Raw genomic sequence first — 57,671 nt, forward strand, 5'->3', positions numbered from 1 at the left:
CCTTCGAAATCTCCACCAAAATCCCCAGATGTGTAAGTACGGGATGACCCCCCAAATGGGTTTCCAGCGCCTTGATAGCTATGTTGGCCTTGAGATTGTTTTTGCTTCTCAAATTGATCCGCATTTTTCCAATGCTCGCCATACTCATCGTATTTCTTGCGCTTTTCAGGATCACTCAAAGCTTCATTTGCCTCGTTAATCTGTTGAAATTGCTTATTGGCTTCTTTGTCGTTCGGGTTTAGATCAGGGTGGTACTTCCTTGCCAGTTTTCTATAGGCTTTTTTGATATCGTCCTGGGAAGCTGTTTTATCAATTCCCAAAGTTTTATAATAATCTATAAATGCCATGTATGTTGTTTTTAGCTATTACAATTTAATAACAAAAAATAACATAAAATGATTGCCTTACTTTGATTTTCCGCTTTTCTTAATACAAATGTCTAAAAAATGATTGATACCTGTTGTGGCATAACCCAAAAGCCTCGAATTTTCACCAAGCTCAGACGAGATAATTGTCGTCCGCTCTCTGATCTGGGTCATGCAGTAAGTATTGATTGCCTGTTGCATCGGTAGGGTGATGTATTGCTTTGCTTCTGCAATTTTTCCACTTAAAATGATCAGTTCCGGGTTAAACAGCTGAATCAACATTGCAATCCCTTTTCCCATATAAGTACCAATATTGGAGAGCAGCTGAATGGCATATTGGTCACCTTTATTTGCTGCCTCGATGATTACAGCTGGATCAATTCTTTGTAGCTCTTCTTTGCTGAGTTTGTTCAACATCGAATTCTTGCCAGAGAGAATCCCTTCTTTTGCCATTTCTGATAATGCATTGCCAGAAGCAATGGTTTCCAGACAACCGTGTTTACCGCAATAACACAAGGCGCCGTTTTCTACAAATGGGATGTGTCCAAGCTCTCCGGAAAAACCACAAGCACCTTTTCTTAATTTACCATCCATGATAATTCCCAGTCCGACACCCATGTCCATCAATAGGATCAGGACATTTTGTTTGCCTTTTGCCATCCCATGCGTAAATTCTGCCATAGACGATCCATTTACATCATTTTGGATCACAACAGGAAGTTTTAGCATTTTTTCAAATTCAGATGTTAAGCAAGTGTCTTCTGTATCGCTAAGAAAATAACTATAGCTCCTGCCTTTTTCAGAATCAATTAAACCAGGCATACCGACGCTGCAGCCGATTAGTTGTTCGACACTTATGTTATGGTGTTTTAAAATGTCGTCAATATGACTACTTAAAACATTGAAGAAATCTGATCCCGTACTTTTTGAGATCGGCAAGGAGATAGTTTGGGCCTCAACAACATAATTATAATTATTATCTATTATAGCTATTTTGGTGTGAAATAATGCAATATCAATGCAAATGATCAGGATCTTTTTATCCATTAAACTATACAAATCTGGTTTCCTGCCACCAATAGATACTCCATAACCTTTCTTTTCTATCCAGCCTTCATCCATTAAACTGGTGATCAGTTTTAAAATACTGGGTGTACTCATGTTCATGGTGTGACATAAAGTAGAAATTGAGCATGGGCCTGAGTTAAAAAGATGTTTGATTAACTGATATTTGTGGGCCAGCTGTTTGTTATGCGTTTCTTTTATTATGTTATTTAATAGATGAAGGTTCATTGGTTTAATTGCTCTATTTTGTTAAATGTAGGAAACTTATATTAAAAAATTATGAAAGTATTTTTAATACGTAAATAATTAAAGTATGTTTTGTGATTTTGACAATTTCTACCTAATATTAACCATGCAAATTTCCGATGTGATGATGTTGGAGAGTGCATGATTGATGAATTTCAACACAAGCTGATATGAAACCTGAAGAACCAAAACAACCGAGCTCTAGAAGAGAGTTTATTAAGAAAACCGCGATAGGATTGGCCGCATTTACTATTGTTCCCCGACATGTATTGGGCGGACAAGGATTTCTTGCGCCAAGCGATAAGTTGACCAAAGCTGTAATTGGCGTTGGTGGAATGGGCAGAGGCCATTTTCCTTATGAGGGAACACAAGTAGTTGCTATTTGTGATGTTGATAAAAGACATATTGCCAAATCATTACCAATGTTAGATAAAGGCGTTAAAACCTTTAGTGATTACAGGGAAATGATTAAACTTCCTGAAGTGGATATTGTGCACATTGCGACGCCACCGCATTGGCATGGTATTATGGCTGTTGATGCTGCAAATGCCGGAAAAGATATTTGGTGTGAAAAACCAATGACCCACACCATTGGTGAAGGAAAAAGAGTAATGGAAGCAGTTAAAGCGAATGGACGTATGTTCAGACTCAATACCTGGTTCAGATTTAAAGATAATTTTTATGGTTTAGGTACTACAGTTAAACCTGTTAAGAAATTAGTTGATAGTGGTTTGTTAGGGTGGCCTTTAAAGGTGACTGTAAGCAGACACACAGGTTATGATTGGAAGTTTTTCTGGGTAGGAAAAGACAATTTACCTCCTGAGCCAGTGCCAGCTGAACTAGATTACGATATGTGGTTAGGTCCGGCACCTTACAAACCTTATAGCACTCACCGTGTACACCAGACTTTCCGTGGATATTGGGATTATGATGGTGGTGGATTAAGTGATATGGGACAACATTACCTGGATCCGATTCAGTATTTCCTTGGTAAAGATGATACTAACCCAATCTCAGTAGAAATTGATGCACCTCAGCAACATACTGATGCAGTAGGTATATGGAGAAGAATAACTTATACTTATGCTGATGGTTGCCAGATTATTTTAGATGGAGAGGCTAAAGATGCTAATGTTCCTTACATTGAAGGACCAAAAGGAAAACTTTATCCGGGCTTTAAATCGGATATTCCTGATTTGGAACGTAAACTAGCTGCTTTCCCAGATCCGGCGCCACAAATGACAAATTTCTCTGAGTCTGTTAGAACCAGACAAACTTTTGCATTAAATGAGCAGAACGGACACCGTTCATGTAATATCATCAACATTGGACTAGCTGCTTTACGTTTAGGTCGTAACCTGAAATTTGATCCGGTTAAACAAGAGTTTATCGATGATGAAGGCGCGAACAGATTGATTAATCCGGTTATGCGTGCACCTTTCACCATTTAATTTTCATTCTTAAAATAATTTTAATAAAACATTTTATCCACACGATAATGATAAAAAAGATATTATTTATTCTGCTTGCAGTTGTTCTGTTACAAGGCAACGTTTTTGCACAGGATAAAACAGACCAGCGTACCGTAACTACACGTATAGCAGATTTGTTGGCTACTTTGCCTGCTGCAGATGCTAAACAGTTAAAACGAAGCATGCAGGAAATTGCGCTCTTAGGGGAAGATGGTTACATCACTTTGATTAGTGGTTTAACGGCTCCTGGAAAAGGAAACAATGCATTGTTAGAATATGCAATTGGTGGCTTTTCGGGTTATGTTACTCAACCGGGACAAGATGCCTGGAGAAAAATGAGCATAGGTGCTTATACTAAAGCATTGAGTAAATTGTCTGATCCGAATAACAAATCATTTATCCTTGCTCAGTTAGAGCTTGTAGGTAATAATGATGCAGTTGCAGCGATTCAGCCTTATTTAACAAATGCTCAGTTAGCAGATCCTGCGGTAAGAGCATTAGTGAAAATCAATACTCCTGCAGCTAATGCTGCAATGCTAAGTGCCTTAAGTAAAGCTAATGGTGCTGCAAAACTTTCTATAGTAGAAGGATTAGGCGATACTCGTCATAAACCGGCTGCAAGCGCTATTGCTGCATTAACTACTGGTAATAATGACCTCGCTAAAATGGCTATGTATGCACTGGCAAAGATAGCTGACCCAGCTTCAGAAAGTGCTTTTGCTACTGCAGTAGAAAAAAGCGGTTATAAATATGAAAAAACAGATGCTGTTGCTTCATATTTGCGTTATGCAGATCAACTGATGCTAAATGGCCAAAAAGATGCTGCAAATAACATCGCAAAGAAATTGTTAGCTAAAGTAACAGCTGATGATCAGGTGCATATTCGTACTGCTGCATTGAAATTGGTTGCAGAATTTAGTCAGGCTCAAAGTAATGAGTATTTACTTGGTGCGTTAAATGATAAGCAATTTGAATACCGTGCTGCGGCAATGAAATTGGCATTAGTAAACATTACTCCAGAAACAGCAGCTCAATGGGCTAAGAAAGTTGGTAAAGCTGAGCCAGCAACACAGGTTGCTATATTGGGTATGCTTGGAGATAGCAAAATGAAATCGGTACTTCCTACTATTACCAAATTATTTAAAAGTAAAGATGCTGGAGTGAAAGCTGCTGCAATTGATGCTGCTGGTAAGTTAGGTGGCGAAGAGATACTTCCTAGTTTACTTAAAACAATGAGCAAAGGTACTGCTGCAGATATTGAAGCTACTTCAGGAACAATCTCAAGAATGAATGGTGCTGGAATTCCAGCTACTGTTGCTGCTTTTATTCCTAAAGCAAAACCTGAAGTTCAGGTAGCTTTGATCAATGTATTAGCTGCAAGAGCTGCAAATGCTCAGTTAAGTACAATTACTACTCAGTTGAAGAGCAAAAATCCTGAGGTTAAAAAAGCAGCATTTTCTGCACTGAAAGAAACTGTAACAAGTGAAAACCTTCCTCAGTTATTTACTTTGTTAAATGAAACTACAGATCAGGCAGAATTGGTAAAAGTTCAGGATGCAATTATTGCAGCTATAAAAGGAACTAAAAACAATAGTCAACAAGTAGATATGGTGCTACAACAAATGGCGTCTTCATCTGCTGATAAAAAAGATCTGTATTATAAAATATTAGCTAGTTTAGGTGGTAATAAGTCACTAAAAGCAGTTTCTGAAGCATTTGCTACTGGTAATGAAACGACTAAAAAGGCGGCTATTACTGCACTTTCTTCATGGAGTAATGCTGGTGCTAAAGATGAGTTGATTAAAATTGCTCGTCAACCTGCCAGTGCTGCTTATGTAAATCAGGCAGTTGATGGTTACTTACGTTTAGTAAGAGCTTCTAAATATCAGCCAGAGCAAAGGTTATTGTTATTGCGTGAAGCAATGGCAGTAGCAAAAACTCCTGCTCAGCAAAAACAGATATTAAAGGATATGGAATCTGCAAAGTGCTTAAATTCATTATTATTTGCAGGCAAATATCTTGACAATCCGGCTTTACAACAAGCTGCTGCTAATACCGTAATGAATATTGCGCTTGCAGATAAGTCATACAATGGTGATATCGTTAAAGGCTTGATCAATAAAACCATCTCCACTATTAAAGGTGCAGATAGTGAATATCAAATTGAAGCTATGCGTAAGTATTTAGCTGAGATGCCAGCAGGTGAGGGTTTTGTGTCTATGTACAATGGTAAAGATCTTACCGGTTGGAAAGGTTTAGTGGGCGATCCACTAAAAAGAGCCAAGATGGATGCTAAAACATTGGCTGAAGCGCAAGCAAAAGCTGATGCTGAAGCACTTAAAAGCTGGGTTCCTGTAAATGGTGAACTTCAGTTTATGAGTCATGGCAATAACCTGGCTACTGTTAAAAAGTATGGCGATTTCGAAATGCTGGTAGACTGGAAAATCATTGATGACAAAAAAGGTGAAGGTGATGCAGGTATTTATCTTCGTGGTACTCCTCAGGTACAGATCTGGGATCTTGCACGTACAAAAGTAGGCGCACAGGTAGGTTCTGGTGGTTTGTATAACAATAAGGTACATCCAAGCAAACCTTTAAAAGTTGCTGATAACAAACTTGATGAGTGGAATACATTCCGTATTAAAATGATCGGTGACCGTGTAACTGTTTATTTGAATGGTGTATTGGTTACTGATAATGTAATCCTTGAGAACTTCTGGGACAGAACTTTACCAATTTTTGCTGAAGAGCAGATTGAGTTACAGGCACATGGTTCTCCAGTTGCTTACCGCGATATCTTCATCAGAGAAATTCCTCGTCCAAAGCCATTTGAGCTAAGTGCTCAGGAAAAGAAAGAAGGTTATAAAGTATTGTTTGATGGTACCAATATGCACAATTGGACCGGTAACACGACTGATTATGTTATTGAAAATGGAAACATTTCAATCCGTCCGAAACCAGGTAAAGGATCAGGTGGTAATTTGTTCACGAAAGAAGAATATAGCGATTTTATATTCCGTTTCGAGTTTCAATTAACACCAGGTGCAAATAATGGTTTAGGTATTAGAGCTCCTTTAACAGGTGATGCTGCTTATCAAGGTACTGAATTACAGATTTTAGATAATGATGCACCAATTTATAGTAAACTGCATGTTTATCAGTACCATGGCTCTGCTTATGGAATTGCTGCTGCAAAGAGAGGCTTCCTTAAACCTGTTGGTGAGTGGAATTATCAGGAAGTAATTGTAAAAGGTCCAAAAATTAAGGTAATCCTTAATGGAACAACTATTTTAGATACTGACATTACTGAGGCTAGGGAAAAAGGTACTTTAGATGGTAAAAACCACCCAGGGTTAAAACGTGATAGCGGTCATATTGGCTTCCTGGGACATGGTTCTCCTGTACAATTCAAAAACATCAGGATTAAAGACCTTAGCAAAAAGAAGTAATTTATATATTGGATTTAAAGGAATAGGATAACAAATGGATAAAAATAAAGATTCAACGGTAAGTAATTCGAGAAGAAGCTTTATTAAAACCAGTGCACTTGCTGCTGCAGGATTTATGATTGTTCCACGCCATGTATTGGGCGGCAAAGGTTTTTTAGCACCTAGCGACCGTCTAATGGTGGCTGGTGTAGGTGTTGGTGGAAAGGGTGAAAGTAATCTTGCCAAAATTTATAATGGTGGTAAATCTGAGATTGCATTTTTATGTGATGTAGATGAGAGAAGAGCTGCCAACTCTGTAAAAAACTTCCCTAAAGCGAAGTTCTATAAAGATTACAGGGAAATGCTGGAAAAGGATGGCAAAAACATTGATGGGGTAGTAGTTTCTACCCCTGATCATAACCATGCTATGATTGCGATGGCAGCCATGCAGCTTGGGAAACATGTTTATGTAGAAAAACCATTGTCGCATGATATTTATGAGGCCCGCAAACTAACTGAAGCGGCAAGCCGGTATCAGGTGGTTACACAGATGGGAAACCAGGGATCTTCTGGTGATGGTGTACGACAGTTACAGGAATGGTATGATGCTGGTGTGATTGGCAAAGTACATACTGTATATTGCTGGACTGACCGCCCTTCCTGGCCACAAGGTATTTTATGGCCTTCAACTAATGGGGAAGTGCCTAAAGAACTGGACTGGGATCTTTGGTTGGGCAGTGCTCCTTATAAACCTTATATAGAAAAACTAGTTCCTTTTAACTGGAGGGGATGGTGGGATTACGGCACAGGTGCAATAGGCGATATGGGCTGTCATCTGGTTGAGCCACCTTTCAAAGTTTTAGGCCTTGATACACCTATTGATGTACAATGCAGCGTGGGTAGTATTTATGTCGACGAGTTTAAAAGAGGCTATTTCCCTGATAGTTGTCCGCCATCAAGTCATGTGATTATGACCTTTGCGAAAACTAAAAAGACTAAAAGTGATGTACAGATCCACTGGATGGATGGTGGGATTAAACCTGCTCGTCCGGAGGAACTTGGTCCTAACGAGCCTTTTGGTACAAATGGAGTAATCTTTGAAGGTACAAAAGGAAAGATGATGTGTGGTGTTTATGGTGCTAATCCTAAATTGCTTCCATTGTCTCGCAATAATAAGGTACATACCAAACAAAGAATTGAACGCGTAAAAGGTGGTGTTGACGGCCATTACTGGCAATGGGCTGAGGCTGCTATTGCCGGATATGGCAAAATGGAGTTGAGCTCACCTTTTGAAATTGCCGGACCACTTACAGAAACACTATTGATTGCCAACCTGGCAATTAGAGGAACAGATGTACAGCGTCCTAAAGCAAATGGAAAAGGATTCGATTATCCAGGTAGAGATATTAAGTTACTGTGGGATAAAGAAAACCTCCGGGTAACAAACTTTGATGACGTGAATCAATTTGTGAAGCGTGAATACCGTAGTGGCTGGAGTTTAGGCGTATAACAGATTAAACTTTATTGTTTTAAGAAAGAGCTGATCATTATGGTCAGCTTTTTTTGTTGGAACATTATTCTTAATGTGTGTAATAAAAATGAGATGAAAAAAATTATATATGGAGAATTAACCAGAATACTGCGTTAAACGCAGTATTTTTTTTAAGCAAGATGAATACCATTTATCCTCTTGAACTTTGGCTCATATCATTGAATTTATATATGCAGCAATTTAGAGTGTCACCTTCAATTACCCGAAGAGATTCGAATTCTATTGAGAGATATTTGAATGAAATTGGTAAAATAAGAATTTTGACTATTGAAGAGGAAGTCGCATTGGTTTTACGGATCAAAGCGGGTGAGGAATCAGCTATGCAGGAGTTAATCCGACGTAATTTACGCTTTGTGGTATCTGTAGCTAAAAAATATCAGGACCGGGGTCTGAAGTTGGCAGATTTGATAAGTGAAGGAAATATTGGTTTGATAAAAGCTGCCAAACGGTTTGATGGTAGCAGAGGATTCAAGTTTATTTCATTTGCAGTATGGTGGATCAGGCAAACGATTTTGATGGCAATTGCAGATCAAAAACGACTGGTCCGTTTGCCGGGTAACCAGGTTGTTCAAATCAATAGAATCAATAAGGCTTTCATAACTCTAGAGCAACATCTGGAACGTACGCCTACTTACCAGGAAGTAGCGGAGCAGACTTCGATGGAAGCAAAGCAGGTAGCTCATTTTATGGATAACTCGCTCTTAGCTTTTTCTCTGGATAGTATTGTTCATGAAGGTTCGAGTTTTACATTAATGGATACGTTAAATGATGAGAATATGCCAGGTAGTGATCATCTTACAAGCAAGACTTCATTGGCTGTAGATTTGAACCGGGCATTAGGCATTTTACCAGAAAGAGAACAATTAATTCTGATGATGTTTTACGGCATAAACGGATATGAAAAAACAAGTTTAGATGATATGGTACCTTTTCTTAATATAGGTAGAGAAAGGATCAGGCAATTGAAAGATAAAGCTCAGCGCACACTTAGTGAAAAATGCAACCATTTTTTAGGAGAATATTACTTCAATGAAGTGCAAAAATGAGCTCTGGGTGATAGCACGAATGATTAGGCCCAAAATAAAAAGTAGTTTGTTGTTAAAAAATCATTTGGTGAAAATCCAATAATTATTAACTTTAGAGCGTTATATCATATATTTAAAAATCTTAAACGAAAGAAAAACATGGAAAAATTTTCAAAATTAAAAGAGCTAATCGCTGGTGTTGAGGCTGATGCAGACAAATTTTATAATTCAGGTAACGGTGCAGCTGGTACAAGAGTACGTAAAGCAATGCAGGATTTAAAAGGCCTTGCTCAGGAAATCCGTACTGAAGTAACAGAGAAAAAGAACGCAAAGTAATATTCTTTGATTATTTTTAAGAAGGTCCCGGTAGTATCGGGACCTTTCTTGTTTATAGGAAATGGATAAGACAGATAAAAAGCAGCACCGTAAGATCATCCATATCGATATGGACTCATTTTATGCTTCCGTAGAGCAGCGGGATCGTCCTGAATTATTTGGGAAAGCTATTGCTGTGGGCGGTTCTCCGGAAGGAAGGGGAGGTGTTGTAGCTAAAGCGAGTTACGAAGCCCGTAAGTACGGTGTACGCTCTGCAATGCCGTCTAAGCAAGCATTGAAGTTATGTCCACACATCATCTTTGTTGCACCAAGATTTGCTGCCTATAAAGATGTATCCCGAAAGATAAGAGAAATCTTTAGCAGGTATACAGATATTATACAACCATTATCACTAGATGAGGCCTATCTGGATGTAACCAACGATAAGCTTGGTATTGGTTCTGCAATAGATATTGCCCGAGAAATTAAGCAAGCTATAAAGGATGAATTGAACCTTACTGCCTCTGCCGGAGTGTCTGTAAATAAGTTTGTTGCTAAAATAGCTTCAGATATGAACAAGCCTGATGGCTTGACTTTTATTGGCCCCTCTAAAATTGAAAAGTTTATTGAACAGCTGCCGGTTGAAAAGTTTTATGGAGTGGGAAAGGTGACAGCGGAAAAGATGAAAGTCAGGGGGCTACATTTTGGTGCAGATTTAAAAAAGTTATCTGAAACGGAATTGGCCAATTTATTTGGAAAGAGCGGCCGCTTCTTTTATAAAATTGTACGTGGAATAGACAATAGACCAGTTGAACCCAATCAGGAAACCAAATCTATAGGTGCAGAAGATACGTTTTCGTATGACTTAACGGATCAAGATGAAATGAAAAGTGAGATTGAAAAACTTTCGATAGTGGTGTTTAATAGAATGAAATCCTATCATTTGTCCGGTCGTACAATAACATTGAAGGTAAAGTTTAGTGATTTTAAACAAATTACCCGAAGTAAATCATATCCAGAAGGGCTTGTATTGCAAGAGCACATCATAGATATAGCTAAAATGTTATTGGATGGGATTGATTTTCATGATAAAAGTGTGAGGTTGTTTGGTGTTTCAGTATCGAATTTCGACAAATCGTCGGGAAATGAGGGGGAAGTTCATCAACCAAGATTATTTCCCTGACCAAATATGGTTTTTTAATTTACCTTTGTCGGTCAGAGATAAGATTATGGGGTTGCCAATGCGTATTACATATAAAGATTCAGATTACATTTATGAGATTTTAAATGATTCTGCAATCAATAAAGAAACAACAGAACTTCGCATTAGTTTTGATGGACAGGAGATTGTTTTAATAAAGAATGACAAAGGTGTTTGGGTTCAGAATGATGGAGGAGTAAAAGTTGACCCGGAACTTGCTCAGGCCCTTGGTAGATCTGTTTCCCTGAGATTCAGAATGTAGTCGCTGATCAGACTATAAATATTAACAATATTTTTTTCATAAAATGGTTAGAATACACTAAATTGTATAGTGTTATCCTGTGGGTAACATTTAACAATTAAGGAACCTGATTATTTAAAAGACTATGAAAAAATTATTGTCACTCATTGCTATTCTGGGTTTATGTGTAAACCTGAGTATGGCACAAACTGCGACTGTTTCTACTGCTAAAAAAGAAACGGCTAAAGTCAAAGCAGACGCTAAGAAGGACGCGGCCAAAGTTAAAGCCGATGCAAAGAAAGCTGAGGATAAAGCTAAGGCAACGGGCGTAAAACTTAAAAAGGACGGTACTCCTGATAAGCGCTACACTAATACACAAGAAGCAGCAAAATCGAGTGCTAAAGAAGTAAAAACAACTACTAAAAAAATAGTAAGCAAAGAAGCTGCTACAGTTCCTGGACTTAAAAAAGATGGTACTCCTGATAAGCGCTATACAGCGAATAAGGAAAAAGTTGAAGCACCTGTAAAGGCTGCTAAAAAGGAAGTAACCACAGTTAAGACACAAACTAAAGCTACAACAGCTGCTGTTAAGGATTACAAGCCTACTGTTGATAGAAGTTTAAAAGGGCCTAATGGTGAGCAAATCTTAACAGGTCCTCGTGGCGGTAAGTATTACATCAATAAAAATGGTAATAAAACTTATATAAAAAGAGAAGCTGAATAGCTAATTTTACTGATAATTATAATGGGGCTGGAAGATTTTTCGGCCCTTTTGTATTTTAATCGTATTTTACGAAATAAAACACATTATTATGTCGAACAACCAGATTACCGCAATTACAGAACTAGATAGATCCCATTATAAGACAAAAGTATATTCCGGGGGGCATTTTATTTATGCTGACGAACCCACTGATGTTGGAGGGACAGATGAAGGAATGCCTCCTGCAGCACTTTTATTAGCAAGTTTGGGTAGTTGTACTGCTATCACTATTAGAATGTACGCGGACAGAAAGAATTATAATCTGGATAGCATTAAAATAGAGCTGGCGATTTGTAAGGAAGAGGAGATGAGCAAGGATACGACAATAACAAGGAAGATTGAGTTTGTTGGAGAACTGACAGATGACGAACGTCAGCGTTTATTTGTGATCGCAGATAAATGCCCGATACATAAAATGCTAAGTAATCCTATAAAGATTGTAACCAATTAATAATTATTGGATTAAACAGAAAATATATATACAATTTAGTACTCTATATACTCAAATTAGTACAATTAACGACCTATATAAAGTTGTTTTTTAACTTTAAATAACAGGTTTTCAATATCGAACGGCTTTGAGAGGAAGTCGTTCGGTGAGTCTGGTAATTTCAATAAGCTTTGCAAATTATGCGTTGCTGATATCATCACAATAGGAATATATTTGAAAATGGCATGCGATTTAATTGATTTGCAAATTTCACGTCCATCCATTCCACCTAGCATTACATCCAGCAGAATAAGATCAGGCCTGATTGACGATATTACATTCAATATGTTTTTCCCGCTTGTAAGAGTCGAAACCTCATAACCTTCATCTTCCAATATAATTTTAATTACGTCTACTATATCAGGATCATCATCTACCGCTAGGATTCTTTTTGACATAAGTTCTATTTTAATATTAACAATTATAGTTATACCATTAACATGCCATAGATCAAAATGGTTAGAAAAATATTTATAAATTAAATATTTACGCATCACTGTGCTAAAATTATTAGCATATTTGTATGTTCAATTTGTAGATTAGATGTTATATGCTGTTGTAGATATAGAGACCACTGGGGGATTTGCTTCGGGAAATGGAATTACGGAGATTTCTATCCTGGTGCATAATGGGGTGGAAGTGGTTAGTGTTTATGACACATTGATAAATCCCGAGCAGGATATACCAACGTATATTGAGTCGCTTACCGGTATTAGTAATGATATGGTTATTGATGCCCCTGTATTTAGTGATGTTGCTGCGGAAATTTATGAATTATTGCATGACAAGGTATTTGTTGCTCACAATGTGAATTTTGATTTTTCATTTATCAAGCATCAATTAAGCAGTTGCGGGTATGAGCTGAATTGTAAAAAATTATGTACAGTAAGATTAAGCCGTAAGCTCTTGCCTGGCCATAGTTCATATAGTCTAGGAAAGCTCTGTGCGGCCTTAAATATATCTATTCATAACAGACACAGGGCTGGTGGAGATGCTACCGCCACAGCAGAGCTTTTGACCATGTTGTTGACTTCCGATGTTGAGGGTGTTATTGCTCAAACTTTGAATCGCGCTTCAAAGGAACAGTTATTACCACCAAATTTGCCTAAATCCCAAATCGACCGTTTACCACGTGTTCCTGGAGTTTATTATTTCAAGGACCAGAAGGGTACGGTAATCTACGTAGGGAAAGCTAAGAGCATTTATCAACGGGTTTGTTCTCACTTTACCGGTAATAATGCTGGAAAACAACGACAAGATTTTCTAAAGAATATTCATACTGTAGATTTTGAGGTTTGTGGAACCGAGTTGATGGCTTTTATATTAGAAGCTGCGGAAATTAAGCGCTTATGGCCTGAAAATAATCGTGCCCTGAAGCGATTTGAGCAGAAGTATGCTTTGTATGTATTCGAGGACCAGAATGGTTACATGCGTCTTGGGATTGATAAATACAAAAAACAAGCTGCAGGATTGTATAGTTTTAATACTCTGCTTGAGGGTTATGATTTACTTAGGGTACTGATTAAGGAACACCTGCTTTGTGAGAAGTTATGTTTTATTCAAAAGAACCGTGTATGTTGTACAGGACATGAAGATGGTAGGTGCAGTGGTGCATGTGTAGGGAAGGAGTCTGCGGCAGCGTATAATGTAAGAGTTAAGTATGCAATTGCCCATTTAAAAACAATGCTTCCTACCTTTGCTGTGATTGGTGAGGGACGTACTGATGATGAACAAAGTTGTCTTTTAGTAGAAGAAGGCAAGTTCTATGGTATGGGGTATATTTCTCATCATGTAGATATCAATGGATCTGAGATGCTTAAATCAGTTTTACAACCATATCCTTCTGATGATTACATCCTTAATTTGATCATTAATCATGTTGAAAAGTTTCCCCAAAGAAAAATAACAGTCTGATTTATACGTTTATTAGAAGAAATGTAGCAAATAGATTTGCGTGTTTACTTCTTATAATCTATCTTTGCCGCTCCTAACAGGGAGATGCCTTGGTAGCTCAGTTGGATAGAGCAACGGTTTTCTAAACCGTGGGTCAGGGGTTCGAATCCCTTCCAGGGTACTTCACCGGAGTGAAAATTTTCAGAAATTTTTACTCCGGTTTTTTTATGCCTTAATCTTTTGTTAATGTGGTAGATAAGGAGCGCTGCTTCATTTACTTCAGGGGTTCGATGAGTTTCACCGTCAAAAACCCATTTTTCTTGATAAATCGAACCAATAATTACCCGTTTTATATCGGAATCTGCTTTTGCATAGAAATCATTACGTATTTGTTAAAGATCATTCTTAAGCATAGTTGTTTTTTAGGTCATTAACAGTATGAATGAGTATGAGCAGCTTTTAAGGTTTTTGCGGTTCATCAATTCAAATTTCGATATTGATTCGGTGTTATACCTGTCTTCTGTTTAAATAATCTTGTAAAATGCTGTTGGTATTTAAAACCCAATTCGCTGGATATTTGATGGATTGTTTTGCCGGGATCAAAGATCTTTTCTTTAGCTGCATCAATCAGTTTAAACTGAATGTAGTCTAGGGCGGTGTTTCCGGTTTCTTTTTTGATCAGATCTCCAAAATAGTTGGGTGATAAGTGTAATTGATCTGCACACCAGGCTACGCTTGGCAAGCCTAGTTCTTGCGCTTTCTCTGATTTGAAATAATCATTCAGCAGGTTTTCAAAACGAACCAGAATATCCTTGTTAACGTTGGTGCGGGTAATGAACTGCCGGTCATAAAAGCGCATGCAATAATTCAGGAAAAGCTCGATGTTAGATACGATAAGGGTTTTGCTATGTTTATCGATATTGAGTTCAATTTCTGAGTAGATTTTTTCCAGGGAATCTACAATTGTTTTTCTTTCTTTTTTTGAGACATGTAGTGCTTCATTTACTTCGTAGGAGAAAAAAGAGTAATCTTTAATGGTTTTGCCCAAATGAGTGCCTGAAATCAGATCGGGATGGAAAATGAGCGCATATCCGGTTGGTTTTGTAGCAACTCCATTGCTGTCGATGCCGTAAATCTGACCGGGTGCTACGAATACTAGTGTACCATCTTCGTAATCATAGGGCTGGCAACCGTAGATCATATTGCCACATTTGATATCCTTTAGGAACACGGCATAGAAACCGATATAACGTTTGAAATATTGGATAGCGGGCACCTGGTTAAAATTGATAACGCTTACCAAAGGATGTAGGGTATCTACTCCTGCATAATCGTTATACTGCCTTATCGTATCTAATCGCTCTATCTGTTCCATAATTTAAGCTTTTATCATCCAAATTTAACAAACCTATAACTGATTGCTACACTATTAAAATCAAATCAGTAAAACTGGTAAATGAAACCGTAACCTGTATAAAACTGTTGTCAGTTGTACCTGCGAAATTTGCAATGTACTTCATGCAGGTAATAATATGAATGTAAAGGGAAGAATTCTATCATTGGTATGGTACATATCGCCATTACCAATTACAAAGGTGATGAAAATGTGACCTGGCTTAAAGCAGTAACAGATCAGGAGTTTAACGAAATAAATCCATAATGATTACGAAAATAAAAAGGTATAGCATTATTAAAGGGACGCTTTGTTTGCTCTTGATAATTAGCTCTAATACAATGAACGCACAAATTGAAACCAATAGCTGTGCTCCGTTAACTCAGGCGCAACAGAGTTTGGTAGCCATTTCGTCACTTACAGCGACTGGTGATATGGCAAATCTCAAAATACAGCTAAACTTTGCACTTGATGCTGGACTTACCGTCAATGAAATCAAGGAGGTTTTGGTACAACTTTATGCCTATTGCGGTTTCCCAAGAAGTCTGAATGCAATCAATGTTTTTATGAAAGTGTTGGAAGAGCGGAAATCGAAAGGTGTTGACGACAAACAAGGAAATGAAATTATTCTAGACCGAGGTACGGGAGATAATTATGAAAGGGGAAGAAAGGTATTGGAAGCTTTGAGCGGCACACCACAGGCAAAGCCAGCGCCAGGGTTTGGTGATTTTGCCCCAAGAATAGACGCTTTTTTAAAAGAGCATTTATTTGCCGATGTTTTCCAGAGTGATGTGCTGAGCTATCCACAAAGAGAGCTGATAACCATTTCGGCTTTGGCTGCAATGCCAGGAGTAGAATCCCAATTACAATCACATGTGAAAATCGGAATGAATACTGGTATCACTCAAGTCCAGTTAATAGAAACTGCAAAATTGATAGAAAAATATGTTAGCAGAACACAGGCGAATTCTCTGAGAAATGTCTTATCAATTCCTACTGTCCCAATTATAGATGAGGATATGCTAGTGCGTATTTCTGAAATTGAAATCCTGCCAGAATATCTGAAGGAATATCATTCTATCTTAAAAGAAGAAGCATCGGCTTCTGTAAAGCTGGAGCCGGGAGTGATAGCCATTTTTCCTATGTTTCAAAAGGAAACTCCTACCCAGATAAGAATAATTGAAATGTATGCCACTAAGGCAGCCTATCAATCACATCTAAAAACTCCGCATTTTCTGCATTACAAAACAACTACCCTAAAAATGGTCAAAACACTAAAATTGGTGGATATGGGAAGTTTGGACAAGGAAACCATGCAACAGATATTCAAAAAATTAAACTAAATAGTTAAAAATGTATAATAATATAAATAGATCAGTATATGAGTAATCATAAAGTATGGTTCATTACAGGCGCAGGACGCGGTATGGGAGCTGATATTGCCAAAGCGGCGCTAGCCGCAGGTAATAAGGTCGTGGCTACAGGAAGAAATACAGACAGGGTCACAAAGGCCATCGGGGAATCAGAGAATTTGTTGGTTGTGAAACTGGATATTACCAGTTTTGAGCAGGCAGAGGTTGCTGTTCGCTCGGCAGTAGAAAAGTTTGGAAAGATAGATATACTTGTTAATAATGTGGCCAGTTGTAGTAGCAGTTATCATATAATGTTGGGGTTTCTTATCCTATTATAATGGTTTGCTGCAGTTACTATAATCGTAATCTATTAAAATTTTATACCATTTTTCTTCATTTAATTTTCAACGACTTCATCTAATTTATGCTTTTACTTTTTAATGTCATAGCTATTGAATTCATCAAAGTTTAGTTCCCGTTTACCATCATTAATGTGACTACTCAGCCACCAGGTTCTACGAAATGCGGAGTTGCTTTGTTTTTAGCCAGTAGGCTGTAAATTTTATATCTTACCGCTGTATGCAAGTAGGGGACAAGATCAATGATTTGTTTGCTTTTGCGCTTATCCCACAGATCAACAAAGATATCCTGAACAATGTCTTTGCTAGTGTTCTGGTCTTTTAACCGCTTATAGGCAACATCATATACCGAACGCCAGTGCCGCCCATACAGTTTATCAAACGCGGCATAGTCATTCTCTTTAATTAAAAGAAGTAACTCTTGATCCGTGATGTTGATGTCTGGACTTATTTTGATGTGCCGATTCAAGAGTAGTATCCTAGTAACTTAAAATATTACAAATTGAATGTAAAAAGCGATAAACAGAAAACTCTGCCGGTTTAAGTTATTGTAATTTTGTAAATTTTAATGCACACATTAATAGACTCGGAATATTTAGCTAAAGTAGATCATTTTCAGAGATTATCCGAGTTCAAATCTGAATGTTAACACATTTATTAAAAAAATAATAAAGGCTATTGCAAAAAAAATGATCGACACCTTACAGGAATATTGTACAAATATTAAAACACTTAAATAAATCTAAAAAAACGATGCAGATACGTCAATTAACAGAACAGGACAACCCCGATTTATTGAATGCTATTAACAGCGCTTTTGCCGACTATATTGTACCCTTTCAGCTTAATGTAGCACAATTGCAATTTAAAATGATGTCGGAAAATATCCTGCCGGAATGGTCCTTAGGAATTTTTGAAACAGACCGTATGATCGCTTTTATAATGCACGGCGTGCGGACAGTAGAAGGTAAAACAGTGGTGTACAATGCCGGAACGGGAGTACTGCCCGAATACCGCGGACAAGGACTGGTAGGGAAAATGTACGACTACATACAGCCTTTTTTCAAAGAAAATGGGGTACACCAGGTCATTTTGGAAGTTATTGAAAGCAACCAGTCTGCCATTCGTGCTTATGAAAAAGACGGATTCTCTATCCGTCGTAAATTATTGTGTTTTGGCGGTGAACTACAAACAAAACCTCGTTTATGTACATCAACTTCTGTTGAACGTTTGCAGGAGTTTTTGTGGGAAGCTTTTCAATCGTTCTGGGACATCTCGCCTAGCTGGCAGAGTGCTGTGCCAAGCATGGATGTTGTAAAGCCAGCTGCATTGGGAGCCTTTATTGATTCAGAGCTGGTAGGATATGTCCTTTTTAACCCGGTTAACAAGCGCATCTACCAGATAGCAGTAGCCCCTCCGTACCGACGAAAAGGCATTGGTACACAGCTGCTTGCAAAAGTGCAGCAGCAACTATCCAACGAAAAAGTACAGATCAACAACATGGACGAAGCCGCAGAAAGCCTGAAACTATTCCTTGAAAAACAGGGGCTGACCAACGATATCAACCAATTTGAAATGGTAAAGCACCTGTTATGATACGCATTGCAAAATATGAAGATTATGAAAAACTAATTGCCATTTGGCTAGAAGCATCCATTAATGCACATGATTTTATCGAACCAACTTACTGGATAAACCAAAAGCATGAAATGAAAAACATCTATTTGCCTTCTAGCGAAACATGGGTATTAGCAGATGAAACTATAGTAGCTTTTGTTTCAATGGTTGATCATCATATTGCAGCATTGTATCTAGCCCCTGCATATCAATTCAAAGGGTTGGGTTCTCAATTGATACAGTTTCTAAAAACTAAATATCAATTTCTAACCTTGAATGTGTACGCTTTAAATCAGCAAGGCGTTCATTTTTACAAGAAACATGATTTCCAAGTGGTTGAAGAAATGCTAGATGAAAATACTGGAGCAAAAGACTACCGAATGGAATGGAAGCTAAAGGACTCACGCAAGCATTAGGGATATGTATAACCAACTCAAAGAAACGCTTGTGGGCGAGGAACGGAAAGATTGCAATGAATATAACCAAGAGAAAGATACTTTTTTAAAGAGGTATAAGAGATTCGCTTTAGAATGGTATAAGGAAAAACAGAAATGATAAAAGAACATATCCAGATAAAGGACGGAAGATATACTTTGTATATAAAATACCAGCATGACCAGAAGCTGCGATTGGAATTTAATCGGATGACAGAGGAATTCTGGGGGTTTGATTTTGAGAACTATTATCAATCGGGTTTTTGGGACGATAATTGTATTTTATACTCCTTGTTCGACGGAGATAAAATTGTATCTCATACAACAGTAAGTTTGTTTGAAAATGAAGGGAAAATACTGATCCAACTTGGGACGGTAATGACAGATATCCATTATCAAAAACGAGGATTGAGCCGATTTCTTATGGAAAGAATCATGTGCGATTTTAATGGAAAACACGATGGCATATTTCTATTTGCAAATGAAACAGTTCTGGACTTCTATCCAAAGTTTGGTTTAATCCCCACTTCCGAATTTGAGTGTTTTTTTAGTGTGAAAAATGCTGATTTTGTGACCAAATTGGATAAACGCAGATTAGATCTGGATGACCCGGAAGATTTAAGGTTGTTTGAAACATCCGTAGAGAACGCATTTCCGAACAGTAAGTTTTCAACCAGGAACAAAGCGCTGGATTTTTTTTATTGCTATGCTTACCCCGAATTAGGATTTAAAAATTCTATTTTTTTTATTGATGAATTCAGCTGTGTGGTCGTTGTGCAAATAGAGGACGGAGTTTTATACCTAATAGACATTTTTGCACCTGATGAAATCAATTCGAGGGGGCTAATTGGCGCATTTTCAGATTTTTCTTTTGAAGTAGTAGTTTTCGGCTTTACACCAAAAGAAACAGCGGGGTTTCATTTCAGAAATTATAAAGAAGATGATTTACAATTATTTATATCACCTGAATTGCAACCGATCTTTGAAAAAGAGCGGCTAAGAGTCCACTTATTGTCGCATACATAGCTACTTGAATTCCATCCCTTACCACCACAAAAAAGAGTTGCACCTCATTTTTTGGCGCGATTAATTTAATTCATGCCTTATTAGGCACCGTTTCCCAATGGCTAAGAAAACATAAGTGTCACAGCAATACAATAGAATCCGATGGGCTATTTCTCTATTTTTTTCTCCCATGGATTTTTACTTTATCCATTCTTACTACTTGTCATCGGAATGACAACAAGTTATACCTTTTAGGATATGTGTCAGACATCTTTTGCGCTTTGAGCTATTGATTTAGATTTATACATTGTGGCCGCATAAGCAATTATAGGGGGCGTCAGGTTTTTGAAAGCTAATTAAACCTTGGTAACGACGAGGTGAAAAGTAGATTTACCATTTGTTGGTCTTTAGTGCTGGTTCTACTTTTGCCACTGATCGTAAAATCACAATCCCATATGCAGAATAGGGTATTCTTTTCCTTGTCCATCCAGCTCGGATCTGTTTAAGATCCGAAATCCAATATGTTTGTAAAAACCTACTGCTTGTTCATTTTGCTCGTTCACGTCTACCTTGTTCACCTTCAAATGATCTATTGCATAACCGGCTAATTTTTTGCCTATACCTTTGCCACGATAATCATGATGGATAAACAACATTTCGATATTTCCATCAGCAACCCCCAAAAATCCAATCAAGGTATCTGTATCTTCAAACCCCAAAAGCTTAACATGATCAAAATAAACCGGTAAATGTTCTTTGTAATACAAAAAATCTTCTTTTTTCAGAAAATGATGTGTGTTTGATACTGCACTTTCCCATATTTTTACCAGCTGTAGATAGTCTGTTTTATTAATTTCTCTAATCATAATTTTAAATTACAAAGGTCTTCTTTTATACATAAGAAGTACTGAACCTAAGTTAAAAAATTCGTTTTCGAATTCTGCTTAGCGCCTGTGGTGTGATTCCTAAATAAGAAGCAACATCTTTCAATGGTATATAATTTAACATAACACCAAATTCATCTATCATATTTAAATAATATTGTTTTGAATCATATTTTATTAAATCAATATTTCTTTTTAGGAATCTATCTAATAACCTGGCAGTAAGATTTTCGAAAACTGTTTTTAGATCAGGTATTGCTTCATATAATTCACTTGCTGTCTTATGATTTATTCTATAGACTTCACAATCCACAAGAGTTTGTACGTTAAAAGTCGATTTTTCTTTCAGCGTAAATGCAATATTTGATAAAGAAAATGAACCTTCCCTACAAAACCAAAAAGTCCGTTCGTTACCATTTTGATCTGGAACCCAACAGCGTAATATTCCTTTGTAAATAAAATAACTATACTTTTCTTGTTCACCTTCCCGAATAAGAAAAGTATTCCTTTTAATGAGTGTTTTTTCGAAATAATGGTCAAATAGTTGAGATTCTTTTTCACTGAAAGGAGACTCAGTCAAATCAAATTCATTAAATAATTTCTCTATAATCATCTGCTTCTTATTTAAATTGATTGGTCGGTGCACTTTTATAAAGGGAAAAGGGCTCAACTATAAACTGAATGAAATTACATTATTTTTTAGCTTTTATTTCAATAAAACCTATCTAGAATGAACCTAAAAACTATTTTTCCTCATTTTTTATTTTGTAGATTGATTCGATCCTAAGCAAATTTGGATGGAATAATCGTGAGAAAATGGAGTGAAATCTGGTAGATGGATTTGGACAGAGCTTACACAGCAGATTTTGAAATATTTGGAATAAAAGCTCAAAATCCTATGGACGCTGAGGTTGATTTTATGATATAGTCTGAGGTAAAGTTATAGCTTGTTTGTTGGATTACTTTCTATAAGCTGTTAGTGTTATTCCCGTTTGTCTCTTAAAGTAGCGAGCCAAATATGAGGTGTCCTCGAAATAAAGTCGATCAGCAATTTGTTTAATTGACAGCTCGGTCGTACTTAAAAGTGCTTTAATTTCTAATATAACTTGCCTGTCAATCAATCCTTTTGGCGAATCATTTAAAAAGTCTTTAGTGATCTGAGAAAGATAATAGGGTGTAATGTTTAGTTTATTTGCATAAAATGCGACATTCCGCTGTTCTGTACTATGCTGAGTGATCAGTTCCCAAAACTTCCAGCACAATATTTCTTTTCGGCCGTATTGATGTTCCAGATTAATTTCTGTCAGTGAAACAGTTTCAGCTATTTTGAGAAAAAACAATTGTAAACTATTGCGCAACATCGTATGCTGGTGTTTTGTGCATGTGTTTTTGATGTGTTTTATTTGCGTAATCCATCCATGTAAGAGGGCGATTTCCGGGCCATTAGGTCTGCATAGTGGGGCTTGATGTAAATACAAGAAAAGTTGATTGGGTAAATCAAACGCTACTTCTGCAGCCAAACTTCTATCTACAAGACAGTAGAATGCTTTGAAATCAGCGGAGACTCGTTGCACAACTGTAATATAATCCTCAGCCAGCACCAATACATCATTAGGCTTTAGCAGATAATTCTTAAAATTAACGCTAATTACTGCAGTACCTTCCAGACATACAATTAACGAAGTATAGCTGAGCTTTAAGGGATATCCTAGACTTTGATTTAGATCACTTTCCCCCAGCGCTAGTTTCTCTTTTCCTAACAGAATATCCGGAGTGTAATTCATAATTGCACTTTCTGTTTTTACCATAAATTTTGATTATTGATGGTGATTAAGTGTGATTTGTTTTCAAAAGTACCCATTTTACGAAACTTTTGGCTATATCTCTATAAAATAAAGACTGTAATTTTGCCCCGTACATTTAAAAATAGAATGTTATGATGTTAGAAACAGAAAGATTGATTTTGCGTCCATTCAGAGATGCTGACGCAGAAGCCTTATACGAATGTGCGAAGGACGAAAGAGTGGGACCAATAGCTGGTTGGCCACCGCATAAGAGTGTGGAACAAAGTAAAGAGATTATCGAAACCATATTTATGCAAGAAGGCGTATTTGCCATTACATTAAAAGAGGATGACATAGCTATAGGGATGATTAGTTTAATTTTGGGAGAGAAAAGTAATTTTCCAATCACCGAATCGGAAGGCGAAATTTCATATTGGCTAGGTGTCCCATTTTGGGGCAAGGGTATAATGCCTGAAGCAATTAAAGAAGTTGTACGCTATGGTTTCGAGGGTTTGAGATTAGTAAATATCTGGTCCGGCTATTACGATGGAAACGCCAAATCAAAGATCGCACAAGAAAAATGTGGGTTCCATCATCATCATGTGGAAGAAGCCTGCGTAAATGAGTTAATGAATGACATACGGATCGAACATATCAGTCGTATGACACGGGATGAATGGACGATGGCTGTTCATGGTAAAGTCTCATTCTAATCACGAGCACCTCTTTAGGGGTGCTTGTGAAATTTTGGATATACAGTAACAAATAATCGTTTGACGGTCAAGGAACAAATAGCTATTAAACATCAAGTTATGTGTTTTTATGAAAATAAAAAAGCAATAGAATATTACAAAATGCACATAGTTGAGCAAGATATGCTATTAGAAATGTAAGCTGGACTCGTAAATTTGAAAACCAAAGATAAAAGATATGATAATGGATGGACTCAATAAATCAACTAGAATACAGCGGCAAAAGAAGGTTTAAAAGATACAAGGAGTGAAAAGTTTTTTGCGGTAAAATGAAAACAAATAGAATAATTTATTCTGGATTGGAGGAACTAAAACCATATTTCCTAAGTTTTAACGAGCTGTATGATATCTGCCTGGACGGAGATTACGAGCCATGGTATGGCATGGGATATTGGGATAATACTTTTATACCATTTTTTATAGTTCAAGACAACAAGGTAATTGCAAATGTTTCTGTATCCCCCATGGTGATGGTTCTACAAGGGCAATCCCATAGTGTGCTACAGATTAGTGCAGTGATGACGCACCCTTCTTTTAGGAACCAGGGTCTGTCGCGTTATCTGATTGACCACGTTATGGACCATTTCCAGGGGCAATTTGAACTTCTATACCTATTCGCAAACGCTGAGGTGTTAGATTTTTATCCAAAGTTCGGATTTGTTAGGTTAGATGAAAGCAGATACAGTCTTAAGGATCTATCAGAGTTAGAACCTGTGAATTCCGATTGGAGAAAGCTTTCTACTCAAGTTAGTGGAGATAAAAAACTCCTGGAGAGATTTAGTAAAGCTCATAGACTGCTCTCCAAGACGTTATCTTTTGAACCTAACCCATGTTTGACGACCTACCATTTTATACTACAGTTTGAGAATTCTCTATATTATTCAGAAAAACGAGACTGTTTAATAATCATGGAATTTGATGAGGAAGAACTGAATATTTATGATGTTTTTTCAGATAGACTTTACAGGCTGGAGGAGTTAATCCCTTCTTTAGTTAATAAGCAGATGCAAGAGGTCAATTTCTTTTTTGTTCCGGATACAGATTTTGGCGGAAAACTTGAGGTCGAAAAATATCCGTTCGATGATGATGCGTTTTACATTTATCCTGAACACAAAAAGGATATATTTATGGAGAATTTTGTTTTTCCAATAACTTCTCATTATTAACTTTCTATTGGTTTGGAAGCCAAGGGATTTTTAAAAAGAAAACAAAATATATAGTTAAAATAATATGAACATTAGAAAAGCAGTCCAGGCAGATCTGTTAAAGATAAAAAACCTTTATTTTCAACTCTTTGAACAGATGGCACATCATGAACCCGACTATATGCAGCCAGCTTTTCAGGATGAAGCTTTTCTGCACAAAGTAATTGCAGGAGAAGATCAATTTACTGCCTTTGTTTATCAGTCAGACCAGGAGGTACAAGGAATTGCAATTACGCAATTACAGGAAAGCCCGCCTTATAACTGTTTCGTGCCCTTGAAATGTATGTATTTAATGGACATCGTGGTGGATGTGGAAATGCGTGGGAAGGGAGTTGGAAAAGCGTTGATTGATCGCGTTAAAACCTGGGCAAAGGAAAAGGAAGCTGATTATCTGGAGTTAAGTGTCTTGTCTAAAAATGCTTCCGCTGCGGCACTGTATCTGCACGAGGGCTTTGAGCCATACAGTTTATCTATGCGATTGAAAATTAAATAACCGATCAATCTCGGGGATCTTAAAGTAATTTGATGAAGACCTATGTCAGCTAATAGAAAATAAAAACGATTACTAAAATGAGAAATGTTGTTAAACGGTTGCAATAAGATCAATAGCTTTAAGCTGGACATGGTTTCTTAAAATCAATTAATTACAGATCGAATACATAATTCGATAAATTCCAAATTATAGTAGATATCTATCTTGTATTTTCATCCATGGTGGTAAAATAGATGTATTTAGCTTACTATTAATTATTTAGACAATCATAATGAAAGTAAATACAAACGCATCTCATACAAAATTTTCCTTTTCAAGGGTCTCACATCTGGTGAAACCATATAAGACCACATTAGCTGTTATACTAATATTGATCATAATAGGTGGTGCATTTGGCACGATAAGTCCATTCCTAATCCAAAAAATTGTTGACGACGCACTACCTGCCTCGGATATGGATTTACTATACAAGTTAGTGCTTGGACTAGCAGGTATTTCTATTTTTACCACCATTGTTTCTGTTGTACAATCTTATATCTCAACCAGCATTGGGCAAAAGATTATGCATGATCTCCGTGTGAATCTCTATGAACATCTTCAGTCCTTGTCTCTTTCATTTTTTTCATCCACCCGAACAGGAGAAATACAAGCGCGTATTACGAGTGACATCTCGAAAATGCAATCTTTGTTAACGAATACAGCAACTGACTTTGCTAGGCATGTAACCGCTATTATTACGACTACTATAGCCATGTTACTTTTAGATTGGCGTATAGCTATTGTTTCTATTTTGGTAGTTCCTCTACTCGTATTGGTCAACCAACGTGTGGCAAAAGTACGGGAAAGGATTATGCATGACCAACAAGAACGTGTAGCTGATCTCTCGTCTAATATTACTGAATCTTTATCAGCCGGAGGTTTCATTCTGGCCAGAACAATGGGCCGGACTAGGTATCTTGTACATATGTTCAGAAAAAATTCGGAAGATCTATCCAGGTTGGAAACCCGTTCAGACACGGCAGGTCAATGGGAATTTGCTATTATTTTTCTTTTCTTGGATATGTTGCCTGCCTTTACATTTTTCGGTGGAGGCATACTTTTGGGAATGGGTTATCAAGTGTCTATCGGGACTATGGTAGCTTTTGTAGCGCTGCAAGAACAACTTCTATGGCCTCTGCTAGAAGTGTTTGAAACCCGTATTGAATTTGGTAAAGTAAGAGCAATCCTTACCAGAGTGTTTTCCTATCTCGACATGCCTCCAGAAATAACGGAAAGAGAAAATCCTCTTACTCTACAAAAAAATGAATTCAAGAAAGGTATAACTTTCGAAAATGTATCTTTCTCTTATGACAGGGAATCATTGCCTTTACTGAAAAATATCTCCTTTTCAATCCCTGCAGGAAAATATACGGCTTTGGTCGGAGCGACAGGATCAGGAAAGAGTACAATAGGAAATCTTATTGCCAGGTTGTACGATACCGATGAGGGGCACGTACGATTTGATGGAATAGATGTGAAGGACTTAAGTTTTCACGCTATATCTGAATTACTGGGGATAGTAACACAAGACCCTTTTTTACTCAACGCATCTATTGAAGAAAATCTTCTTTTTGCTAAACCTGATGCTACAAAAGAAGAAATTGCAAATATTCTTCAGGTAGCACAGCTAAACAACCTCATCGACAGTCTTCCAGAAGGTCTGCAAACACAAGTAGGTGAACGTGGATATCAATTTTCCGGCGGAGAACGGCAGCGACTCTGTATTGCTAGGACTTTATTACGTCAACCGACAGTTTTACTTCTAGATGAGGCGACAAGCGCTTTGGATGCAGAAACGCAAAAGGCATTTACTGCTGCATTATCTTCTGTTAGTGAAGGAATGACTGTGATTGCTATTGCACACAGGCTTTCGACGGTTAGAAATGCAGATCAAATCATCGTTTTAGAAAATGGTAAAATTGAAGAGATCGGGACTCATGATAATCTTATCGCAAGTGGAGGTATATATGCCAAAATGGCCATGAATTAATAACTTAATCTATCTGTATTTCTAATAATGTATCTGTAATACGAACTTAAATTTGGAAAAGATCATATTACAAAATGAACTTAATTGTACAAAATATGATTATAGAAATTAAGATAGGCAAGGTAAATCTGAAATAGAGTTAAAAAAAGAAAAGTTGAATATACCAGAAGTCTTGGAGCAGGTTGTTGAGATCTTGAATAAAGAAATAGAAAATCCTATTCTCGGAATCTACCTTTATGGCTCAAGCGTCAGCGGAGGACTTAGACCTGATAGCGACATTGACCTATTAGTTATTGTTAAAGGTAGACTCGAAAAAAGAAACAAATTAGAGTTGATTAAGCAATTTCTGCAGGTATCTGGAGAAATCGGCAATCGGGAATTAATCCGTCCGCTTGAAATCACAATTGTAAACATAGATGAAATTTCGCCCTGGCTGCACCCGATCAAAAGTGAATTACAATATGGAGAATGGCTTAGAGATAAGTTCTCAAAAGGGCAAACAGGAGGTTCTGCTACTGATCCAGATCTGACTATTCTAATGAGGCAGGTAAGACAAAACAGTATTTCATTAGCTGGGCCTGAGGCACAAGAACTTGTCCCTACAATACCAGATGAGGATATCAAAAATGCAATATTTGATTCTTTTCCAGCGCTAGAGAATTCCGTAATAGGTGATGAAAGGAATGCTATTCTGACTTTTGCAAGAATGGTATTCACAATTGTTACAGGCGAAATCACATCGAAAGAAAAAGCTGCCGATTGGCTACTTCCTAAAGTTCCACAGCACTTTAATGGACTTTTACAAATGGCTAAGGATGGATATCTCGGAGAATGTAAAGATAATTGGGAAAGTAAAGATGAGGAAGTAAGAGAGTTCGTTCAATACTTAGTTCAGCTTGCTCATAAAAGGAATAAATAGGCGTTTTGATTTAAAATGGCAATAAAAGATGGCGAATTAAAAGTATGTGACCGTGTAGATCCTGTAGTTAAAATAATAAGACAGACAAAAAAAGGGAGATGTAAATCCTAAAATTAATACATGAAAATAAAGAATTTTGAATTTAAAGCAAGAGTAGAAGGATTTGGGAAGTATGAAAATCTCCTTCTTAAGTTAAATCCTGTTGATTATGGGACAGATCATCAGATTGATACCTATTTTAATGCACAAAAGGGACGATTGAAACTACGCGAGACTATTGGAAAAGAAAGTAAACTCATTGATTATAACCGTGAAAATGTTCATGGAAGTAAAAGATCTGATATTCTTCTCTATAAACACGAAATGAATGATACGCTGAAACATATCCTCTCCAATCAGTTGGGCTTAAAAGTGATTGTTGACAAAAAGAGAAAAATATACGGAATTGAAAACGTAAAGTTTCATTTTGATGCTGTTGAGGATCTTGGAACATTTATCGAAGTGGAAGCAATTGACGAAACCGAATCATTTACTCTGGAGCAACTGAAAAAACAATGCGATTTTTATTATGATTATTTTGGTATTCAGCAATCCCAGGTAGAAAAGTTGTCTTACAGCGACTTGCTTATTTGTAAAAAAAGAAGGTTTAGTTTAAATGCGGAATGAATGCTCACTTTTGGTGAATACTCAATATTAACCCTTGGGGAATACTTGATGTGAAAATAAAACATGTTTTTTAATGTTTATGTTTTTTTCTATACTGCAGGGGAGTGCAGCCGGTAATCTTTTTGAAAAACCGGCCAAAATAAGAATCATCTGTGAAATTGAGGTCAGTAGCAATCATGGAAACCGTCTGGTTGGTCTGCATCAAACGTGATTTTGCCTCCTGTACCAATTGTTTTTGAATAAAATAGCTTGCCGGAAAACCCGAAACTTCTTTTACCATATCATTCAGGTAATGCGGGTGCACACATAAAATTCCGGCATACTCATTTACCTGTTTTTTCTCCAGAAAGTGCTGATTTACCAGGAGTTGAAATTGTGCTACCAATTGCTCTTTCCGGCTGAGACTGAAACCTTGCTCAACAAACTTATGATTATAAATGCGCTCAGCTTCAAGCAGGATGATGTTGAGAAACATTCTGACGAGTAAGTCATCATTAAAAGTGCTCTTTTGGCATTTTTCACTGTTTAGCTTCCAGAATAGGTGCTGCATCATTTGCGTTTCTCTTTCTGATAAATTTACATAAGGTGCCTTATCCAACTGAAAAAATGGAAATTGATTGAGTTTGATCTGGTGTTTTAGGCAAAGTAAAAAATAATCTGCATCAAACATACACAGGATTCCTTTTATGTCCTCGCTACAGGATTCAATAGAATGAAGCTGATTTTTAGGTACAAAATACATGCTTTGTGGGCCGAAATGATACTTCTGATACCCAATAACTTCATCAACTTCTCCAGCAGTCAAAAGAATAATGCTGTAAAACTTTCTACGTGCCTGATGACCAATATGCCGGCTATATATTTTCTGTAAATCCTCCAAAGGAATGATTTCCAGAAAACCTGTTCCATTGGCGTATTCTAGATGATTACATTCGGTACAATAAGTATACTGAGCATCCTGAAGGTAAAACTCTTTGAATTCCTGTGCAGTATTTATTTCTTTAATCTTAGAAGAAGTACTCATTTTTGTTGAATTAGATCATATAGGTTTTATAGATGAAAGTTTTATAAGGTCCTTCCTAGTTCAAAATTAACCTCGATAGTTGCCCCTAAATTTCTTTTGACAGTTGACTGATCAATTCATAAAGCCTTATTATCGCACAGGTTCTTATATTTTCGAAGAATACAGGGTGGTTATAAATATTCTGTTTCATAGCTATAATTGATTATACCATTTGACAGCTTTTTGCTCTACTGTTTTTATAAATGAATCCTTTGCTTCATTGTATTCATTTCCATCTTTCCATTCCTGCGTGCTTAACTCTTCTTTCAGTTGCTGATATTCGGCCCTGATTTCAGGATGAGTACGAAGGTAATCCCGGAATGCTATATGACGCATCCAGTGTTCGGAATTCAATGGTAATATATGGATATGTGCTAACGGAAGCTATGGTTATGTAGTTCTTCAGGAATAATATCGTGGGGTTTGATATGAACAGGTAAGGATAAACTTTTTGGGGAATCCTTTAGTTTTACAAAAAACCTACGGTATGGCGTATCCAGATTGTAATTTTCATAATAGACGTAATCATTATCCATCAGCAAAGGCGGACATAGATCGAGATCAGCAGCGCTATTAAGACCGATCATGATGTCTATGGTTGGCTTAGAGGATAAACCACTTATTGATGTGCTGCCAATATGCTCAATTTGGGGACTAAGAAAACCAAGAGCTTTTACCAGTTCTTTTTCGATATGCCCAAAGGCTTTTTCCCATAGTGGAGTATATTTTTCAAATGTAATCTTCACATTAAAGTTTTTTTGGTATCAAAAGTTAATAATTCAGTGTTTTAAGCATCCTGCTCACCCGTCGGATCCCAATCTTCTGGGCAGTACCATGACTAAGAGTCGAAGAAGTCATTTCATGGAAACCTATGTTCTCATATGCGTTAATTGCCTGCTGATTGTCGACAGAAACATCCAGTTGTAAGTGTTTCACCCCATTTTCAAAAGCTACCTTTTCAAGTTCTTGAAACAGCAGTCGGCTGATTCCTTTCCCCCGGTATTCTGCCTTCACGGTTATGGCATCTACGTAAATATAGGTCAAAGGTACTTCGTTTGGAAAGTAGATACCCAACTGCAGAATCTTGTATAAGCCTTTGATTAGTCCGTATTTTTTCATCATGGCTTTCATATTTAGCACCACCATGTGTCTTTCCTTATAGCTATACCCGGCTATGCCTACCAGCTCGTTTTTACCTGAAACAACAGCGATCACCTGGTCTCTATTGATTAACGAGGGCATCATTTGTTGAATTGCAGATTTAGATCCAAAGAAATAACGGAATTTATCTTCAAAAGCATCTGAGAAGAGTTCGCTAGCCTCTATTATAAATTCTGCTGGTAGCGTTCTATGAATATTCATACTTTTAAATTATTTGATCAGTTTTATAGGTCAAGTATCTGCATATTCACCCCAATATCGTAAAAACAGCAAAGGGAAATAGACATTGTCAGATTGTGTAAATCTAAGATCTAGTGATATTACAAGTATTGTCAAAAGCGTGGTTTGTATATTCAATTTGTAATATAGCACTTTGGTGTAAAATGAAAAATGCATCAAATAGTATTGATTCGCTATAAATGAAATCGGAAGAGTATACATTTCCTTGCAATTTGTACCTTTGGAAATGTCACATTTTCTCAATATAGAATCCATACAAGAGCAGCATCTAATTCATGAGGATATCCGTGTGGACGGCATCTCGATATTAGATGATGTACACAAGTTAGAAAATCATTACACAGACTTCAAGCATCAATTTGACGGACTAATTATCTCTTTTTGCTCAAAAGGCACTATGACTGTGAAAATCAATTTCAAACCTTATGAAATCAGAGCGGGGTCAATTATAGTTGTATTGCCACAGCTAATGATAGATCCAATACAGGTTTCGGGAGATTTTCAGATCGTATCTATTGTAATGTCTATAGACTTCATCAGTGCATTTCCTATATTACGTGATTTTATTACCAATAATGAGATTCGCTGGAATCCTGTAATCAATTCATCAATACCGGAAAATAATTTATTTGGAGATTTTGTCAACTTTCTAAAGAAATACTATTTTAATAAATCCGGTAATAAAAACACTAGAAAAACAGTCTTACAGTATCTTATTTTTGCTTTAATCACATCTATTACAGATTCCTATTCTAGTTTGTCCCAAGGGAGCGGAATTGTTCGAAAAAGAGTGGATGAAATTATTGATAATTTTTATGCGCTAATTTCGAAGCACGCTAGAAGTGAACGCAGGGTTCACTTCTACGCAGATAAATTAAACTTATCTCCACAGTATCTTACAACATTAATAAAAAATCAGACGGGAAAATCTGTAAACCAATGGATTGAACATGTGGTTGTCATGCATGCTAAATCGTTATTAAGTTCTACATCTCTCTCTATAAAGGAGATTAGCCAGGAGCTTAATTTTATAGATTCTTCCTCATTTTGTCGTTATTTTAAACGATGTACGAAACTGTCTCCTAATTCTTTTAGATGCAAATAAATGTTCAACTAGCATAATTTAAAATCTGTATGACGTCAAGCAAAATACGCTAAATTACACCTGTATCTATAAAATATCGAAAATGCAAAATTGGATATGCTTTCCCCAGACTGTCTTTTCTGAACATCCGGTTTTTCGATAGACATGTTTTCATAAAAGCCGACTGCTTATTGGTTTTGTTCAGTCACATACTCATTATAGATTTTCAATTTGGCTACAGCAAACTTTACTAATGCCTTGCCAGAGTCCTTTCCTCTTTTTTTGGCCACCACAAAAAGCATTTCGAGGTTTTCTTCCGAAACAGAACAAAAAGCCTTTGCTTCGCCGGATATAAACATTCAGATTTTAATCGCTCTATTTAATTTTGCTCTTCCTTTATTTTTCAAGAAAAAAAGACAGGATTTGGTTCCTTGTGATTTCGAGAACAACACAAATACCATTAATATGTGATTTGTACCATTTTTCCTCCTGTATGTATCAGGTTAATCTCTCATTCGTCCGGTAATTTTGGACTATCAAATATTAGGAGATGTTAGGTTCCGAATATTGTATAAAGTTTGGCTTAGGTCAGACTTTATTGTACTTAAAAACAATAAAGAATTATGGAGAGACACAGGGATGCAAACAGAAATCTCTTTCTCTGGCGGATTCTTCATTGAGATAGTAATATGCTTATCTCATATTTAAATTATTAATTCAATTATATACGTTATGAATGATTCAAATACTTTTAAAGACATTGAAAGACCAGTACTGCTTCAATTTTCCGCTGCGTGGTGCGGACCATGCAAGATGTTAGCGCCCATCATTAATCAGGTAGAACAAAAAATAAAAGAGATCGCAGATGTAAGAAGATTAGATGTTGATCAGGAAAGCAGTCTATCAGTCGAATTTTCAGTTCGGTCTGTTCCAACGCTAATCCTTTTAAGCAAAGGTGGTTCGATTTACTGGAGACATACAGGATTGATATCAGAGAAAGAACTCATGCAGAAAATTGAGAGCCTCATATAATGTAAAATCATTTTATAATCTGTAAAAGTGGGGCAATAATAAATACAATTAAATGGGAACTACTAAATGTTTAATCATAGGGTCAGGGCCAGCGGGATATACCGCGGCAATATATGCTTCGAGGTCTGCATTAAACCCAATTTTATATTCTGGGCTCCAGATAGGAGGACAATTAATGCAAACAACAGCAGCTGGCTCCGGATGTGTTGCTGCGATGGACGCCGAACGTTATCTTTCTTCCAGGGTCAGTAAAAATGGAATTTTCTGCGTAGAATCCAATACCGTAATCTCAACTGTGGTTTCAAAGGACGGAATTAATTGTATATATCAATGATTACGCGAAGAAAATTTATTACAAAAAGTAGTTTGCTAGCCTCTGCATTGACCATACCTAGTACACTTATGTCCTTTACAGCTTTAGATAAAGAAAGTGAAAACCAAATTTTTGATGTCATTATTATTGGTGGGAGTTATGCTGGGCTTTCTGCGGCTATGGCTCTAGGTCGTTCTTTGCGGAAGGTTCTCCTTGTTGATAGTGGGTTACCATGTAACAGGCAGACTCCGCATTCGCATAACTTTATTACCCAAGATGGGGAGAAACCCAAAAATATTGCGAACAAAGCTAAGGCACAGGTCTTGAATTATCAAACAGTATCTTTTTACGAAGATATTGCTTCCAAAGTAACAAGAAGTGGTAAAGTATTTCAACTCACCACTCAAACAGGAAGGACATTTTTAACAGGAAAAATTCTATTTGCCACGGGATTGAGGGACCTTATGCCACCAATACCTGGATTTTCCGACTGCTGGGCAATATCTATTTTACATTGCCCGTATTGTCACGGTTATGAAGTCAAAAATGAAAAAACAGGCATCTTGGGGAACGGTAATTTGGCCTTTCACTATGCACAATTGGTGTCAAATCTTAGTAATAGGTTAACCATTTTTACTGATGGAAAGGCAACATTTAGTGAAGAACAGCATCAGCTGATCCATAGAAATAAGATCCGTATTGTAGAACAAAAAGTTCTTGCTATACAACATCAGCAGGGAAAGCTTTCTGGGATTCTACTAAAGGACGGTTCTATTCATCAGTTAAATGCACTTTATGCCAGGCCACCATTTGAACAGCATTGTAAAATTCCACTTGAATTGGGATGCGAACTTACAGAGCAAGGGCTGTTAAAAATCGATAATCTTCAGCAGACCAATATTCCTGGGATATATGCGTGTGGTGATAATTCTGCTTTTCGTTCTATTGCAACAGCTGTGTCAGCAGGTTCGCAGGCGGGGGCAGCAATAAATATGGCGCTCTCAACTGAAAAATTTAATTTAAAATAATACAATGAACACTTATTTACAACTGATCACTTTTTCAATAATCATAGGTATTGGGGCCACAATAGTTATGGATGTCTATGCTTTGTTCATGAAGCTTGTTCTGAAAATCCCCTCTTTGGATATGGGTTTGGTAGGTAGGTGGATTGGTCATTTTAAGCACGGCGTGTTTGCCCATCAAAATATTGTACAAGCAGAAAGAATTAAAGGGGAACGAATAATTGGATGGATTGCTCATTATCTGATAGGGATTTCTTTTGCTTTTTTACTTTTACTGATTTCGGGAGTAGAGTGGGCATATAAACCGACCTTTTTACCTGCCTTAATAATTGGTGTATTAACAACAGCAGCACCATGGTTGATGATGCAGCCCGCTTTTGGTTTTGGAATTGCCGCTTCCAAAACTCCTAATCCTCCGATAGCAAGGTTAAGAAGCATGCAAGCTCATGCTATCTATGGAATTGGATTGTACTTGGCCGCATTATTTCTAAGCACCGTAATTTCATAATGAGATTACATGGCCCAATATTAAAATCCTTTGGTTCAGAATATCGACTCGATGGGCTTGAAATGGGAATTGACTATTCGTATTTTTATCACCTTTATAGGGTTTTAAATATCAGTAGGTTATGTAAACTATCAGTTAAAAATACTCTACTAGAGATAATATCATTTTGACATGTCCCTAGTAGAGATAAAATCCTATTTTTATACACATCAAAAATGGCCTACACAAGACAAAAGTGTCTATTTGCTAAAATCATTCTTTATTATTTTTTTAGAGACATATGCTGTGAAAAATTAAGTAGCCGAATTGCCAAAATAACAATTATTTGAAAGGCTTATATAATTTGCCCGTACTTGATCATAAGAAATTAAAGTGCTGAAATTGCTCGATTCTCAATTCGCGAATTGAGAATGGTTATTTTCCCTACCTTATTGAATTGGAATACGCTTTTTAGAGCCCAGCATTCCTTTTGCTCCGGTGATGTGTTTTTCATCATTGGTTTCCAGAGCAAAGAGGCCATAAGCCAGGGGAGCTGCAGCTGCCCGTTCAAGGGCTTGTTCAAATAGTCTGTCCCAGACGGCTCCGCCTTGCTGCTGGTACGCGTTGATTAGGTCTTTCAGGCTTTGTTCTCCAAATACAGAGTAATGTCCTGAGAAGTCCATGGCCGGATCGCTGATCTGTCCTGTAGTCCAGTCAATGATCCCGGTAACTTTGCCTTCGGGGGAAGCCAGGATATGACCTGCGTACAAATCTCCATGAATGAATTTGGTGAAACCGGGCCATAGGCTGTCGTTGTCCAGCCATTTTCGGTAGCGGTGTTCAAGCTTCTTGTGGATTCCGAGTTCTTGTTTTACCAGTGCTAAACGGTCGGCTATCTCAGTCCGTAAATCCTCGGGATTCAGAATTTTTATATCATTTGCGGCGGCTTCCTTTTCAGAAATGCCATGCAGTTCTATCAGTATTTTTGCCAAGCTGGGAATGTAGTGTGGGCTTTGCTGATCAATATTCCAGGTTACTTTATAGGTTTTTGCATCAAACGTTAAGGCGGGTTTGTCTTTAAGTAATCTATAGGCGATGAGTTCAGGGCTTGCAATTTCCCAGTCAGGAACTTGCACGGACAGGTGTTGCCGCACCAGATTCAGGATGTGTTTTTCGTTTTCAATTTGCTTGTCCAATCCCTCCCGGCGTGGAATTCGTAGGACCCATTGCTGACCGTGCTGGTCTGTTGCGAAGCCAACTTTAAAATCGATCCCCATTTCATTAAACTGTATTTGATCTGTAAGCTGTAAACCATGTGTTTCAGCTAATCTTAGAATGTTTTTTGTGGTCATTTTTTTAGATTTAGTAAGTTAACAAGTGTTTACAGAGGGTTATTCATTTGTTGGATTTGGATCATCATTATTGCTCTGCTTTGAGATGGGCTATCTTTACCGAATAATTATACAGGCTAACACATTGCTGTATTTTATGAAATTATTTGAATGTGATATAATAATAGTGTACAACCTCAGCAGAAGTTATTTTACAATAGAACGGAAATTATATTTCCCCGTTAATTTGTCCAGGGCTTGGCCATCATTATTGTATATTGAAAGAGTTTCATGACTCAAACTTAAAAAAAATAATTCCTAAAAGGAAACAGGGTTGTATCGAATCATTTGATAACGTTGTGTGAATCTAAGACTTAATGAGTTTCCTGATCGCGGCAAGATGGGCAAAAAGCACGAGCGGAACGATAAATACAGGGAGCCAGCTGTAGGGGAAATTGAGTATGGCTACATTGGGCTGATCAAAGGCAAATTGCTGAAATGGTGAGGGGGCAGATAATATGGCATTGAAGACGATGTTGAGTAGCAGGGCCAGGCAGATGAAGTTCCAGGCAAGCAGGGATGTTTTTCCCATTTTACTTTGTCCGATACCGAAAAACCCTACTGCCGGGGCGGTTATTCCGGCCAGGATATCCAGGTTACGCCCTTCAAAGGTCATGAGTTCTGGTACGGCTCCGTTGATAAATAACCCGTAGAGGACCAGTTCAACCGGGATGCGGACGATATGAACATAACAGAGCATTTGCATGGATAGACGGTCGAGAAATTGTTTGCCTTTTCTGGTGCTGAAAATGATGATGATGGTTGTTAAGGCTGGAAGTACGCCAAAGAGTATGATGTTTGGGGGAAGGGCTTCCGGGTAATCAGTGTATATGCCGCTATAGCTAAGCAAGGCTTGAATGATTAGCCAGATTACAATTGTTGCCATTATGCCAAATGCCGACCCGCTGCTGATGGGCTTAGAAGCTGTACGAAGCAAAAGTGCGAGTATACCTGCTGCCAGTAGGGTTGTGAGTATAAAACTGATGTTGAGGTATAAGGGCACGTGGTTGGACATATGGTGAGAATCAGGATTGCAAAGCTAGCTAAAATTCAGAATTGTGATCAGGTTGATAAATAGGTCTGCTGAAATTTCTTTTTGCTGGGATTTGACAAATTTATTTCAGGATGTAATTCTTTCAATCACCTTTCTACTAAGCCTCTTAATCTTATTAATCTCTAAGTGCTTGAAAATAAATAAATTATTACCAGTGAATAGTTTTATATTGCTTTTTCCTTCTATACTCTCTAACTCATCTTTACCTCATGACCAAAATTGACGATCAACAATATATTATAGCTATCGGAGCATCTGCCGGAGGTTTAGAAGCCATATCCGTGTTCTTTGACTATACCCCACTGGATTCGGTATCCTATATCCTGATACAACATTTTTCCGCTGATTTTAAAAGTCAGATGGTACAGATCCTGGCGCAGCATAGTAAACTGCAAGTGGTGGAGGCCATTGATAATGTAGATATTAAATCAAATACGGTTTACTTAATCCCGACTGCGAAGTTTATGTCAATAAAGAAAGGTAGACTGGTTCTTTTAGACAAAAAAGACCAGCCACGTCCGCATATGACCATTGATTACTTTTTCAGGTCGCTTGCAAAGGAACGTGGAAACAAAGCCATTGGTGTCATCTTATCCGGCACTGGTGATGATGGTTCTAAAGGTATCGAAGCCATTAAAAATGCCGGAGGTATCACGCTAGTTCAGGATCCAGTTACGGCGAGCTTTAATAGTATGCCACTGGCAGCCATTGCGACGGGTTGTGCCGACAGGGTCATTTCACCTGAAGCCATGCCTCAGGTTATTGATGATTATGTCATGAGTGGCATCCTGAGCCAATTGCCAGGTGAGCCTTCTGCAGACATTACTGAGGAAGTGATTGGACAAATATTAACGCTAATCAAAGAGATCCTCCCATTGGATTTTAGGGACTATAAGCGTCCGACGATTATCAGGAGGATCAAAAGACGGATGGAGAAGCATCATCTGAACGAGGTTGATCAGTATTACAAATTATTAACAGTTAGTATCGAAGAGGTCACTTTACTCGCTAACGAGTTCCTGATTAGTGTAACCTCTTTTTTTCGCGACCAGGAAGCTTTTAAAATCATTGAAGAAACCGTTATCCCGGCTATCATCAAAAATAATAATACCGAAGTCTTGAAGATATGGGTGGCTGGCTGTGCTACCGGAGAGGAGGCTTATTCCATAGCTATACTGATCAAAGAATATTTAAATAAATATCCTAAAAATATTGAGGTCAAAATCTTCGCTTCGGATATAAGTAAAGCGGCATTGGATATCGCGTCAAAAGGTATTTACCCCGAAAGTCTTGTTAAAACCATATCCGAGGATAGGCTTGAGCAATTTTTCACCAAAGAAGGTGAAAGTTATAGAGTCAAACACGACTTGCGCAAGATGCTGATCTTTGCTCAGCATGACCTGACCAAGAACACGCCGTATTGTAATATGGATCTGATCAGCTGTCGTAATCTGTTGATATATTTGAATGTGACTTTACAACAAAAGATATTTGCCCTGTTGCATTTTGGATTGAAAGAGGGTGGATATCTCTTTTTGGGGCCAAGCGAGAGTGCTTCTGTTATCATGGATGGGTTTAACGAGGTTAGCGGTAAATGGAACATACTGAAAAGCAATAAAACAGGTCGTGTTATCCGTTCTGATACCTTTTCGTCTCATAGGATCGGTGAATTCCAGACAACGATGAAAGTAACTAAAAAGCAAGTCGCTCTGGTATCAAAAAGCGAACTCACCAATCTGGTTAATTCAGCCTTATTAAAGGAAGGAGCTTTTAATGGTGTCTGTACGAATGAAAATCTGTATGTGGTTCAGTCATTTGGAGATACCAAATCTTATTTAAAAAGTATTAATTTTAACCATAACCTGATTGATCTTTTACCAGATCATATTTGCGAACTCTTTAAAGCTACTGCCTGGAAATCGCTAAAGATGAACCAAAGGTTTGTGCTTAATGGGCTTAGTTTGGGCAGCGCCGATAAGAAAAAAAATAAGAAGGTGGATGTTGTCATCAGTCCATTTTATATTACAGACTCGGAAGAAAAGCTGCTACTGGTCTTGTTTACAGAGCCTGAACCGCGTACTAAAGAGAGAAATGTGATTCATGCTGTAGATATCAACGAAGTGACTAGTGAGCATGTCATCAGCCTTGAACAGGAGGTGGCGCAGTTGAGACACGCTGTAGCGGTAGCGCATGAGCTAATTGCCTCCTCCAATGAAAATATGCAGTCTTTTAATGAAGAACTGCAGTCTGCCAATGAGGAAATGCAATCTGCTAATGAAGAAATGCAAAGTACCAATGAAGAACTGCAAACGGTTAACAAGAACCATGAACTTACCATTGATCAATTGACGGAACTGAATGATGATTTGAATAATTACTTCAGGAGTAATATAAATGGTCAGTTATTTGTTGACAGGGACTTGCTGCTGAAAAGATATTCGCCGGGAGCATTGAAGCTTATTAACATCCGAGAAGGTGATATTGGCCGACCACTTAGCAATATAACAACCAATATCAGATTTGAAACGTTGATCGCTGATATAAAAAAAGTAATTCAGGATGATGAACACATTACGCGTGAAGCAGAAGGACCAAATGGAGAGGTTTATCAGGTGATGACCATGCCATACATGAAGGGGAACGGCAAAAAAGCCGATGGAGCCGTTATCAGCTTTTACGACATCAGCGAATTGAAGAAACTATTGCAGCAGCTGGATATTAGCAATAAAAATCTGGACATCAGTAACCACAGCCTTAACGAAAGTAATAAAAGCTTACTGAGAATTAACGCTGACCTGAACAACTTTGTTTTTGGTGCTTCACACGATCTCAATGCCCCAATTGTGAACATTGAAATGTTGCTGGAGATACTGAATGAAAAGCTAAATACTCAAGACCCTGAGGTCATGGAGTTATCGGGGATGATGAATAAAGCGGTTACCAATTTTAAATCCATAATCAGCGATTTGGCCAGGATTGGTCATTTGGAATCCGAAGATGATGATCAGGCTCAGGAAAGCTTTCCAAATTTATTTGACGAGATAAAAGAAATTATGTCGGAACATATTAAGGTGTCTAAAACCACTTTTCACACCGATTTTCGTGAAAAATGGGTTCGGTTTGCCAAAAAGAACTTGAGAAGTGTAATGCTGAACCTAGTTACGAATGCAATCAAGTTCAGCCACCCAGATCGTTTGCCAGAGATTAGTATCATAACCGAAAGAAAAGCTCAGTTTATCCTATTGACGGTAACCGATAATGGTATTGGTATCACGAAAGACGAGGTCGATCATATCTTCAAAAAATATAAGCGGGTAAACCTGGCAAAAGAAGGTACTGGTATTGGGCTGTACCTCATCCGAAAGATCGTCAATGCCTCAGGTGGCAAAATCGAAGTGGAGTGCCAAATAGATAAAGGCTGTACTTTTAGGATTTTTTTTAAAATATAACAACAGTGAAATTTATGCTTTGCCGTCAAGCCTGTCTCAATTAGTTCTTCATTTTTGCCAGTCTTCCCAGATCCAATACGGTGATGTTTATTCCGTCACGCTCAATTAATTTTTCATCACGGAAATCAGATAGTGTTCTGCTTACTGTTTCAGTTGCCATGCATGCCATGGCGGCTAAATCTTCACGGGTAATGCTAAAAAAATCTTTTTTGATAATCTGTTGATGATATAAGCGGAGAATGGCCCCCGCCATTTTTTTTCTAACTGAATCATAAGCCAATTGCAAGAGTTGTTCTTCTTTTTCCCGGTTATCATTGGATAAAAGATGAATGAATTTTTTTGCCACTTCAGGATAAAGATCAATCAACTTTTCAAGTTCTTCAAGAGGGATCAAACACAGTGTACTGTCCTCAACCGCGGTTGCAGTGTCGGTATAGGTACTTTTATTTAACATGGCATTAATGCCGAGGTACCCTCCGGTTGCATACATACCTGTCATCAATTCACGCCCGTCCAACGAAAGTTTGATGGTTTTGATCTTGCCATGGATGATTAAATAAAGACCTTTGCTATGATCGGCTTCGTAGTAAATAACTTGATTTTTTTTGAAATCTCGGCTTTTATGGCCAGCAATGGTCTTGGCAAATTCTGCCAGACCATCTGTTTTGGCTACCAGCAATTTGAATTCATCAGTCGTGTTTTGATTCTGGAGTTCCAGATGTGCTTTTTTTCTTAGCCTCACGTCAATGGCATTGAGGAGTTCAATGTCATCAAATGGTTTGGTTAGGTAATCATCGGCACCCATCTCCATTCCCTTGCGTAAGTCGTTGTGATCCGCTTTAGCGGTCAGAAAAATGAAAGGAATAGTCGAGGTTTCGGTATATTTATTGAGCATATACAATACTCCGTATCCGTCAAGTTCAGGCATCATGATATCGCAAAGAATGATGTCTGGTATATGTTTTAAAGCCATCTCTACGCCAATCTTGCCATTGTCAGCTTCAAAAACAGTGTATTTGGCCATCTCCAGGATCTCAACTATGTTTCCCCTTATGGCGTCGTGATCTTCAATGATCAGTATTTTTTTGTTCATGATTGTGGAAATGTAAGGGTGAAAAGTGTACCCCGGTTTATTCTGCTTTTAAAATCAAGTTTACCATTCATCAGATTGGTATACCTGGAAAGTATACTTAATCCAAGTCCATTGCCAGAGATCTTTCCGGTATTGTGTGCACGGAAAAATGGTTCACAAAGATGTTTCTGATCTTGGGCTGGGATTCCAATTCCATTATCGCAAATTCTGATAGTACAATTATTATCATTGATTTTGGTGTAGAATTGTATAGAACTTTCTTCACCAGAATATTTTATAGCATTGTCAATAAGTATAACGATGCAGTTTTTTAACAAGGTCTGATCTAGAGTAATCATCAATCCCGGACCTCTGTGTACATATACTATTTTCTGTCTGCCTTTTAAAACGATTTGCATCTCTTCGGTAATTTCTGCAGCAAATTCAGCCAGATTAAAATGATTGAATTTAGCCTGTACTTTCCCGGTATCTACTTTTTCAAGGGATAGGAAATCATTCAGGATTGCAGTAACATTCAGAACGGCATCTTTTATTTTGTCTACGTGTTTGCTGATGTGGGGATTGTGAAATGGAAGTGCATGACGTTCAATAAGTGATACAGAAAGCTGTACCATGCTCAAAGGAGTCCGGAATTCATGTGACGCAATAGAAACAAACCTACTTTTTAGTTTACCTAGTTCCTGTTCTTTTGCCAATGACAGACTAAGCTCACGTTGAGTTTGTTCAAGGGTGTAAACAGTATTGTGTAAGTTTTCAAGAGAAAGATTCAATTCAGCCTTTGTTTGCTCCAAGGCTTCAACCGTTTCCCGAAGAGAAAGCGTTCTCTCCTGTACCTGATCTTCTAATAAAGCTGCATAATCCTGGAGTTGTGATTCGGCTTCTTTTTCCCGGCTCAGGTCATGAATAAAACCAGCATAGATGATTCTTCCTGAGTATTTAACTTCACTAACACCCAAACGAAAAGGAAATATACTACCGTTTTTTTTCAAACCTGTTAACTCTCTTCCAACACCAATTATACTTGCCTCACCGGTTTTTTTATAGCGAAAGAGGTAGCCATCATGGTGTCCCCGGTCTGGTTGCGGCATTAATACGGACACGTTCTTTTTAACTATTTCCTTTTCCGTGTAACCAAAGAGTTTACAAGCTGAGGGATTAATGGACTCAATTATCCCCTGGTCATCTATGGTAATCAGACCGTCTATCGCATTATCGATGATCGCTTTCAGCAGAACGGTGTTTTCCATAAATTGTGGTTAAAAATAACAATAACCTCTTCTATGTCTACAATTTAAAGGCTATTTTGTTTTAATTACTTCCCTGCTGATGATCGGTGTCACCATTTGTGTGGTGTTTGATCATGTTTCAAAATTACCTGAATGTCTAGATTTGATTAAGACGCTTTAAAGATCAACCTGGCTTAAATCAAAAACTGGAAATGGAAAATGAAATAACTTATCCCCTGGAAAGAAGTTATGCACTAAGTGTCGCTGAGGTATGTAAGGCACTTAATACTGATGAGACATCAGGGATTACACATGCAGAAGCCGAAGAAAGAGCCTTGAAATTTGGGCTAAATATTTATCAAAGCCAAAAAAAGAAAAGTATCTGGATGATGCTTATCGGACAGTTTCGCAGCCCAATCGTGTATTTGTTATTTGTTGCAGTCTTCGCATCTATTTATTTTGGAAATGAGATAGAAGCTGTTTCTATCCTGGTGGTTATTTTTCTGAATGCGCTCATTGGTTTTTTTATGGAGTTGCAGGCCCGGACGTCCATGAGTGCATTAAAAAAAATGGATCAGGTCTTTTCCAAAGTGATCCGGCATGGGAAGACAAAAGCGTTGGCAGCAGAACAAATCGTTCCCGGAGATCTGATGATACTGGAAGCGGGGGATATGATCCCGGCTGATGGGCGGATAGTTCAATTCAATCAATTGCAATGTGATGAATCTCCGCTTACCGGTGAATCTTTTCCTGCACTGAAGCGACTTGACACTATAAATGGAGCGGTTGAACTGGGAGATCGGATCAACATGGTATTTAAGGGGACTGCTGTAATGAATGGCAATGCAAAAGTGGTTGTTACTGGCACTGGAGAAAATACCGAATTGGGTAAAATTACTTCTATGGTGGACCGCCCACAGCTGAGCACTACACCCCTGGATTTGAAAATTAATAAGTTAACTAAAAAGCTGATTTGGATTACTTTGGTTATGACCGGGCTATTTTCTCTTTCGGCGGTGTTGGAAGGAAAGTCCTGGTTATTGATTTTTGAAACATCAATTGCTTTGGCGGTAGCCGCTTTTCCTGAAGGATTACCTATCGTTGCCACCGTTGCTTTGGCCTATGGGATGTTACTTATGGCCAGAAAAAATGCGATTGTAAAGAAACTGTCTGCAGTGGAGACGCTTGGTGGGGTAAATGTGATTTTCACGGATAAAACTGGGACCTTGACAGAAAATAAGATCTACGTGGAAGTACTTGGCTTTCCGGATGAAGTTTTGCAGGTGGCTATTGAAAAAGGAGTACTGAAATATTTGAGTGGTTCAAGTCAAAGTGGCGGAGAGAATTTTGAAAAGCTGATCCTGATCGGAACTTTATGCAACGATGCATCATTGGAAGATAAAGAAAGTGAGAAAAAGGCTGTCGGAGACCCGGTAGAGGTAGCCTTACTTCATTTGACGGAGGCTTCGGGTGTCTCTTCAGCGCAGTTGATTGCTGCATATTCCAGACTTGCTGAAACTCCTTTTAGTGCCGAAACTAAAATGATGGTTACACTAAACGAACATCAAAATGGGAATTTTGTTGCTGCCAAAGGTGCTGTTGAAAGTATACTCGAGAGGTGTATCCAAATTCAATTTAATAAAGAAAACCTACCGTTAACCAAGGCTCAGCGAATAAGCATCATTTTAGCCGCTGAAAAGATTTCGGCTGATGGGTTACGTGTATTGGCTTTTGGATACAGAGAGGCTCCGGAAATCTCAAAGGAGCATTATCTGGAGGAATTAGTCTATGTAGGTATGGTCGGGTTTTTGGATCCGCCAGGGTTAGCAGTCAAGGGGGCTATTGCCACCTGCAGGAAAGCTGGAATTAAAACGGTGATGATTACCGGGGACCATCCCATGACTGCATTGAATATTGCGCTGAAAACTGGTATCGCCAGTCAGGATGACCAGGAAGTGATCAGGGGAAGTGAATTGCCAGATATGGAATCACTTAGTGAAAAATGGTCTAAAAGAATTCTTTCTGCGGTAGTGTTTGCCAGGACTACACCTAAACAAAAACTTGAGATCGTTGACGTCTACCAAAAAGCTGGGTATCTGGTTGCGATGACTGGAGATGGGGTAAATGATGCACCTGCACTTAAACAGGCAGATATTGGGATAGCGATGGGATTAAGGGGGACTCAGGTGGCGAAGGAAACGGCGAGTATTGTGCTAAAAGATGATTCTTTTGTTTCTATCGCAAGGGCGGTCGCCCATGGCAGGGAGATATTTCAGAATATACAACGCTTTGTGATTTATCTGGTTTCCTGTAACCTGAGTGAGATTTTTATTGTTACACTTTTAGGTTTTCTCGCACCTCAAACCATATTACTTCCTTTACAGATTCTTTTTTTGAATATGGTTACTGATGTTTTTCCAGCGCTTGCGCTAGGTCTTGGAAAGGGAGACCCGACGGTGATGGAAAAGCCACCTAGAGATCCAAAACTAGATATCATCTCGAATAAAAACTGGCTGATCATCGTGCTGTATGCAATGCTGATTACTGCATCGGTAGTGTTGGCGGTATTCTATTGTCGTGTCTTTATATCAAATGACCCTAAGATCCTTAATAATATTGCTTTTATTACACTGGCCTTTGCTCAGCTCTTTCATGTTTTCAATATGTCCTCTAATCACGCTGGAATATGGTCAAACGAGATTACTAAAAATAGGTATGTATGGTTGGCACTGTTGTTATGCTTCTTTCTGATATTTTTGGTTTATTTATTTCCACAGACACGTGTTGCACTCAATTTATCTATATTTTCTATTAATGCATGGATGGTTGCCATTCTGGCCAGCTTGCTCCCTTTGGTTGCGGTTCAGATTTATAAATTCATTTGGGGAAAGGGAAGTGGTAAGGTACTTTCAGTTAAGGTTGGACTGATCTGATGACCAATGTCTTATGTAGAGATGATTCATATCATTTCCGATGCCTCCGATTACACAGACCTTTATACTTTATCTATCTAAATACATTATGGCTATACAAACCATTAATCCTTTTAATAACGAACTTATTAAGAGTTTTCCAGAAATGTCTCCTGAATTGGTGGCTGTGGAAATTTCTATCGCTGATGAAACATTCCAAAGCTGGCGTAAAACCAGTTATGCGGAGCGGGCAAACCTTTTACATAGTGTCGCAAAATTGATGCGTGAACAAAAAGACCAACTATCTAAACTGATCACGTTGGAGATGGGTAAGTTACTTGCTCAGAGCTATAGAGAGATTGCACTTAGCGCTGATGTTATAGACTATTACGCTACAAATGGGGCAGCTTTTTTAAGTGACCAAAAGTTGGAAACTGAATTTGGTGAAGCTTATATTAAGAGTACTCCGATTGGTGTCCTGCTTGGGGTTGAACCCTGGAATTTTCCTTTTTATCAAGTCGCTCGTTTTGCTGCACCTAACATTATGGCGGGTAATGTTGTTTTGGTTAAGCATGCTTCGAATGTTCCCCAATGTGCATTGGCAATTCAGAAATTGTTTGCACAGGCTGGGGCACCCAAGGGTATATATACTAATTTATTTGTCAGTGGAAGCCGTATAGATGATGTGGTTGCAGATCCCCGTATTAAAGGTGTTGCCCTTACCGGAAGTGAAATTGCTGGCGCAAGTATAGCCGCTGCTGCTGGGAAATTTCTAAAGAAGTCGGTGCTTGAACTTGGTGGCAGCGATGCTTTTATTGTTTTGGAAGATGCTGATCTGGATAAGGCCGTTGACTGGGCTGTTGTTGGACGGATGAACAATACCGGCCAATGTTGTGTTGCTTCTAAGCGGATTATTGTCCTGGAAGCAGTTGCTGATGAGTTTTTGGATAAATTCAAGGCCAAACTGAGTGGTTTGAAAGTTGGTGATCCGATGGATGAAGAAACAGAATTGGGCCCATTAAGCTCAGAGGGAGCCGTTATACAGTTAATAGAACAAGTACAGCGAAGTGTCAGGGCTGGTGCAAAGGTATTACTGGGTGGTAAACTAATTAATCGAAAAGGTGCATTTATTGAGGCTACCATTTTAGGTGATGTTAAACCTGGAATGGCTGCCTATCATGAGGAATTATTCGGTCCAGTCGCTTCGTTTTATAGGGTGAAAAATGAGCAGGATGCGATTGATCTGGCCAATGACTCACCTTTTGGATTGGGCGGGAGTATCTTTACCAATGATATAGAACGGGGAAAGCGTTTGGCCGAACAGATTGATACTGGTATGGTGTTTATCAACCATCCAACCTGGACTCAGCCTGATCTACCTTTTGGTGGAACTAAAGGGTCTGGATATGGAAGGGAGCTGTCTAGTCTTGGTATACAGGAATTTGTCAACAAAAAATTGATTCGGGTCAGCAAATTAACAGATCCTTTTTAGTAGTCCTTAAGATGCTTAGACATTTTGGTACTAAACGAACTTATACACATTGATGCGCATCATCCTAATCGCGTATGCAAATCATCTATAATTGTTTAAGGAAATCCTACCTTTAACATAGATAAACTCTAGAGATATGAATGACCCCAAAAAAAGTGAAACGTTATCGAAAGTAGCTTTGATGACGGATGATTTAACCGGGGTAATTATGGTTCACCATCTTAAGGGTTTCTTAATAATTAAACCTATCTTTAACTAAAGATATCTTTTTGGAGCATTTTGATCCATTAACTGTCAGTTATTCTACTTGCAGTTTTGAATAAACATTACCAATCGCCTAATCCATGAAAAAAAAAATGTTTGCTAACCTTGAGAGGTTATGAATGTACCTGAATATGTTATTGCAATTGGTGCTTCTGCCGGTGGCTTGGAAGAAATCAACTCTTTCTTTGATCATACACCTTTAGATGGAGTGTCGTACATTGTAGTTCAACATCTTTCAGCTTCTTTTAAAAGTCGAATGGTCGAAGTGCTGGCTAAACACAGCAAATTAGTTGTGGAAGAAGCTACCGATGGTAAGCTTGTGGAATGTAACCAGGTTTACCTGATTCCACACGATAAATATATGACTATTGAACAAAATAGATTGTATTTAACCGATAAGGAGGAGGTAAAGGGTTCACACCTGACGATAAATATGTTTTTTAAGTCTTTAGCTGCTGATTGTGGGCGAAAGGCAATTGGGATTATCCTGTCTGGTTTAGGAAATGATGGATCGGAGGGGCTTGTGGCGATCAAAAATGCTGGCGGAATGGTCATGGCCCGAAATCCGGAAAACTCCATTTTTCCCAGTATGCCTTCTAAAGCCATTGCTACCGGAATGGTCGATTTTGTAATGGAACCCGCAGCAATGCCAGGTGCAATTGAAGATTACGTAAAACATGAGGGTTTTTTGCAAACCGAGAGTTATAATGATGAAGTGAGCCTTAAAGCGATAATAGAATTGATCAGGCAGCAGTCTCCTCTTGATTTTTCCGATTATAAATCTTCTACCATATTAAGGCGCACCAAAAGAAGGGCAGCTTATCATGATTTCAATAGTCTGGTCAAATACCTGGCATTTTTAAAGTCTTCCCCAGAGGAAATTGGAGCACTATCAAAAGACTTTTTGATTAGTGTGACCTCTTTTTTTAGAGATAAGGAAGCTTTTGAATATATAAGACATAATATCCTACCCGGTATCCTAAAAAAACTTAAACCTAAAGAGGAACTGAAGATTTGGGTAGCAGGTTGTGCAACGGGAGAAGAGGTGTATTCACTAGCCATTCTTATTGCCGAACAAATGACAGGGGAATTAGCACATCTCGTTGTTAAAATATTTGCGACCGATATCGACAGTAATGCATTGGTTCATGCAGGTAAAGGGGTGTATCCTCACGATATTGCTAAGGATGTATCACCTGAACGACTGAAAAAGTATTTTTTGAAGGAGGGGAATCACTACAGGATTAAACCAAATCTTCGGAAAATGGCAATTTTTGCTCAGCACGATCTGGTTAAAAACCCCCCATATTGTAATATGCATTTTATCAGTTGTCGCAACCTGCTGATTTATATGGCACCGACACTGCAAAAGAAGATCTTCAGTATGTTGTTGTTCGGACTTAAAATGGAAGGTTATTTATTTCTGGGATCAAGTGAGAATCCGATGCCAATCATCCAGAATCTGGAAGTTGTAAATAAACAATATAAGTTATACAGGAATATCAGGTCAAAAAGAATCGTGAGTTTCGATGCGTTTTCAATGCCGGACTCGATAGAAGTGAGAAGTAAATCTACCTATATAGGTAATGAACAAGTAGCTAGTGATCCACTACAGTCGCTTGCCGAAATGATGCACACTAATCTTGCTGATGAGCAGGATTATTTGGTTGTATGCGTAGACGAAAATAAGGAAGTAATTAAGTTTTATGGAGACACCAATAAATATTTGCTCCCAAAACTTTTTACATCAAACCTGGAGAAACTACTGCCGAAAAAATTGGGGATGGTATTCAATACACTAAGCAGTAGTGTGTTAAAGACAAATGAAATTTCCCGTTTAAATGGTATAAAGATCAAAATGGCTGGTTCATTTGTTTCTGTGAATCTGGTGGTAAGTCCGCTGTTGAGTAAAAGGAAGGAGCAAAGGCTGTTAATGGTCACCTTTACGGAAGGTAAAGTAATTAAAACTTCGAAAAAAGAAATCCTTGATTTTGATGAGGCCGTTTTCCAGGATCAGTATACCCTTAATCTGGAACAGGAATTAAATGAGTTAAAGGAGAAACTAAACTCTGCTTACGAGCAACTGGATGCCTCAAATGAGAATATGCAGTCTTTTAATGAAGAAATGATTTCTGCCAATGAAGAAATGCAGAGTACCAATGAAGAGATGCAGTCTGTAAATGAAGAATTAGATACCATTAATTCGGAATACCAACTTAAAAACAAAGAATTGTTGGAAATTAATGATGATCTGAATAACTATTTCAGGAGTAATATCAATGGACAACTATTTATCAATAAAGACCTGCTTTTAATGAAGTTTTCTCCCGGTACGGTGAAACAGATCAACTTGCTGGAAACCGATATTGGCAGGCCCCTAAGCAACATTACCACTAATATAAAGTTTGAAACACTTATTGAAGACATCCAGGATGTTTTAGATAATGGGACTGTGATTACCAAGGAGATTGAAACCAATAATGGGAAATGGTACCAGGTGATGACCATGCCCTATGTGCGTCAGTCTGATCAAAAGAATAGTGGTGCTATCATCACTTTTAATGACATTACCGAATTGAAGAAGACGCAGTTGGAATTGGATGTCAGCAAAAAAATGCTTGGAATGAGCATAGACGCTGCTGAATTGGGTACTTTTTCTATTGATGCCGCCACTCGCGCATTTCATACATCTGCGCATTTTAAAGAAATTTTTGGCATCTATTTAGATCAGGAGTTAAGCTATGAGGCTGCGATTGGAAGGATTGAGGAGGGGCACCGGGAGAAATTTACTAATGCTATTGAAAATAGTTTCAACAAAGGTGACAAATGTGATCTGGAGTTTCCTTTACGGAGTTTTCATGATAATCAGTTGCACTGGGTTCGAATGATCGGGAATCTTTCCTATAATAATGAAAAAATACCGGCTTACTTCACCGGGGTGTTAAATGACATTACGATTCATAAGCAGGATGAGCTTCGAAAAAACGATTTTATTGCCATGGTTAGTCATGATTTGAGATCACCACTGACTTCCCTTCAGGCCTACGTGCAGTTGATCACATTAAAAGTTAAAAAAATGGAAGATACATTTATCAACTCTTCGCTAGCTAAGGTAAATGCATCTATCAAAAAAATGAATAGGATGATTAACGGGTTTCTAACCGTTTCAGGTTCAGAAGAAGGACAAATTTATTTAGAACTGGAAGCTTTTGAGATGAACAGCTTGATCAATGAAATTGTGGAGGAATCACGTTTTATAAATCCAGAAGTTGAGATTGTCTTTAAAGCCGGGCCAGAATTAAACCTGAAAGCAGACCGCGATAAAATTGGTCAGGTGATTAATAATTTACTTAACAATGCGATTAAATACTCAAGTGATGATGAGTTTATTGAAGTATCATCAATGGAAATTAATGATGAAGCCCAGGTTTGTGTGAAAGACAGGGGAATAGGCATAAAGTTACAGGACCAGGAGAAATTATTTGATCGTTATTATCGTGTAAAACGATTGGATACTAAATCGATACCTGGATTTGGCTTGGGACTCTATTTATCGGCTGAAATTATTAGAAGACATGGTGGTAGGGTATGGGTAGAGAGTGACATTAATCGTGGTTCTTCTTTTTTCTTTAATCTGCCTGTTTTACAATCACTTGATTCTGAAAGTTAAAGTGTTGATAATGAATCTGAAGGTGACCTTTATCATAACGACTGATGATCGCAATCATCACAAAAATAAAGGCTATGCTTCATCTTTGTGTAACTGATTAATAAATCAATTCACATATTTTTTAGCACTCAAGATGTATGTCAATTCCAGTAGATAATTTTGATCTTTCTAATTTTTTAAAGGAAACACCTTGTGTTGTGTTTAGAATTCATGAATATGACGGACGTTTTTCTTTTTTATTTGCCAGTGCTGCAATTGAAAAGGAATTGGAATTGAATCCAGTTTTATTAGTTAACGATATTGAAGTATTGCTCAACCTCTTATCAAAACAGCACAGGGAATCATTTCTAAGCTCATTGGAAAACACAGTGAGTCAGTCAGTCGCCTGGAAATGGGAAGGCTATTTTAATTTACCCTCAGGTAAGAAAAAATGGATACAGGGATTGGGCAAAATAAACCGGTCAAATAAAACTACCATTGATTGTTTTTTTAAGGATGTCACGAAAGAAAAGCACACGTTCGATATGTTTACTGAAACGGGTAAACTTACTAAAACGGGTTCCTGGGAGCTGGATTTACTTACGAATCACCTTTTCTGGTCTGATGAGGTGTACGTAATTCATGAGGTTGAAGCTGAAATAGTACCGGAGTTAGATCATGCACTTAGTTTCTATTCTGCGGTTGGCAGGGAGGTGATCGTCAATTTAATTGAAAAGGCGGTAAAAAGTGGAGAGTCATGGGATGTTGAAGTTTCCTTTGTTACTGAAAGAGGTAATGACAGGTGGGTAAGGACATCTGGGAAAGCTGTTTTCGAAAATGGAATCGCAGTTAAGCTGTATGGCATAATTCAGGATGTAACAGAAAAGCGTTTGTCTGAAGAAATCCTCAGCGTGATCTTTAAATATTCAACGGATGCTCATTTTTTGTTTGGAGCAAAAGGGGTAATTGACTGTAATGATGTGGCTATTATTATGTTGAACTGTAGGAATAAAGCGGAGGTGCTTGCTTGCCATCCGGCAGAATTTTCGCCTAAATATCAGCCAGATGGCCGGCTCTCAAGTGAGAAGTCTTTTGAAATGGACAACCTTGCTTACAAAAATGGTTATCATCAATTTGAATGGCTACATAAGCGGATTAACGGAGAGACTTTTACAGTATTGGTAACATTAAAACCTGTGAAGATAAATAGTAAAACTGTATTGTTAGCTGTATGGCACGATATTACAGAACAGAAACATGCGACAGAATTAGTGAAGCTCAACCAGACATTACTTTCAGACACTCAGCAATTGACACATAGCGGTAGCTGGGAGGCTGATCTGGTTACGGGCAAGAACTATTGGTCCGATGAAGCGTTCCGTATTTTTGGATTGATTCCAGAAATGGAAGGCCCAAATACCCTAAGCTTTGGGAGAATGATCCATCCTGATGATAAGGAAACTTATAAGATGATAGTTCAAAATACAATTGATAATCAAGTTACGTCTGATTTTAATTTGCGTATTGTTTTATCTGACGGGCAAATTAGGTATATCCACGCGATAGGTAAGCCGCTTGTTAATGAATCTGGAAAAGTGATTAAACTTTTCGGTGCCATAATTGATATCACTGCCCAAAAAAACTCAGAGAATGAGTTGATTATGGCAAAGGACCTCGCTGAACAAGCTGCCACTGCCAAATCACAATTCCTGGCTACCATGAGTCACGAAATCAGGACTCCTATGAATGCTGTAATTGGTTTTACCAATTTGCTTTTGCTGAAAGATCCCAATCCTGAGCAATTGGAATACCTGAAAGTATTAAAGTTTTCAGGTGACAATTTATTGGTATTAATCAATGATATACTTGATTTTAGCAAAATGGAAGAAGGGAGGGTAACCTTTGAGGTTATTAATTTCAGTATACCGGAATTGCTGGAGAATATCCGGCTGTCATTCTTGCAAAAAGCAAGAGAAAAAGGACTCGAATTGAAGTTGTCCATAGACGCAGAGTTATCAGAGATCGTTATGGGGGATCCTGTCCGTCTGGGACAAATCTTAACCAATCTGATCAACAACGCTATTAAATTTACATCTAAAGGCAAGGTTAGCATTTCTGCTTTTTTTGTTAGCAGAAACAAGGTTCAGACGATCATTAATTTTGAGGTGACTGATACTGGTATTGGTATACCGAAGGATAAGATGGAATTCATCTTTGAAAGATTTACCCAGGCAAATGCGGATACCAACAGGAAGTATGGCGGAACCGGCCTGGGACTGGCTATTACAAAGAGACTTGTTGAGCTACAAGGAGGGAATATACAGGTAGAGAGTACGCCTGAAATTGGTTCCAGTTTTAAATTCAGTTTGAGCTTTAAAAATGGCAGTAATGAGTCAATTATAGCACGTGAATTTGTGCCGTTAAAAGCTCTGAAAAATTTAAAGGGGGTTAAAGTATTGATGGCCGAGGACAATGAAATTAATGTAATTTTAGTAAAGCAGTTTATGAAACTCTGGCAGGTAGAATGTGATGTTGTAGGAAATGGTTTGCTTGCCTTACAACAAGTACAAATAAAGGACTATGATATGATCTTTATGGATCTGCAGATGCCTGTTATGGATGGATATCAATCTGCAACAGCTATCAGAGCCTTGTCGGGTGATAAGTTTAAGAAATTGCCAATAATAGCGCTGACTGCTTCGGCCATGTTGGACGTTCAATACAAAGCATTTGATTCGGGTATGAACGATTACATCAGCAAGCCATTCAAGCCCGAGGAACTTTTTCATAAGATAGAAAATTATGGCTATGAATCGAAATGACTAACGTTGTTCAAATGTCATCCTAAATTTAAAAGCGCAGCAATAAGTTTGCTTAAACTAACTGAGGCACAAGCGATTTGTTCATCTGCTGCTCCGTAATAGATGTAGAGTGTATCTCCAAAGATGGCGGTGCCTGAAGGAAAGCAGACGTTATCCACTTCGCCTGATAATTCCCATTCTGTTTCAGGTTTAAATAATGGATAGGGCAGACGTGCAATCTCTTTACCAGGGTTTTCCAAATCCAGCAGGGTTGCACATGCAGAATACACATATCCATTAGCAGTGTCATGCACTCCGTGGTAAATCACCAGCCAGCCTTCAGTTGTTTCTATTGGTGGACAACCACCTCCGATGTAGCTGATTTCATGGTCATATCTTGGAGCCAAAACGATATTGTTGTTGAAGTTTATTAGGTAATTCTTCCAAAACAACTCGCTCAGGTCTGAAAGTTCATTCACGCTCGCAATTTGTATATCCGGTTTTATGCGGTGAAGAAAATAAAGGCGGTTATTAATTCTCCTGGGAAAGAAAATCAGATCCTTATCCCAAACCAAAAGTTTGGTGTTCATATTAATTAAGGTCTTGTCATGCGCAAACCTGGAATACTTTTCATTGAGCTTACCCGTATTCTCCGCAAGTACTTTGAATGCAGGAAAGGAAATTCTTGGTACAATAATACCTTGTCTTTCAAAGGTTTTTAAATCCAATGAGGTCGCCAGTGCGCCCAATGCATTAAATCCGTCATAGGCAGTATAAGTCAGATAGTAGAGCTCATCTATTTTTACGATCCTTGGGTCTTCGATTCCCCTGGACTCCCTGTCACCCATCGGTGTGAGAACAGGAAAGTCATATCTCCGACTCACTTCTAATGGTCCATTCAGCTCGCAAAATCCAATGGTTGAATAGTTGTTTTTAGCCACTGCCCGGTAAAACATATAAATCCTTTCTCCTTCTTTTATTATTGCAGGATTAAGCACGCCCTGACTTTCAAAGTTTAGAGCAGTTTTTCTTAAAATAACACCTTCTTTTTTTATTAGTATCAAAATGTCTGATTTTAATGGTCTGTTAATTACTTACTGGGATTATAATTAAAGTTTTTTTTGAGTGCCTGATCACGTTCTCAGCGACACTCCCTAGCAGTAAATGGGGTAATCCTTTTCTACTATGTGTACCCATAACGATGATATCGGCACCCCATTTATCGGCTGTTTCTAAAATAACTTTAGAAGGAATTCCTTTTTCCACGAAGCTTTTGATTGGAAAGTCTTTGAATATTTTTTCAATTACATTGAGCTGGCTGCGGTTTATATTGTGCTCCATCATGTCCTCTAGCTCCCTGGTTGTAGGAGGATCGTTATCCGGTATACCCTCAGGATCTATGATACTGACCAGGGCAATTTCTGAATTGAACTGTTTAGCCAGCTGTAGGCCACTTAGCGCAAGAAGTTCAGCACTTGGATTACTGTCAATTGCTATTAAAATTTTATGAAATTCCATTGGATCTGATTTTAAATGTGATTATTTGGTATATAATCCAGAATGCTATTTCTGTTGAGATGCTTCCAGCAACTCCTGTTGTTCTTTTTTCTTTTGGCGGTCCAGTTTTTTAAAATATCCCCTGAAGAGAAAGTTATGTTTTAACGCTTCCATGTTCTGGTTGAATCCGTCGGTTCCTTTTTGAAGATTTTCCATAGTAAGGCTTATATTTTTACCCATTAAAGTGTCCCTTAATAAGGTGCTAACGGGACCTTTTCTATTGGTCAGGTCATCATTCAAGTCTTTTACCATGGAGTTCATTTGCCTGGTCATGCTGTTGGCATTGACACTAGCTGACCTGATCTGTACTACCGCATCCCTAAGTGTAACAGCCATCAACGTATCGGTCAATAAGAGACCAGCAGTTCCTTTACCTTTTCTAATGTCGTTTATCATACGGTTTAGCCCTATTGTCATTTCGTTGGCATTGGCGGTAGTTTTATAGATGTTTTCCAGAGATGATTTCAAACTGATGCCAATGGATTCATCATTGATCAGTTTTAAAATGGCACTGCTGTCTATCCGAAGGACTGTTCCTTTTAGTACTTCTGAAATACTGGCGACATTGTTATTAGTCTGGGACAGTTTTTCTATAATTTCATCCATATTGGCTATATTTTTGGCTTGCAGGACATCTCCTTCCACAACTTTTTGACTTACCCCTTTAATTGGACTGATGTTAATGACTTTATTTCCCATTAGGCCTTCAGTTCCGACAGCCGCTACCGCATTTTTATTGATAAATGATTTTACTTTGCTGTTGATCTGCATGGTAACTTCAATGGTACTGTCATTGATCAGTTCAATTTCTTTAACTGTTCCTGCTTGCAAACCAGAGAAAAGCACGTTGTTACCTTCTGTTAAACCATTTAAATTTGAGAACCTGACTTTAAGTTTAAAGTCATTGCCAAATATGTTGCTGTTTCTGCCAATGATAAAGAAGGCAAATATCAACAGTACTAGTCCTGATAATACAAATGCGCCAAGTTTAATGTTATTTACTTTTTGATTTCTCATGATATTTTATTCGAAAAATTGTTTAATGTTTTCATCAGTCGATTGCTTCAATTCCTCAAATGTTCCTTTGATGTAACATTTACCTTCCAGTAAGAGCACAACCAGATCTGCTGTATTTTTTACACAGTTCATATCGTGCGAAATGATGATAGAAGAGGTGTGGTTCTTCTCTTGTAGTTTAAGGATGAGATTTTCTATTTCTCTGGAGGTCACCGGATCCAGGCCTGTTGTAGGTTCATCGTAAAGAATGATTTCCGGACGTAAAATCATTGTTCTTGCCAGGGCGATGCGTTTTAGCATTCCTCCTGATAACTCAGATGGCATCATATCTATCGTGTGTAACAGATCGACATTTTCCAGTGCTTCGTTGACCAGTCTTTCTACTTCTTCACTTGTAATGTCAACCCAGTGCC

General features: G+C 37.9%; 51 protein-coding genes, 1 tRNA gene and 1 pseudogene (2 of these 53 running past the window's edge). 32 read left to right on the forward strand and 21 right to left on the reverse strand.

Annotated elements, in window-relative coordinates; genetic code table 11:
- Together WC623_RS17975 and WC623_RS17980 are read right to left on the reverse strand one after the other, a co-directional pair.
- Nucleotides 1-347, reverse strand: the beginning of a protein-coding gene (locus WC623_RS17975) for a DnaJ C-terminal domain-containing protein (RefSeq protein ID WP_372853627.1). 583 nt of this gene lie to the left of the window's left edge; 347 of the gene's 930 nt are visible here — the first part of the coding sequence; it begins with the start codon at nucleotides 345-347; its stop codon lies off the left edge, out of view.
- Nucleotides 348-404: 57 nt separating this feature from the next.
- Nucleotides 405-1,526, reverse strand: coding sequence for an ROK family protein (locus WC623_RS17980; protein WP_372853629.1), 1,122 nt, complete (start codon nucleotides 1,524-1,526; stop codon nucleotides 405-407).
- Between the two features lie 320 nt (nucleotides 1,527-1,846).
- Between WC623_RS17980 and WC623_RS17985 the strand changes: the two genes are divergently transcribed.
- From WC623_RS17985 to WC623_RS18025, 9 genes are all read left to right on the forward strand, one after another.
- A complete protein-coding gene (locus WC623_RS17985; protein WP_349785267.1) occupies nucleotides 1,847-3,127 on the forward strand; it encodes a Gfo/Idh/MocA family oxidoreductase in 1,281 nt (426 codons plus the stop codon).
- Nucleotides 3,128-3,174: 47 nt separating this feature from the next.
- A complete protein-coding gene (locus tag WC623_RS17990; RefSeq protein WP_372853631.1) occupies nucleotides 3,175-6,597 on the forward strand; it encodes a DUF1080 domain-containing protein in 3,423 nt (1,140 codons plus the stop codon).
- Between the two features lie 34 nt (nucleotides 6,598-6,631).
- A complete protein-coding gene (locus tag WC623_RS17995; RefSeq protein WP_372853633.1) occupies nucleotides 6,632-8,086 on the forward strand; it encodes a Gfo/Idh/MocA family protein in 1,455 nt (484 codons plus the stop codon).
- Between the two features lie 161 nt (nucleotides 8,087-8,247).
- Nucleotides 8,248-9,174: an RNA polymerase sigma factor RpoD/SigA gene (locus WC623_RS18000; RefSeq protein WP_372853635.1), complete on the forward strand. Its 927-nt coding sequence runs from the start codon at nucleotides 8,248-8,250 to the stop codon at nucleotides 9,172-9,174.
- 138 nt (nucleotides 9,175-9,312) lie between these two features.
- Complete coding sequence (locus WC623_RS18005) at nucleotides 9,313-9,489, forward strand: histone H1 (RefSeq protein ID WP_090780608.1); 177 nt, start codon at nucleotides 9,313-9,315, stop codon at nucleotides 9,487-9,489.
- Nucleotides 9,490-9,550: 61 nt separating this feature from the next.
- Nucleotides 9,551-10,651: a DNA polymerase IV gene (gene dinB, locus WC623_RS18010; RefSeq protein WP_372853636.1), complete on the forward strand. Its 1,101-nt coding sequence runs from the start codon at nucleotides 9,551-9,553 to the stop codon at nucleotides 10,649-10,651.
- 58 nt (nucleotides 10,652-10,709) lie between these two features.
- Nucleotides 10,710-10,931 carry a hypothetical protein gene (locus WC623_RS18015; protein WP_372853638.1) on the forward strand — a complete coding sequence of 74 codons (222 nt, stop codon included), beginning with the start codon at nucleotides 10,710-10,712 and terminating at the stop codon, nucleotides 10,929-10,931.
- A 124-nt stretch (nucleotides 10,932-11,055) separates the two neighbouring features.
- Nucleotides 11,056-11,634: a hypothetical protein gene (locus WC623_RS18020; RefSeq protein WP_372853640.1), complete on the forward strand. Its 579-nt coding sequence runs from the start codon at nucleotides 11,056-11,058 to the stop codon at nucleotides 11,632-11,634.
- An 88-nt stretch (nucleotides 11,635-11,722) separates the two neighbouring features.
- A complete protein-coding gene (locus WC623_RS18025; protein ID WP_372853642.1) occupies nucleotides 11,723-12,124 on the forward strand; it encodes an OsmC family protein in 402 nt (133 codons plus the stop codon).
- Between the two features lie 65 nt (nucleotides 12,125-12,189).
- Here the strand turns inward: WC623_RS18025 and WC623_RS18030 are convergent, their stop codons facing one another.
- Complete coding sequence (locus tag WC623_RS18030) at nucleotides 12,190-12,561, reverse strand: PleD family two-component system response regulator (RefSeq protein WP_372853644.1); 372 nt, start codon at nucleotides 12,559-12,561, stop codon at nucleotides 12,190-12,192.
- Between the two features lie 145 nt (nucleotides 12,562-12,706).
- On the opposite strand from WC623_RS18030, the gene WC623_RS18035 reads away from it, so the two are divergent.
- Together WC623_RS18035 and WC623_RS18040 are read left to right on the forward strand one after the other, a co-directional pair.
- On the forward strand, nucleotides 12,707-14,077 hold the full coding sequence (locus tag WC623_RS18035) for an exonuclease domain-containing protein (RefSeq protein ID WP_372853646.1): 1,371 nt from the start codon (nucleotides 12,707-12,709) through the stop codon (nucleotides 14,075-14,077).
- 86 nt (nucleotides 14,078-14,163) lie between these two features.
- Nucleotides 14,164-14,237, forward strand: a tRNA-Arg gene (locus WC623_RS18040).
- Nucleotides 14,238-14,534: 297 nt separating this feature from the next.
- On the opposite strand, the gene WC623_RS18045 is transcribed toward WC623_RS18040, so the two are convergent.
- Nucleotides 14,535-15,431: a helix-turn-helix domain-containing protein gene (locus WC623_RS18045; RefSeq protein ID WP_372853649.1), complete on the reverse strand. Its 897-nt coding sequence runs from the start codon at nucleotides 15,429-15,431 to the stop codon at nucleotides 14,535-14,537.
- Between the two features lie 359 nt (nucleotides 15,432-15,790).
- Between WC623_RS18045 and WC623_RS18050 the strand changes: the two genes are divergently transcribed.
- Nucleotides 15,791-16,792, forward strand: coding sequence for a carboxymuconolactone decarboxylase family protein (locus tag WC623_RS18050; RefSeq protein ID WP_372853651.1), 1,002 nt, complete (start codon nucleotides 15,791-15,793; stop codon nucleotides 16,790-16,792).
- A gap of 38 nt (nucleotides 16,793-16,830) precedes the next feature.
- Nucleotides 16,831-17,139, forward strand: a complete 309-nt coding sequence (locus WC623_RS18055; RefSeq protein ID WP_372853653.1) for an SDR family oxidoreductase — start codon at nucleotides 16,831-16,833, stop codon at nucleotides 17,137-17,139.
- 163 nt (nucleotides 17,140-17,302) lie between these two features.
- Here the strand turns inward: WC623_RS18055 and WC623_RS18060 are convergent, their stop codons facing one another.
- The gene (locus WC623_RS18060; RefSeq protein WP_372853655.1) at nucleotides 17,303-17,629 is read right to left on the reverse strand and encodes an RNA polymerase sigma factor; all 327 of its coding nucleotides are present in this window, start codon (nucleotides 17,627-17,629) and stop codon (nucleotides 17,303-17,305) included.
- A gap of 284 nt (nucleotides 17,630-17,913) precedes the next feature.
- On the opposite strand from WC623_RS18060, the gene WC623_RS18065 reads away from it, so the two are divergent.
- From WC623_RS18065 to WC623_RS18075, 3 genes are all read left to right on the forward strand, one after another.
- Entirely contained in the window at nucleotides 17,914-18,756 is an 843-nt protein-coding gene (locus tag WC623_RS18065; RefSeq protein ID WP_372853657.1) for a GNAT family N-acetyltransferase, read from the forward strand.
- Complete coding sequence (locus tag WC623_RS18070) at nucleotides 18,753-19,193, forward strand: GNAT family N-acetyltransferase (protein ID WP_372853659.1); 441 nt, start codon at nucleotides 18,753-18,755, stop codon at nucleotides 19,191-19,193. The genes WC623_RS18065 and WC623_RS18070 overlap by 4 nt, the downstream gene beginning before the upstream one ends.
- Nucleotides 19,194-19,328: 135 nt before the next feature.
- Nucleotides 19,329-20,237 carry a hypothetical protein gene (locus tag WC623_RS18075; RefSeq protein WP_372853661.1) on the forward strand — a complete coding sequence of 303 codons (909 nt, stop codon included), beginning with the start codon at nucleotides 19,329-19,331 and terminating at the stop codon, nucleotides 20,235-20,237.
- A 422-nt stretch (nucleotides 20,238-20,659) separates the two neighbouring features.
- On the opposite strand, the gene WC623_RS18080 is transcribed toward WC623_RS18075, so the two are convergent.
- From WC623_RS18080 to WC623_RS18090, 3 genes are all read right to left on the reverse strand, one after another.
- The gene (locus tag WC623_RS18080) at nucleotides 20,660-21,082 is read right to left on the reverse strand and encodes a GNAT family N-acetyltransferase (RefSeq protein ID WP_372853663.1); all 423 of its coding nucleotides are present in this window, start codon (nucleotides 21,080-21,082) and stop codon (nucleotides 20,660-20,662) included.
- Between the two features lie 52 nt (nucleotides 21,083-21,134).
- Nucleotides 21,135-21,713 carry a Crp/Fnr family transcriptional regulator gene (locus WC623_RS18085; RefSeq protein WP_372853665.1) on the reverse strand — a complete coding sequence of 193 codons (579 nt, stop codon included), beginning with the start codon at nucleotides 21,711-21,713 and terminating at the stop codon, nucleotides 21,135-21,137.
- Nucleotides 21,714-22,059: 346 nt separating this feature from the next.
- Complete coding sequence (locus WC623_RS18090; protein WP_372853667.1) at nucleotides 22,060-22,908, reverse strand: AraC family transcriptional regulator; 849 nt, start codon at nucleotides 22,906-22,908, stop codon at nucleotides 22,060-22,062.
- 128 nt (nucleotides 22,909-23,036) lie between these two features.
- On the opposite strand from WC623_RS18090, the gene WC623_RS18095 reads away from it, so the two are divergent.
- From WC623_RS18095 to WC623_RS18120, 6 genes are all read left to right on the forward strand, one after another.
- On the forward strand, nucleotides 23,037-23,597 hold the full coding sequence (locus tag WC623_RS18095; protein ID WP_372853669.1) for a GNAT family N-acetyltransferase: 561 nt from the start codon (nucleotides 23,037-23,039) through the stop codon (nucleotides 23,595-23,597).
- Between the two features lie 308 nt (nucleotides 23,598-23,905).
- Nucleotides 23,906-24,802, forward strand: coding sequence for a GNAT family N-acetyltransferase (locus WC623_RS18100; RefSeq protein ID WP_372853671.1), 897 nt, complete (start codon nucleotides 23,906-23,908; stop codon nucleotides 24,800-24,802).
- A gap of 64 nt (nucleotides 24,803-24,866) precedes the next feature.
- Entirely contained in the window at nucleotides 24,867-25,334 is a 468-nt protein-coding gene (locus WC623_RS18105; protein WP_372853673.1) for an N-acetyltransferase family protein, read from the forward strand.
- A 271-nt stretch (nucleotides 25,335-25,605) separates the two neighbouring features.
- A complete protein-coding gene (locus tag WC623_RS18110) occupies nucleotides 25,606-27,363 on the forward strand; it encodes an ABC transporter ATP-binding protein (RefSeq protein ID WP_372853675.1) in 1,758 nt (585 codons plus the stop codon).
- A 154-nt stretch (nucleotides 27,364-27,517) separates the two neighbouring features.
- Entirely contained in the window at nucleotides 27,518-28,282 is a 765-nt protein-coding gene (locus tag WC623_RS18115; RefSeq protein WP_372853677.1) for an aminoglycoside adenylyltransferase family protein, read from the forward strand.
- Nucleotides 28,283-28,402: 120 nt separating this feature from the next.
- Nucleotides 28,403-28,948, forward strand: a complete 546-nt coding sequence (locus WC623_RS18120; RefSeq protein ID WP_372853679.1) for a class IV adenylate cyclase — start codon at nucleotides 28,403-28,405, stop codon at nucleotides 28,946-28,948.
- 70 nt (nucleotides 28,949-29,018) lie between these two features.
- On the opposite strand, the gene WC623_RS18125 is transcribed toward WC623_RS18120, so the two are convergent.
- The 4 genes from WC623_RS18125 to WC623_RS18140 all read right to left on the reverse strand — a co-directional run bounded on the left by WC623_RS18125 (nucleotide 29,019) and on the right by WC623_RS18140 (nucleotide 31,373).
- Nucleotides 29,019-29,972 (reverse strand): AraC family transcriptional regulator, encoded by a 954-nt coding sequence (locus tag WC623_RS18125; RefSeq protein WP_372853681.1) that lies wholly within the window; start codon nucleotides 29,970-29,972, stop codon nucleotides 29,019-29,021.
- A 192-nt stretch (nucleotides 29,973-30,164) separates the two neighbouring features.
- Nucleotides 30,165-30,365, reverse strand: a complete 201-nt coding sequence (locus tag WC623_RS18130; RefSeq protein WP_372853683.1) for a GrpB family protein — start codon at nucleotides 30,363-30,365, stop codon at nucleotides 30,165-30,167.
- 20 nt (nucleotides 30,366-30,385) lie between these two features.
- On the reverse strand, nucleotides 30,386-30,757 hold the full coding sequence (locus WC623_RS18135; protein WP_372853685.1) for a GrpB family protein: 372 nt from the start codon (nucleotides 30,755-30,757) through the stop codon (nucleotides 30,386-30,388).
- Between the two features lie 25 nt (nucleotides 30,758-30,782).
- Nucleotides 30,783-31,373, reverse strand: coding sequence for a GNAT family N-acetyltransferase (locus WC623_RS18140; protein ID WP_372853687.1), 591 nt, complete (start codon nucleotides 31,371-31,373; stop codon nucleotides 30,783-30,785).
- 265 nt (nucleotides 31,374-31,638) lie between these two features.
- On the opposite strand from WC623_RS18140, the gene WC623_RS18145 reads away from it, so the two are divergent.
- Nucleotides 31,639-32,517 (forward strand): AraC family transcriptional regulator, encoded by an 879-nt coding sequence (locus WC623_RS18145; RefSeq protein WP_372853689.1) that lies wholly within the window; start codon nucleotides 31,639-31,641, stop codon nucleotides 32,515-32,517.
- 167 nt (nucleotides 32,518-32,684) lie between these two features.
- On the opposite strand, the gene WC623_RS18150 is transcribed toward WC623_RS18145, so the two are convergent.
- Entirely contained in the window at nucleotides 32,685-32,855 is a 171-nt protein-coding gene (locus WC623_RS18150) for a hypothetical protein (RefSeq protein ID WP_372853691.1), read from the reverse strand.
- A gap of 373 nt (nucleotides 32,856-33,228) precedes the next feature.
- Here WC623_RS18150 and WC623_RS18155 point away from each other — a divergent pair, with 373 nt between their 5' ends.
- The 4 genes and pseudogenes from WC623_RS18155 to WC623_RS18170 all read left to right on the forward strand — a co-directional run bounded on the left by WC623_RS18155 (nucleotide 33,229) and on the right by WC623_RS18170 (nucleotide 35,374).
- The gene (locus WC623_RS18155; protein WP_372853693.1) at nucleotides 33,229-33,528 is read left to right on the forward strand and encodes a thioredoxin family protein; all 300 of its coding nucleotides are present in this window, start codon (nucleotides 33,229-33,231) and stop codon (nucleotides 33,526-33,528) included.
- Between the two features lie 52 nt (nucleotides 33,529-33,580).
- Nucleotides 33,581-33,715: pseudogene (locus WC623_RS18160) on the forward strand (thioredoxin-disulfide reductase); the annotation flags it as partial.
- Nucleotides 33,716-33,858: 143 nt separating this feature from the next.
- Nucleotides 33,859-34,869 carry an NAD(P)/FAD-dependent oxidoreductase gene (locus tag WC623_RS18165; protein ID WP_372853695.1) on the forward strand — a complete coding sequence of 337 codons (1,011 nt, stop codon included), beginning with the start codon at nucleotides 33,859-33,861 and terminating at the stop codon, nucleotides 34,867-34,869.
- Nucleotides 34,870-34,873: 4 nt separating this feature from the next.
- A complete protein-coding gene (locus WC623_RS18170) occupies nucleotides 34,874-35,374 on the forward strand; it encodes a DUF2938 domain-containing protein (protein WP_372853697.1) in 501 nt (166 codons plus the stop codon).
- Between the two features lie 428 nt (nucleotides 35,375-35,802).
- On the opposite strand, the gene mph is transcribed toward WC623_RS18170, so the two are convergent.
- On the reverse strand, nucleotides 35,803-36,705 hold the full coding sequence (gene mph / locus WC623_RS18175; protein ID WP_372853699.1) for an Mph(E)/Mph(G) family macrolide 2'-phosphotransferase: 903 nt from the start codon (nucleotides 36,703-36,705) through the stop codon (nucleotides 35,803-35,805).
- 346 nt (nucleotides 36,706-37,051) lie between these two features.
- Entirely contained in the window at nucleotides 37,052-37,630 is a 579-nt protein-coding gene (locus tag WC623_RS18180) for a hypothetical protein (protein ID WP_372853701.1), read from the reverse strand.
- 377 nt (nucleotides 37,631-38,007) lie between these two features.
- Here WC623_RS18180 and WC623_RS18185 point away from each other — a divergent pair, with 377 nt between their 5' ends.
- Nucleotides 38,008-41,247 carry a CheR family methyltransferase gene (locus WC623_RS18185; RefSeq protein WP_372853703.1) on the forward strand — a complete coding sequence of 1,080 codons (3,240 nt, stop codon included), beginning with the start codon at nucleotides 38,008-38,010 and terminating at the stop codon, nucleotides 41,245-41,247.
- 40 nt (nucleotides 41,248-41,287) lie between these two features.
- Here the strand turns inward: WC623_RS18185 and WC623_RS18190 are convergent, their stop codons facing one another.
- The gene (locus WC623_RS18190) at nucleotides 41,288-42,340 is read right to left on the reverse strand and encodes a response regulator (RefSeq protein WP_372853705.1); all 1,053 of its coding nucleotides are present in this window, start codon (nucleotides 42,338-42,340) and stop codon (nucleotides 41,288-41,290) included.
- Nucleotides 42,337-43,587 carry a PAS domain S-box protein gene (locus WC623_RS18195; RefSeq protein WP_372853706.1) on the reverse strand — a complete coding sequence of 417 codons (1,251 nt, stop codon included), beginning with the start codon at nucleotides 43,585-43,587 and terminating at the stop codon, nucleotides 42,337-42,339. Before WC623_RS18195 ends, WC623_RS18190 begins: the two co-directional genes overlap by 4 nt.
- 191 nt (nucleotides 43,588-43,778) lie before the next feature.
- On the opposite strand from WC623_RS18195, the gene WC623_RS18200 reads away from it, so the two are divergent.
- The 4 genes from WC623_RS18200 to WC623_RS18215 all read left to right on the forward strand — a co-directional run bounded on the left by WC623_RS18200 (nucleotide 43,779) and on the right by WC623_RS18215 (nucleotide 54,705).
- A complete protein-coding gene (locus WC623_RS18200) occupies nucleotides 43,779-46,499 on the forward strand; it encodes a cation-translocating P-type ATPase (protein WP_372853708.1) in 2,721 nt (906 codons plus the stop codon).
- Between the two features lie 40 nt (nucleotides 46,500-46,539).
- Nucleotides 46,540-47,970, forward strand: a complete 1,431-nt coding sequence (locus tag WC623_RS18205) for an NAD-dependent succinate-semialdehyde dehydrogenase (RefSeq protein ID WP_372853710.1) — start codon at nucleotides 46,540-46,542, stop codon at nucleotides 47,968-47,970.
- 379 nt (nucleotides 47,971-48,349) lie between these two features.
- On the forward strand, nucleotides 48,350-51,904 hold the full coding sequence (locus WC623_RS18210) for a chemotaxis protein CheB (RefSeq protein WP_372853712.1): 3,555 nt from the start codon (nucleotides 48,350-48,352) through the stop codon (nucleotides 51,902-51,904).
- A 137-nt stretch (nucleotides 51,905-52,041) separates the two neighbouring features.
- Nucleotides 52,042-54,705, forward strand: coding sequence for an ATP-binding protein (locus WC623_RS18215; RefSeq protein WP_372853714.1), 2,664 nt, complete (start codon nucleotides 52,042-52,044; stop codon nucleotides 54,703-54,705).
- Nucleotides 54,706-54,722: 17 nt separating this feature from the next.
- Here the strand turns inward: WC623_RS18215 and WC623_RS18220 are convergent, their stop codons facing one another.
- The 4 genes in view from WC623_RS18220 to WC623_RS18235 are tightly spaced (at most 45 nt apart) and all read right to left on the reverse strand, a layout consistent with a single transcriptional unit that may run on beyond the window.
- Nucleotides 54,723-55,748, reverse strand: a complete 1,026-nt coding sequence (locus WC623_RS18220; protein ID WP_372853716.1) for a hypothetical protein — start codon at nucleotides 55,746-55,748, stop codon at nucleotides 54,723-54,725.
- Between the two features lie 22 nt (nucleotides 55,749-55,770).
- Nucleotides 55,771-56,202 (reverse strand): universal stress protein, encoded by a 432-nt coding sequence (locus WC623_RS18225; protein ID WP_372853718.1) that lies wholly within the window; start codon nucleotides 56,200-56,202, stop codon nucleotides 55,771-55,773.
- Nucleotides 56,203-56,247: 45 nt separating this feature from the next.
- Complete coding sequence (locus WC623_RS18230; protein ID WP_372853720.1) at nucleotides 56,248-57,258, reverse strand: MlaD family protein; 1,011 nt, start codon at nucleotides 57,256-57,258, stop codon at nucleotides 56,248-56,250.
- 6 nt (nucleotides 57,259-57,264) lie between these two features.
- Nucleotides 57,265-57,671, reverse strand: partial view of an ABC transporter ATP-binding protein gene (locus WC623_RS18235; protein WP_372853722.1) — the 3' portion only. The gene runs 337 nt beyond the window's last position; 407 of the gene's 744 nt are visible here — the last part of the coding sequence; the start codon falls outside the window, past its right edge; the stop codon is at nucleotides 57,265-57,267.

Source organism: Pedobacter sp. (genome assembly GCF_041645105.1).
GTDB lineage: Bacteria > Bacteroidota > Bacteroidia > Sphingobacteriales > Sphingobacteriaceae > Pedobacter.

Coding starts and splice junctions, on each gene's coding strand:
- WC623_RS17980 (WP_372853629.1), bottom strand. CDS start 1,526: ATGAGTACACCCAGTATTTTAAAACTGATCACCAGTTTAATGGATGAA.
- WC623_RS17985 (WP_349785267.1), top strand. CDS start 1,847: ATGAAACCTGAAGAACCAAAACAACCGAGCTCTAGAAGAGAGTTTATT.
- WC623_RS17990 (WP_372853631.1), top strand. CDS start 3,175: ATGATAAAAAAGATATTATTTATTCTGCTTGCAGTTGTTCTGTTACAA.
- WC623_RS17995 (WP_372853633.1), top strand. CDS start 6,632: ATGGATAAAAATAAAGATTCAACGGTAAGTAATTCGAGAAGAAGCTTT.
- WC623_RS18000 (WP_372853635.1), top strand. CDS start 8,248: ATGAATACCATTTATCCTCTTGAACTTTGGCTCATATCATTGAATTTA.
- WC623_RS18005 (WP_090780608.1), top strand. CDS start 9,313: ATGGAAAAATTTTCAAAATTAAAAGAGCTAATCGCTGGTGTTGAGGCT.
- dinB (WP_372853636.1), top strand. CDS start 9,551: ATGGATAAGACAGATAAAAAGCAGCACCGTAAGATCATCCATATCGAT.
- WC623_RS18015 (WP_372853638.1), top strand. CDS start 10,710: ATGCGTATTACATATAAAGATTCAGATTACATTTATGAGATTTTAAAT.
- WC623_RS18020 (WP_372853640.1), top strand. CDS start 11,056: ATGAAAAAATTATTGTCACTCATTGCTATTCTGGGTTTATGTGTAAAC.
- WC623_RS18025 (WP_372853642.1), top strand. CDS start 11,723: ATGTCGAACAACCAGATTACCGCAATTACAGAACTAGATAGATCCCAT.
- WC623_RS18030 (WP_372853644.1), bottom strand. CDS start 12,561: ATGTCAAAAAGAATCCTAGCGGTAGATGATGATCCTGATATAGTAGAC.
- WC623_RS18035 (WP_372853646.1), top strand. CDS start 12,707: ATGTTATATGCTGTTGTAGATATAGAGACCACTGGGGGATTTGCTTCG.
- WC623_RS18045 (WP_372853649.1), bottom strand. CDS start 15,431: ATGGAACAGATAGAGCGATTAGATACGATAAGGCAGTATAACGATTAT.
- WC623_RS18050 (WP_372853651.1), top strand. CDS start 15,791: ATGAACGCACAAATTGAAACCAATAGCTGTGCTCCGTTAACTCAGGCG.
- WC623_RS18055 (WP_372853653.1), top strand. CDS start 16,831: ATGAGTAATCATAAAGTATGGTTCATTACAGGCGCAGGACGCGGTATG.
- WC623_RS18065 (WP_372853657.1), top strand. CDS start 17,914: ATGCAGATACGTCAATTAACAGAACAGGACAACCCCGATTTATTGAAT.
- WC623_RS18070 (WP_372853659.1), top strand. CDS start 18,753: ATGATACGCATTGCAAAATATGAAGATTATGAAAAACTAATTGCCATT.
- WC623_RS18075 (WP_372853661.1), top strand. CDS start 19,329: ATGATAAAAGAACATATCCAGATAAAGGACGGAAGATATACTTTGTAT.
- WC623_RS18080 (WP_372853663.1), bottom strand. CDS start 21,082: ATGATTAGAGAAATTAATAAAACAGACTATCTACAGCTGGTAAAAATA.
- WC623_RS18085 (WP_372853665.1), bottom strand. CDS start 21,713: ATGATTATAGAGAAATTATTTAATGAATTTGATTTGACTGAGTCTCCT.
- WC623_RS18090 (WP_372853667.1), bottom strand. CDS start 22,908: ATGGTAAAAACAGAAAGTGCAATTATGAATTACACTCCGGATATTCTG.
- WC623_RS18095 (WP_372853669.1), top strand. CDS start 23,037: ATGATGTTAGAAACAGAAAGATTGATTTTGCGTCCATTCAGAGATGCT.
- WC623_RS18100 (WP_372853671.1), top strand. CDS start 23,906: ATGAAAACAAATAGAATAATTTATTCTGGATTGGAGGAACTAAAACCA.
- WC623_RS18105 (WP_372853673.1), top strand. CDS start 24,867: ATGAACATTAGAAAAGCAGTCCAGGCAGATCTGTTAAAGATAAAAAAC.
- WC623_RS18110 (WP_372853675.1), top strand. CDS start 25,606: ATGAAAGTAAATACAAACGCATCTCATACAAAATTTTCCTTTTCAAGG.
- WC623_RS18120 (WP_372853679.1), top strand. CDS start 28,403: ATGAAAATAAAGAATTTTGAATTTAAAGCAAGAGTAGAAGGATTTGGG.
- WC623_RS18125 (WP_372853681.1), bottom strand. CDS start 29,972: ATGAGTACTTCTTCTAAGATTAAAGAAATAAATACTGCACAGGAATTC.
- WC623_RS18140 (WP_372853687.1), bottom strand. CDS start 31,373: ATGAATATTCATAGAACGCTACCAGCAGAATTTATAATAGAGGCTAGC.
- WC623_RS18145 (WP_372853689.1), top strand. CDS start 31,639: ATGTCACATTTTCTCAATATAGAATCCATACAAGAGCAGCATCTAATT.
- WC623_RS18150 (WP_372853691.1), bottom strand. CDS start 32,855: ATGTTTATATCCGGCGAAGCAAAGGCTTTTTGTTCTGTTTCGGAAGAA.
- WC623_RS18155 (WP_372853693.1), top strand. CDS start 33,229: ATGAATGATTCAAATACTTTTAAAGACATTGAAAGACCAGTACTGCTT.
- WC623_RS18165 (WP_372853695.1), top strand. CDS start 33,859: ATGATTACGCGAAGAAAATTTATTACAAAAAGTAGTTTGCTAGCCTCT.
- WC623_RS18170 (WP_372853697.1), top strand. CDS start 34,874: ATGAACACTTATTTACAACTGATCACTTTTTCAATAATCATAGGTATT.
- mph (WP_372853699.1), bottom strand. CDS start 36,705: ATGACCACAAAAAACATTCTAAGATTAGCTGAAACACATGGTTTACAG.
- WC623_RS18180 (WP_372853701.1), bottom strand. CDS start 37,630: ATGGCAACAATTGTAATCTGGCTAATCATTCAAGCCTTGCTTAGCTAT.
- WC623_RS18185 (WP_372853703.1), top strand. CDS start 38,008: ATGACCAAAATTGACGATCAACAATATATTATAGCTATCGGAGCATCT.
- WC623_RS18190 (WP_372853705.1), bottom strand. CDS start 42,340: ATGAACAAAAAAATACTGATCATTGAAGATCACGACGCCATAAGGGGA.
- WC623_RS18195 (WP_372853706.1), bottom strand. CDS start 43,587: ATGGAAAACACCGTTCTGCTGAAAGCGATCATCGATAATGCGATAGAC.
- WC623_RS18200 (WP_372853708.1), top strand. CDS start 43,779: ATGGAAAATGAAATAACTTATCCCCTGGAAAGAAGTTATGCACTAAGT.
- WC623_RS18205 (WP_372853710.1), top strand. CDS start 46,540: ATGCCTCCGATTACACAGACCTTTATACTTTATCTATCTAAATACATT.
- WC623_RS18210 (WP_372853712.1), top strand. CDS start 48,350: ATGAATGTACCTGAATATGTTATTGCAATTGGTGCTTCTGCCGGTGGC.
- WC623_RS18215 (WP_372853714.1), top strand. CDS start 52,042: ATGTCAATTCCAGTAGATAATTTTGATCTTTCTAATTTTTTAAAGGAA.
- WC623_RS18225 (WP_372853718.1), bottom strand. CDS start 56,202: ATGGAATTTCATAAAATTTTAATAGCAATTGACAGTAATCCAAGTGCT.
- WC623_RS18230 (WP_372853720.1), bottom strand. CDS start 57,258: ATGAGAAATCAAAAAGTAAATAACATTAAACTTGGCGCATTTGTATTA.